The sequence below is a fragment of the Candidatus Zixiibacteriota bacterium genome (assembly GCA_036480375.1).
Lineage (GTDB): Bacteria > Zixibacteria > MSB-5A5 > GN15 > JAAZOE01 > JAZGGI01.
This window is the reverse complement of the sequence record JAZGGI010000010.1, coordinates 1-57,671: the sequence shown is the minus strand read 5'-3', so window position 1 is coordinate 57,671 and position 57,671 is coordinate 1. Positions and strand designations below refer to the sequence as shown.

48 protein-coding genes (1 of these 48 running past the window's edge) are annotated in these 57,671 nt (G+C 44.1%); 17 read left to right on the top strand and 31 right to left on the bottom strand.

Annotated features, from left to right (window positions below; translation table 11 throughout):
• The 17 genes from V3V99_02310 to V3V99_02230 all read right to left on the bottom strand — a co-directional run.
• Positions 1-800: the 5' portion of a DUF58 domain-containing protein gene (locus tag V3V99_02310; protein ID MEE9441486.1), read on the bottom strand. Its footprint begins 76 nt before the window's first position; the window shows 800 of its 876 coding nt (coding positions 1-800); the start codon lies at positions 798-800; the stop codon falls past the left edge of the window.
• Between the two features lie 6 nt (positions 801-806).
• Positions 807-1,796 carry a MoxR family ATPase gene (locus V3V99_02305; GenBank protein MEE9441485.1) on the bottom strand — a complete coding sequence of 330 codons (990 nt, stop codon included), beginning with the start codon at positions 1,794-1,796 and terminating at the stop codon, positions 807-809.
• Between the two features lie 12 nt (positions 1,797-1,808).
• Positions 1,809-2,690, bottom strand: coding sequence for a hypothetical protein (locus V3V99_02300; protein ID MEE9441484.1), 882 nt, complete (start codon positions 2,688-2,690; stop codon positions 1,809-1,811).
• A 116-nt stretch (positions 2,691-2,806) separates the two neighbouring features.
• Positions 2,807-3,634, bottom strand: coding sequence for a geranylgeranylglycerol-phosphate geranylgeranyltransferase (locus tag V3V99_02295; GenBank protein ID MEE9441483.1), 828 nt, complete (start codon positions 3,632-3,634; stop codon positions 2,807-2,809).
• Positions 3,635-3,697: 63 nt separating this feature from the next.
• A complete protein-coding gene (locus V3V99_02290; GenBank protein ID MEE9441482.1) occupies positions 3,698-5,416 on the bottom strand; it encodes a BamA/TamA family outer membrane protein in 1,719 nt (572 codons plus the stop codon).
• Entirely contained in the window at positions 5,361-8,642 is a 3,282-nt protein-coding gene (locus V3V99_02285; GenBank protein MEE9441481.1) for a hypothetical protein, read from the bottom strand. Before V3V99_02285 ends, V3V99_02290 begins: the two co-directional genes overlap by 56 nt.
• 16 nt (positions 8,643-8,658) lie before the next feature.
• Positions 8,659-9,624, bottom strand: a complete 966-nt coding sequence (locus tag V3V99_02280; GenBank protein MEE9441480.1) for an NHL repeat-containing protein — start codon at positions 9,622-9,624, stop codon at positions 8,659-8,661.
• Position 9,625: 1 nt separating this feature from the next.
• Positions 9,626-10,411, bottom strand: a complete 786-nt coding sequence (locus V3V99_02275) for a hypothetical protein (GenBank protein MEE9441479.1) — start codon at positions 10,409-10,411, stop codon at positions 9,626-9,628.
• Between the two features lie 6 nt (positions 10,412-10,417).
• Complete coding sequence (locus tag V3V99_02270) at positions 10,418-11,320, bottom strand: DUF5683 domain-containing protein (GenBank protein ID MEE9441478.1); 903 nt, start codon at positions 11,318-11,320, stop codon at positions 10,418-10,420.
• A 20-nt stretch (positions 11,321-11,340) separates the two neighbouring features.
• Positions 11,341-14,826: a T9SS type A sorting domain-containing protein gene (locus V3V99_02265; protein MEE9441477.1), complete on the bottom strand. Its 3,486-nt coding sequence runs from the start codon at positions 14,824-14,826 to the stop codon at positions 11,341-11,343.
• A gap of 58 nt (positions 14,827-14,884) precedes the next feature.
• Positions 14,885-17,656, bottom strand: a complete 2,772-nt coding sequence (locus V3V99_02260) for a PorV/PorQ family protein (protein MEE9441476.1) — start codon at positions 17,654-17,656, stop codon at positions 14,885-14,887.
• A gap of 44 nt (positions 17,657-17,700) precedes the next feature.
• A complete protein-coding gene (gene porU / locus V3V99_02255; protein ID MEE9441475.1) occupies positions 17,701-21,576 on the bottom strand; it encodes a type IX secretion system sortase PorU in 3,876 nt (1,291 codons plus the stop codon).
• 629 nt (positions 21,577-22,205) lie between these two features.
• Positions 22,206-22,862 (bottom strand): hypothetical protein, encoded by a 657-nt coding sequence (locus V3V99_02250; protein ID MEE9441474.1) that lies wholly within the window; start codon positions 22,860-22,862, stop codon positions 22,206-22,208.
• A 781-nt stretch (positions 22,863-23,643) separates the two neighbouring features.
• Positions 23,644-25,047, bottom strand: a complete 1,404-nt coding sequence (locus V3V99_02245; protein ID MEE9441473.1) for a tryptophanase — start codon at positions 25,045-25,047, stop codon at positions 23,644-23,646.
• Positions 25,048-25,090: 43 nt separating this feature from the next.
• Positions 25,091-26,098, bottom strand: coding sequence for an asparaginase (locus tag V3V99_02240; GenBank protein ID MEE9441472.1), 1,008 nt, complete (start codon positions 26,096-26,098; stop codon positions 25,091-25,093).
• Positions 26,099-26,550: 452 nt separating this feature from the next.
• A complete protein-coding gene (locus V3V99_02235) occupies positions 26,551-26,832 on the bottom strand; it encodes a hypothetical protein (GenBank protein ID MEE9441471.1) in 282 nt (93 codons plus the stop codon).
• Complete coding sequence (locus tag V3V99_02230; GenBank protein ID MEE9441470.1) at positions 26,829-27,530, bottom strand: hypothetical protein; 702 nt, start codon at positions 27,528-27,530, stop codon at positions 26,829-26,831. The genes V3V99_02235 and V3V99_02230 overlap by 4 nt, the downstream gene beginning before the upstream one ends.
• Positions 27,531-27,675: 145 nt before the next feature.
• Between V3V99_02230 and V3V99_02225 the strand changes: the two genes are divergently transcribed.
• From V3V99_02225 to V3V99_02160, 14 genes are all read left to right on the top strand, one after another.
• Positions 27,676-28,239, top strand: coding sequence for a hypothetical protein (locus V3V99_02225; protein ID MEE9441469.1), 564 nt, complete (start codon positions 27,676-27,678; stop codon positions 28,237-28,239).
• Positions 28,240-29,159: 920 nt separating this feature from the next.
• Positions 29,160-29,504 carry an HIT domain-containing protein gene (locus tag V3V99_02220; GenBank protein MEE9441468.1) on the top strand — a complete coding sequence of 115 codons (345 nt, stop codon included), beginning with the start codon at positions 29,160-29,162 and terminating at the stop codon, positions 29,502-29,504.
• Positions 29,505-29,600: 96 nt separating this feature from the next.
• The gene (gene rpsU / locus V3V99_02215) at positions 29,601-29,798 is read left to right on the top strand and encodes a 30S ribosomal protein S21 (GenBank protein ID MEE9441467.1); all 198 of its coding nucleotides are present in this window, start codon (positions 29,601-29,603) and stop codon (positions 29,796-29,798) included.
• The gene (locus tag V3V99_02210) at positions 29,799-30,251 is read left to right on the top strand and encodes a GatB/YqeY domain-containing protein (protein ID MEE9441466.1); all 453 of its coding nucleotides are present in this window, start codon (positions 29,799-29,801) and stop codon (positions 30,249-30,251) included. It begins immediately after the preceding gene.
• A gap of 93 nt (positions 30,252-30,344) precedes the next feature.
• Complete coding sequence (locus tag V3V99_02205) at positions 30,345-30,968, top strand: CvpA family protein (GenBank protein ID MEE9441465.1); 624 nt, start codon at positions 30,345-30,347, stop codon at positions 30,966-30,968.
• Positions 30,969-31,041: 73 nt separating this feature from the next.
• Entirely contained in the window at positions 31,042-33,429 is a 2,388-nt protein-coding gene (locus tag V3V99_02200) for an endonuclease MutS2 (protein ID MEE9441464.1), read from the top strand.
• On the top strand, positions 33,429-35,159 hold the full coding sequence (gene dnaG, locus V3V99_02195; GenBank protein ID MEE9441463.1) for a DNA primase: 1,731 nt from the start codon (positions 33,429-33,431) through the stop codon (positions 35,157-35,159). Before V3V99_02200 ends, dnaG begins: the two co-directional genes overlap by 1 nt.
• Before the next feature lie 58 nt (positions 35,160-35,217).
• The gene (locus V3V99_02190) at positions 35,218-35,814 is read left to right on the top strand and encodes an ASCH domain-containing protein (protein ID MEE9441462.1); all 597 of its coding nucleotides are present in this window, start codon (positions 35,218-35,220) and stop codon (positions 35,812-35,814) included.
• Between the two features lie 2 nt (positions 35,815-35,816).
• Positions 35,817-37,436, top strand: a complete 1,620-nt coding sequence (gene recN / locus V3V99_02185) for a DNA repair protein RecN (protein MEE9441461.1) — start codon at positions 35,817-35,819, stop codon at positions 37,434-37,436.
• 246 nt (positions 37,437-37,682) lie between these two features.
• Complete coding sequence (locus tag V3V99_02180) at positions 37,683-38,207, top strand: sigma-70 family RNA polymerase sigma factor (GenBank protein MEE9441460.1); 525 nt, start codon at positions 37,683-37,685, stop codon at positions 38,205-38,207.
• Between the two features lie 6 nt (positions 38,208-38,213).
• Entirely contained in the window at positions 38,214-38,660 is a 447-nt protein-coding gene (locus tag V3V99_02175) for a hypothetical protein (protein MEE9441459.1), read from the top strand.
• A complete protein-coding gene (locus V3V99_02170; protein ID MEE9441458.1) occupies positions 38,657-38,977 on the top strand; it encodes a YbjQ family protein in 321 nt (106 codons plus the stop codon). The genes V3V99_02175 and V3V99_02170 overlap by 4 nt, the downstream gene beginning before the upstream one ends.
• A 52-nt stretch (positions 38,978-39,029) precedes the next feature.
• Positions 39,030-39,635 (top strand): hypothetical protein, encoded by a 606-nt coding sequence (locus V3V99_02165; GenBank protein MEE9441457.1) that lies wholly within the window; start codon positions 39,030-39,032, stop codon positions 39,633-39,635.
• 498 nt (positions 39,636-40,133) lie between these two features.
• A complete protein-coding gene (locus V3V99_02160; GenBank protein MEE9441456.1) occupies positions 40,134-40,589 on the top strand; it encodes a DUF4440 domain-containing protein in 456 nt (151 codons plus the stop codon).
• 3 nt (positions 40,590-40,592) lie between these two features.
• Here V3V99_02160 and V3V99_02155 read toward each other — a convergent pair whose 3' ends face one another.
• From V3V99_02155 to V3V99_02120, 8 genes are all read right to left on the bottom strand, one after another.
• Positions 40,593-41,111, bottom strand: coding sequence for a hypothetical protein (locus V3V99_02155; protein ID MEE9441455.1), 519 nt, complete (start codon positions 41,109-41,111; stop codon positions 40,593-40,595).
• A gap of 61 nt (positions 41,112-41,172) precedes the next feature.
• Positions 41,173-41,664, bottom strand: a complete 492-nt coding sequence (locus V3V99_02150; protein MEE9441454.1) for a biotin/lipoyl-containing protein — start codon at positions 41,662-41,664, stop codon at positions 41,173-41,175.
• Positions 41,661-43,178 carry an acetyl-CoA carboxylase biotin carboxylase subunit gene (locus tag V3V99_02145; GenBank protein MEE9441453.1) on the bottom strand — a complete coding sequence of 506 codons (1,518 nt, stop codon included), beginning with the start codon at positions 43,176-43,178 and terminating at the stop codon, positions 41,661-41,663. The genes V3V99_02150 and V3V99_02145 overlap by 4 nt, the downstream gene beginning before the upstream one ends.
• Before the next feature lie 2 nt (positions 43,179-43,180).
• Positions 43,181-43,972, bottom strand: coding sequence for an enoyl-CoA hydratase/isomerase family protein (locus V3V99_02140; protein ID MEE9441452.1), 792 nt, complete (start codon positions 43,970-43,972; stop codon positions 43,181-43,183).
• A 5-nt stretch (positions 43,973-43,977) separates the two neighbouring features.
• Positions 43,978-45,585: a carboxyl transferase domain-containing protein gene (locus tag V3V99_02135; protein MEE9441451.1), complete on the bottom strand. Its 1,608-nt coding sequence runs from the start codon at positions 45,583-45,585 to the stop codon at positions 43,978-43,980.
• Positions 45,586-45,680: 95 nt separating this feature from the next.
• Positions 45,681-46,076, bottom strand: coding sequence for a Zn-ribbon domain-containing OB-fold protein (locus tag V3V99_02130; protein ID MEE9441450.1), 396 nt, complete (start codon positions 46,074-46,076; stop codon positions 45,681-45,683).
• Positions 46,076-47,236, bottom strand: coding sequence for a thiolase domain-containing protein (locus tag V3V99_02125; GenBank protein MEE9441449.1), 1,161 nt, complete (start codon positions 47,234-47,236; stop codon positions 46,076-46,078). Before V3V99_02125 ends, V3V99_02130 begins: the two co-directional genes overlap by 1 nt.
• A 12-nt stretch (positions 47,237-47,248) precedes the next feature.
• Positions 47,249-48,295: a hydroxymethylglutaryl-CoA synthase gene (locus tag V3V99_02120; GenBank protein ID MEE9441448.1), complete on the bottom strand. Its 1,047-nt coding sequence runs from the start codon at positions 48,293-48,295 to the stop codon at positions 47,249-47,251.
• Positions 48,296-48,607: 312 nt separating this feature from the next.
• On the opposite strand from V3V99_02120, the gene V3V99_02115 reads away from it, so the two are divergent.
• The 3 genes from V3V99_02115 to V3V99_02105 are packed head-to-tail and all read left to right on the top strand — an operon-like array spanning position 48,608 to position 51,846.
• Positions 48,608-49,627 (top strand): homoserine dehydrogenase, encoded by a 1,020-nt coding sequence (locus V3V99_02115; GenBank protein MEE9441447.1) that lies wholly within the window; start codon positions 48,608-48,610, stop codon positions 49,625-49,627.
• Positions 49,624-51,042, top strand: coding sequence for an aldehyde dehydrogenase family protein (locus tag V3V99_02110; protein ID MEE9441446.1), 1,419 nt, complete (start codon positions 49,624-49,626; stop codon positions 51,040-51,042). Before V3V99_02115 ends, V3V99_02110 begins: the two co-directional genes overlap by 4 nt.
• 42 nt (positions 51,043-51,084) lie before the next feature.
• Positions 51,085-51,846 (top strand): hypothetical protein, encoded by a 762-nt coding sequence (locus V3V99_02105; GenBank protein ID MEE9441445.1) that lies wholly within the window; start codon positions 51,085-51,087, stop codon positions 51,844-51,846.
• 97 nt (positions 51,847-51,943) lie between these two features.
• Here V3V99_02105 and V3V99_02100 read toward each other — a convergent pair whose 3' ends face one another.
• The 6 genes from V3V99_02100 to V3V99_02075 all read right to left on the bottom strand — a co-directional run bounded on the left by V3V99_02100 (position 51,944) and on the right by V3V99_02075 (position 57,214).
• Positions 51,944-53,167: an aminotransferase class I/II-fold pyridoxal phosphate-dependent enzyme gene (locus V3V99_02100; GenBank protein ID MEE9441444.1), complete on the bottom strand. Its 1,224-nt coding sequence runs from the start codon at positions 53,165-53,167 to the stop codon at positions 51,944-51,946.
• 22 nt (positions 53,168-53,189) lie between these two features.
• A complete protein-coding gene (locus V3V99_02095; GenBank protein ID MEE9441443.1) occupies positions 53,190-54,137 on the bottom strand; it encodes an L-threonine 3-dehydrogenase in 948 nt (315 codons plus the stop codon).
• A 152-nt stretch (positions 54,138-54,289) separates the two neighbouring features.
• On the bottom strand, positions 54,290-55,003 hold the full coding sequence (locus tag V3V99_02090) for a DUF1573 domain-containing protein (protein ID MEE9441442.1): 714 nt from the start codon (positions 55,001-55,003) through the stop codon (positions 54,290-54,292).
• A gap of 226 nt (positions 55,004-55,229) precedes the next feature.
• Positions 55,230-55,943 carry a DUF1573 domain-containing protein gene (locus V3V99_02085; protein MEE9441441.1) on the bottom strand — a complete coding sequence of 238 codons (714 nt, stop codon included), beginning with the start codon at positions 55,941-55,943 and terminating at the stop codon, positions 55,230-55,232.
• 100 nt (positions 55,944-56,043) lie between these two features.
• Entirely contained in the window at positions 56,044-56,637 is a 594-nt protein-coding gene (locus V3V99_02080) for a hypothetical protein (protein MEE9441440.1), read from the bottom strand.
• Between the two features lie 16 nt (positions 56,638-56,653).
• Positions 56,654-57,214, bottom strand: coding sequence for an RNA polymerase sigma factor (locus tag V3V99_02075; protein MEE9441439.1), 561 nt, complete (start codon positions 57,212-57,214; stop codon positions 56,654-56,656).
• Between the last annotated feature and the right edge of the window lie 457 nt (positions 57,215-57,671).

Sequence of the window (57,671 nt, the reverse complement as noted above, 5' to 3'; positions counted from 1 at the left end):
AAATCCATATCGATCAATTTGAGATCTCGCTGTAGATTACTAACTGTTTCCTGAACCTGCTCTGAGAATTCTTTCCGGAATCGGGCTGACGAGGTATCGAGCACAATCACTTCACCCGTCTCGGCATCTTCCAATTCAATCAATCCATAATTATCAAAGGCTATTTCGCGTGGATCGGATATTTTGATTGCGATAACATCATGCTTACGGTTGGCTATCTGAAGCGGCCTGAAGTAATCTTCCGACAGAAAATCCGATATCAAAAATACTACCGAACGACGTTTTGTTACTTTGCTGAAAAACTCCAGCGCTCCGGCTATATCGGTTTTGGTATGCTCCGGAGTAAAATATAAAATTTCCCTGATAAGCCTCAGCACGTGCGGTTTGCCTTTTTGAGGCGGGATATATTTTTCTATTTTATCGGTGAAAATTATCAGGCCGACTTTGTCATTGTTTTTGATGGCCGAAAACGCCAGAAGAGCGCAAAGCTCCGCCGCCAATTCCTCTTTATATCTCTCAAAAGTCCCAAACCGTCCCGAAGAAGAAGCGTCAACCAGAAGTGTTACCGTTAATTCGCGTTCTTCCTTAAATTTCTTGACGTGGGGAATTCCTGTTCGAGCCGTAACATTCCAGTCAATCAGGCGGATATCGTCTCCGGGATAATATTCACGCACTTCTTCAAACTCAATCCCCTGTCCTTTAAACGTCGAATGATATACTCCGGAAAAGAGGTCATTGACCAGTTTGCGTGTGCGAATCTCTATACGCCTGATTTTTTTGAAAATATCTTTGGGTATCATAGCGGCTTACGGCACCTCAATCGTATCAAAAATCCTCTGGACAATATCGTCCGCCGTCGTTTCTTCGGCTTCCGCTTCGTAAGTAACCAGTATCCGGTGACGCAACACATCCAGACCTATTGCCTTGACATCTTCGGGAGTAATATATCCGCGGCCTTTCAAAAAGGCGTGAGCCTTGGCGGCCAGGTTAAGATATATCGACGCTCTCGGCGATGCGCCGTAGGCAATCAGGTCGGTCAGGCTTCCCAATCCGTATTTTTCGGGATTACGGGTCGCAAAAACGATATTAAGGATATATTCTTTTACTTTCTCATCAACATATATTCCGGTGACGACTTTGCGAGCCTCAATAATGTCTTCCGAGCTAACCGTTGCCGACACTTTCAATTCATTGCCAACCGTCATGCGATCCATAATAATTCGTTCTTCTTCGATAGAAGGATAAGTTATTTTCAATTTGAAAATGAATCTATCAATCTGCGCTTCGGGGAGCGGATAAGTCCCCTCCTGCTCAATCGGGTTCTGCGTCGCGAGAACCAAAAACGGCTGATCAAGAGCAAAAGTCTCATCGCCAATTGTCACTTGCCGTTCCTGCATCGCCTCCAGTAATGCCGATTGCACTTTTGCAGGGGCGCGGTTGATTTCATCGGCCAGAATTATATTGGAAAAGATTGGTCCCTTTTTAACCGAAAATTCTCCTTTTTGAGGATTATATATCATCGTTCCAATCAGGTCGGCTGGCAACAGATCGGGAGTAAACTGAATCCGCCTGAACCCGGTGTCGATAGCTCCTGCCAGAGATTTCACCGCCAGGGTTTTTGCCAATCCCGGAACGCCCTCAAGTAGTATATGCCCGTCCGCCAGAAGTCCGATCATCAGCCGCTCAATCATATATTTCTGACCTACAATTATCGTCCCCAGTTCCGCTGAAAGTTTTTCGATAAATTCAGATTTCCGCGCCACTTCTTCCTGAATCTGTTTGATATCGAGGTCCATATATCCTCCACTTTATTTAGATAATTTGTTTTCGAAAAATCGATATATCTTTTGGTACAATTCCTCAACCTCACCCGGAGAAGGAGAAACAGGGCTATATTTTTCTTTCTGCAATAATTCCAGCCAGGCAATTAAGGACGTTTTGTCTTCGCTGTCATCTAGTTCCTGGACTTTCGCGATTATTTCCTCGCCGGTTTTACTCGAAACCTCAAGATTGAGTTCTTTCTCCAGATAATTTATCAAAAGCCGATACGTCCGCGAATAAAACAACTTCTTATCGGCTACGGTATCTTTTTTAATCTCTCCCATTGACGTTATATAAAAGCGATCTTCGACCCTGACTTCTGCGTCCCGTTCTTTGGAACGCTTAATATAGAAATAAGCAATTACGGCAATGCCGATAATCATCACGACCGCGATGACAATCAGCAATACCGTATTATCCGATTCTTCTTTGGGAACCGGCTTTGCTATTTCCACCATCAGTTGACTCGTTTGCAAGGGTTGAATTTCACCGGTAACAGTATTGGTAGCATTGAGAGATAGAGGATGAATTACTCCGGTTCCGTAATCGGTCGGCTCAAGGATGTAGACGAATTTCCGTGTTGTTAATTCAAGATTTGACGCGCTATCCGTTGGAGTGGCCAAAATTGTTGAAGATGACCCAAGGATCTGGAATTTATCCAGTTCAGGGATAGGAAAATTATCAATCTGATATAAAGAAGGCTCACCCTCCCAGGTTAATTGAATGACCAGGGTATCCTTTTGTTCGAACGCGATGGCTCCGTTTGAGATTTCGGCCGAAATTCCGATGCTGCCCGAATGAGCCGAGGCGGATAAAATCACAAAGAAAATCGTACTAAAAATCGTTGCCGCGTTAAATATTTTTCTCATAATAGACACCAATTAATCACCACTTCCAAAATCAGTCAAGTTCTTTTATATCCTGGGCTAAGGTCAATTATACAGAGTAGATTTGGAAAAGTTTTCAAAAAATATGTTAATGTCTGTTAATATTCACGGCCCAAAATTAATGCCAATATCCCGAGCAGCATTTCAAGTTTCATGAAAAGTGAGACGAGTCTCAATCTCTTCCTGTTTAATGAAAATCCCAGCCAGATAAACTGTAAAAGTGCAGGTAATATCACTCCCAATAATGTGATATACAAAAACACTATATTAAACCACTCCAGCTTATATACGCCAATAGTCATTACCGTCAGGACGGTAAACAATATATATACAATTATTATTGCTTTGATAGGGCTTCCTGAAATCGGTCCCGTTCGACTTCCCATAACCGAATCTCCGGTACAATCCTGGATATCTTTTATGATTTCACGGCCAAAATGAGCGATAAAGGCGAATCCCGCCGCGGCCAAAACTCCCGGATAAATAAAAATATCTTCGGGTCGAGCCGCCACTCCTCCAAGGATAAAAGTTAACCCTCCCAATATTGAGATAACAGCATTTCCCCAGTACGGAGTATGCTTGAGCCTTAGATTATACCACGTCACCAGAATTATCCCGAGAATAGCGATTGTGATTCCAGCCCAGTTGAGAAAAAAAGCGAAAATTCCGGAAGCTGCCAAAAACATAATAGCCAAGGCGCGCGCCGAGCCGATCGATATTTGTCCGGTTGGAAGCGGACGGCACGGATGATTTATAACATCCGATTTTCTATCTACGATATCATTGACAACATTACCGTAAGCACACACAAAAAACGCCGCAATCGCCGGTATATATATTATTTTGAATTCTCCTGGGATTGAAGCCAGATACTGCCCCACTATGACGGCCAGAGAAGCGATCAGGCAATTAGGAAGTCGAATCAAGCTGGAATATTTCCAATAATCGGTCACCTTTATGATTTAGATGATTACCAGGCTTCAGTCAAGCTAAAACTTGGTCCGCAAACCAAAATGAAGCTTCCCCTGCCCCAGATTATCGTTCTCGCCCCATCCGGCTTCAAGAGTAACTGAAGTATTTGACTTCGCCGCAAATATCCCCGCTCCGAAACCGGGTTTGAGTAGTTCTTCGTTTATCAGATCGCTTCCCGGAGATAATTTGAGAGAATAGATATAACCTATATCCGAAAATATGTATAGTGATGCGGCGGTAGAGGGTCGGTAGCGCAATTCCGCCTGCCCAAGGGCTACGCGTCGTCCGGCAAACTGTTCCTGCCGATATCCTCTCAATGATCCGTATCCCCCGAGCTTAAATTGCTCCGAGAAATCAATGAGGTCACGGGAAGTAATATATATCCGATTTTCAAAATTCAAGCGAAATACTATATGATTTGTAAGAGGTATAAAATTATCAGCCGAAATGGAAACTTTGCTGTCGTTATTGATAACACCTGTCGCGACGGTATCGGGCCAGCTTACCCTGCGAATATATGAAATACTCCCGCCGAGCGAACTCCCCTTCGATGGATTCAGTGCGTCATCAAGATTGGAATACTGATAAGAAAACTCCCCTGTCCACGCCCGAGAAGGCGCTTGTAACATATTTTGAGCTTCGGTTTTCGTCCATGAAATCGCACCTGATAATTTAGTATGTTTTCTGATCTGAATCGTGAGAGCCCCTTCGATTGAAAACAGATGGTAAAAATCACCGTTATCAATTTGACGAAAACGCCCGGAAATTTCCAATAAATCAGGAGTAAATACCGGCTGAAGATACCCGAATTCGATTCTTGACGACAGTCTGTCTTTTCGGTCAAGCAACAAATCAATTCGGCGACCGCCGCCAAAAATGTTCTTCGATTTGAAATTCAAATAGCCGACAAACTCACCGTCCCGGTCGCCCCGTCCGGGCAAATAACCTCCGGCAAATTCAATCTGGTTACTTTTCAACTCAGATAAGATGAATGTCAGTTCTACCCCATCATAATTCTGATTTGGGATTACCGATGGAATTGTGTCAATAGACAAAAATCCGCTATTACTTATTTTTTCAGCGGCGCTTTCGATATTAGAGAAAATTAAGGCATCTCCAGCTTTAAGCCCCGATAATTTTTCAACAAAATCGGGAGACGTTTTGGAAAGCCCCTTAAACCTGACCCGCTCCAGATTCACGGGAGGACCGGTTATAAGTCTTAAATTGAGTTCTAATGAATTGTTATAATGCGTCACACCAACTACGTTTAAAGATGCAAAAAAATACCCCTCATCTTGATATTCATCTAAAATCTCTGATTTGATAGATTCGATATTTTCCCTCGACGCAATTACATCGGTCAATTGATTGATTTGCTTACTAATTTTTTCGCCGTCAGATTTTATTATTTCAAGATTTATCAGGTCAACATAATACACCGGTCCCGCAATAATGGTTATTGTCGAATCATTAATGGATATTTGATTATTCAAATAACCTGACGAGATAAGAAACTCACCCAACGTATCCGTGGCCCTGTCGCGCTTGATATTCGCAATGATTTTTTCAATGCCGGTTTTGACGAATGTATCGGGCATATCTCCGGTGTATTCAACCGCGAATTGATTGGCGCTTATATTCATGCACAAACATATACAGGCGCTTATGTATAATATGAAATTAGAATAACGCAACCAGCTCACCTCTTCCGGTAAATTCAGATTCTCGATTTTCATAGAATACATTTCTCATACTGGCGGTTATTCTCATCGCTTTACCGATTTTATAATTCACTATCACTGAAATTTGCCCTGATTTTCCGAAACGATGACCGTCGGTCACGAAATATTCCGGTGTGGTGAAATGTTCCTTTTCGGATAAATTACGAAATTCCCCTCGAAAACGAAATTCACCCCGGCCGGAATATCGGGCGATTGCCTCGATTTTTGTGGCAAACCCTTCTCCCCGTCCCCCATTTTTTGATTCATTAAAACGCACATGCTCAAGCTCAGGCATAATTTGAAATATTCCACCTGCATATATCAATTCCCATCCATATTTCGAGGTTCGTATTTTCGCGGCAATTAATCCGCTGCCCGATTGCCCGGTGCGGATATGATTATATTTCAAAATTGAATTCAGTTTTGAAGAAAGAGCATTTTTTATTTCGGCTTTGTAGTTTTTCGAGTCTTTAAAATTAGATAGGCCGCCGTCTTGCTCTCTGAAATTGTGAGTAAAAATGAAATTTAGCACATAGAATCTCATTCGGGGGAAAAGTAATAACATATATCGTTCTCGGCGGATGCGGTTCACATAATCCACACCCGATCGACTTGTCCACGGGAGCACCCACGATAGATTTCTTCTGTCTTTACCCACGGCCTCCTCAACAATTTCAGACCGCAGGCGGAAAGCAAACTGGCTTAACCATAAATGATATTTTTCGAGAAATCCTGCCCGTCCCGGATTTAAGGTAATATTGTGCGTTTTCTCACCTCGTGTAATTGAAACCGCCTGACCGACTTCTTGACGGACCCTGATAAAATCGCCATCTATATCAAAAAAATACTGGTCATCCTCAAAACGATAATTTCCCTGACCGCTTTCTACTTCAATATATCTGAATTCCGATGATTTCCCCAGCTCGCTATTTTGACGATAATCCGCCTGAAGGGACAACCACCCGTCCGGAGCCAGATATCGCATAGTCGTGGCGAAAAGCCTTGCGGTTCGATCATCGCGAAATGAATCAAGGCGCTTTTGATTAAGGATTGTACCGGTAAAATTAAGCTTCAGCCGCCCAAGATTCTCATCCGAATTAAACGTTACCTTGTCAAGTCTCGGCCCTTTGCGCCCATAATCATCGCTTTGAAAATCAACCCGCCGAGAAACTGTAAGGACAGTATTACGAATGAATAGATCCGATTTGTATTCAGAGTATTTTTCGACATCCGGTACATTCTCGAAAAAATCCTTCTTCAATTCGTTTATAAATTCCAGATCAATCCGGGATGTTTTAGGACCTTTTATGAGCAATCCCGCCGAGTATTGTTCAAAAAGCCCCTTCGATTCAGAAAGTATTTTATCATGCGAATTCCCAACTTTGTAATTCATTCGCGGGCTTATAAAATTATCCGTGAAATTTGCAGCTTCAATATTAAATCGATACGCTCTCAAAATTTCACCATAATTAATAAATCCACCATCAAATGCGAATTTATGATTAGAGAATGTAAACCGGTGCTCGGATTCGAAGCGAAATTCGTCCCCATCAATTATCTCTTCGGGAAGCGCCCACATCCTGTTATTATCGGGGATATTGACTCGATAGATCGGATTATAATTCTTGCTCTGGTATCTGACCATGGTCTGAGATTGCATTTTTTTATTAGTATGCGAAAACTTCGCCTTCATTCGGCTGCGAAAATTATCCTCGTCGTCGATATTGGAAAATAAATTTTCATCACGGTCATTGCCGTGATATTCAATACTGATTATGCCTTCACTGTACGGCCTTATTTCCGCGGCAGAGTAGAAAAAACTGTTTGATGACGGCAGGGGCAATAATCTAACCGGCAAATAATCACCTTGCCCCGCCCCGTTGAATTGAAATACATTTTCGCCAAGGCGGATATAATCACCCTGACTTTCCCCGACGAATGAAAACTGAACAGAATATTCCCCCCTTCCCGATCCGACGAATTCATAATACTGGTTCCCCGCGGTATCAATTGTAAGCACATAGTCTCCTGCTGTATCGGCCGTGGCGCCGCTTTGAAAGGCGCGCGAAATTGAATCACCCGCTGCAGACAAACTAACGATATCCGCCGGACTCAATGACAAAAATCTTAGCCTGTCTTTTTCCTCTAACTCGCGCCTCCCTCCGAATGATAATCTCAATCGATTGCTGAATAGATTTATATCCTGTGACAATTCATAGACTGCCTGAGAATAAAAATTGTCAGCTTCCTCAAAATCAATCTCCATGCGGCTGCGGGAGGTTATCAATACTGCCGGTGAAAATGTTATCCTTCCGGCGGAATAATCAATAACATAATGGCGATCAGTGCGTCCTTCGAGGAGCCGTCCGTCGACATAGATTTTTTCCGAACCCGCCACAATCGCAACCGGAACGCCCGCCCGGCTGTTTACTTGATAAGGCCCCTGTTTGCCGTCAATACCCCGGATTCGTGCGATATGAAATTTACCGGCCGGCCGCCCGATTGAAGCCGCGGCTTTATATTGATTGAATTTAAAGACACTCGATATTCCTGTAATTCGTTTTTGCGGTAAATATGGATTTGATATGGATGGAATATCTCCCGCTCGGGCCGTCAGTTGTTTTCCCTTGATCTCAAAATAATATTTATCGAGTTCCGATAATAGCATTGTCGATCCGCCCGGACCTATCGGGTTATTTACGGAATTGATCTTATCGGAAACCGAACCCTTGATTTCTAAATCCGAACCAATGCGGGCATCAAAGTCAACCGATAATCCCTGAGAAAAATTACTCTGACCCGATTTTCCGACGTTAAATGCGAATGATTTGTTACCCGATAGGTTTATCTTCCTTAAATCCGATGGGCGATGTCGATCTGTTGATGGCCTGATACCGGAACCGGGCAGATTGATAAATTTTCTACCCTCTCCCGGTTTATTTCCCGATGATTCAAACAGCCATTTGGGAAGGTGAAAAATACGGACGTCGATACTATCGCAATCAATCCTCGTTAAAATCTTCAGTCTGCCTGTGCGAGGATGAAGGCGATAGTCGATTCCCCGCCGAAGGATCTTGCCGCCGCAATAAATGGAATCGGAATTATCCGCAAACGGCTCCAAACCGGTCTGAATTAGAGTATCATCCGGTTGAATTGCCAATTTTATGCTGAGATATTCCCCGTGCGCGCAAGGATTAAGGAAAATAGATAACGCGGCTAACGCCAAAAAAATAACCGCCACTTGACATCTATCCGGATTAATCCTTATTGGCCTCATAAATTATACGGTAGATTAAAATTTCGTTATTACCGGTATTGGCAACAAATAACTTGCCATCGGGAGTTACCGTCAGGGCTTGTACATTATCCAATTTTGTATCCGGACTCATTTCTTTAAGGCCGTCAAATATTAGTTTTCCGGAATTATGAAAAGCCATAATTGTCCTTAACCGACTATCTGATACCCAGACCAAACCATTGTTTCCAACCGCCACCGCTTCGGGACTTTCAAGCATTTGACTTCCAATTTGCCGAATGAAATTTCCATAATCATCAAAAACGGCGATGCGTTTGTTTCCCATATCGGCGACATAATGATTACCATCCTGATCGAGTGCCAGCGATTTTGGATTAAGAAGCGTTCCCTGGCCGTATCCAAAATCACCGATGTACCGACTGAAATGATTAAAATTATCCATCCGGATAAGGCGCGAATTATCATAGTCGGCTACCGTCAATTCCCCCATCGGCGACACTGCCAAACCCGAATAGTAGGTCAACGTTGATATAATCTCTTCGGGGTCGTCTTCCGGGATAATTTCCTCGACAAAATTCAAATTGGCGTCAAGATGTACCACGCGCCTGTTTCCGGTATCGAGAACATAAAGATTGAGTACCCGATCAACGAATAAATCATTCGGGTTTTGCAGACGTCCCATACCTGTCCCATAGCCGCCGTAATCACGAATCGTCTTTAAATTCTGATCAAGCTTTATTATACGATGATTGCCATTATCGCTTATATATATATCGCCTCGTGTATCAATCGCCAGACCGGAAGGCTGCAGTAAATCATGTGTCAATATCCGCCCGGAAATTTTATTTTCAAAAATGAGAGAAACAGGTCCTGTAATCGAGCTATTAATATTATCCGGAACGGGAGGCGGCGCGTTACCACCGCATGAAACGAGAATTATCAGACAGATAATTACCGCCGGTCGCATCTCAAAACTTCCGCGTCAAAGATAATTTAATCTCGGGATTCCTCCCAAAGATCTTTGGTGACACTTTCATATGATATTCGCCAAATTGCGTTAATGAACTTACTTTTTTCTTGGCCGATTTAACCGTCCGGTAGGTATCAATAGCAGAAACAACCCGATTGGCAATCGCCAGACCGATAAGAAAAGTCGAATTGCGAAAAGCGGTCTTGGCCTGATCTTTCAATTCTTTGTATCTCAGACGCCGCTCTTCCGAATCCCATTGCCAATCGTATTCATCAGTATCGGGGTAATACGGTCGGTCGGGATGATATAAACGGCCGAATTGATTGTATTCATCCCGATTATCATAAAATCCAACCATATCATAAAAAACATCATCTTTACCGGACGTATTGACTCCGCCATAAGCGGAAGCAAGCGACAAATAGTCATCCTTTTTCCATCCGCCGTAAACACGATAGGCAATAAAACCGCTCCAGATAGCCGCCTCGACTCCCAAAAATACCTGACCTTTGAACCTGGAACCGGCATAATATTCTCCCGCTCCTGGGATAAGAATGGATAGAAACAAAGCCTTCTTCATGGACAATTTGCTTTTATCCGATTCGGGCTGGGACATATCGAGAAAAGTCTTGCCGGTATCGCTCAGTCCTGACATAAGGAAATGCCTTGATATTGGAGGAAACGGCTTAATCACACTCGATGAATTGAAAGAAAACTCCACCGCCAGACAATTACCCGCGAATATCAATAATACTAACGCTATAGATAAAAATATCTTGTTCATATCATCCTAAAATTTATATGTCATTGTTAACATTGGAAAATATTCATCATTCAATTGCGCCGTATGGGCTTTGACCGAAACTTTATTTGCCAGTGTATCCAGGTTTTTATTATGGCTTCGGGCCGCCAGAGCCGCTTCAAATCCGGAGATAACATGATTAATCATCGAAACAACAATCGAAGTCGTCGCCTTATCATACATTTTATTGGCATCATGCCGCATCGTTTCATAATGCATCCGCATTGCCGAATAAGTTCCAGGGTGCGGGTCCCCGTCGGAATCTTGATAATTGACATCCGCCCAGCCGTAAACAAACTGATTGTACTTACCTATCATCTCATAATATTGCTGAGTCCTGGTGTCTGGTAAATGATGAGTAAAAAGCGGAAATCCGCGATCATTCAGAACTAACTCATCATCTCTATAACCCCAGTGCATTTCCAACCAATCACTGTATGTTCCCTCGCTCCAATTAGTATTGGCATAAGTCTCATAGGCCGTTGTCTTGTCATCGCCCTTGCCGTTGTAGATAATATGGCCGGTCCAGGCCAGCGCCTCCAATCCCAAAAACGCCACTGCTTTAATTTTGGAGCCGTTATACATCTGTCCCGCTCCCGGAATTATGGCAGAATAAATAAACGCCCTAACCGGGCTTTTATGGCCGCTTGATTTTTTTTCTTTTTGGACGCCCTCGCGAAAATTCAAAGTCTTGCCTTTATCGTTTCCATCGTCATCATTTAATGTCAGAACTGAATAAGAATTGATTTCATTCAAATATTGATTGATCGAAAACCCGGATCCGTTATTTGTATATGGAGGATTTATTTCATCGGAAGCATAACATAAAGAACATGAACAAACACATGCCAGCATAAGTGTACTGTAGATTGAAACAAATCTCACATTCATAGATGCATCCTCCAGTAATCCTATCTAACAATGGCAATGGTTGTAAAGGCTACTTCCGTATCCCCGCCAGCCATCGGCGCCGCTTCGACCCGGCAATGGTAAATCCCCGAAGCCACGCCCGAAAGATACCAATCAATCTCGACATTGCGATTGCCGTCGGCGACCTCGGTGAATTTTTCCTCAACTAAATCGCCCGTGGCGTCAAACATCGAAACCGTCACCCGCGCCGGTTGATTGACATAAAATCGAATCGTGGTCTTCTCACCGGAAGCCGGATTGGGATAATTATAAAAACTCGATTCCGGAAGCAAATCCGCCAGCACTTTTTCCTGACCCAAAGAATCTAAGGGCGTATATCCCGAACCGTCGGCATAACCTCCGCTCATCGGCCAACCGGCGCTGATATCCGACCAGTCGCAATCCCAGGCATCCATCCAGCCATCACCGCCGAAAGTTACCAGCAGTCCGCCGGAACCGTTCCGAACATGAAGTGGTGTTCCGATGCCGTTGATCGTATCATTAACCTGTCTCATTCCCAGCATCCCCGCCGGAGTCGGATAACCCGGTAAAATTCCGTATCCGGGTGTTATCGCATAGAGATTGCTGTAATAATTGTAATAGGCATAATCCAATACGGTATCAATAACAATCGCCGAATCGGGATAATTAATCGTATCGGGATACATGATATAAAAAGCCGGTATCGTTCGCTCATAGATGATCGAATCCAATCCGATTACCGCCACATCAATAATATTATCCCCGTTGATATCCGATATAATCGGCCCGCCAATAATAACCTGTCCGGGGCGATCAAAATCAATATCCAGGGGAAAATCAGTCATCGCCGTTCCGTATCGATCATATCCATATATTTTATTGATTCCGGGAATATAAAGTTCCGGAAATCCGTCATTATCCCTATCAGCTATGGCCGGATCGGACGCGACCGTATCTCCGGTCTGTATATTCAATTCGTCATAGTCAACTATATCATCTGCGGTAAAACTATAAGCAAAAACCTGGCCGCTTTCCGAAACAATTATAATTTCATCAATCCCATCACGATTAAAATCAGATGCTATTGGAGACCTGTGGAAATCGGTTTCATCGATAATTACGCTGTCGATAAAAAACGAATCAGTCAAATCGGCAAATGGCGCGAATCGCGTTTGATATAAAATCGAATAATCGTGTCTGTCATATAGTACCGCCATACCGCCGCCATATTTACATACGCCGACAATCATTGGCATCCGCACGAAAGTCGGCTGAACAAACGATGCAATACTGTCATACGGCGCGGCTAAAATATTTCCGTCGAAATAAAAACCGTAGATGATATTGTTCTCATCGTCAACTATTATGGAACTGACTCCGGCCGAGCCCTGCAAAGAACGAAGCGAATGGAGCTTGGCTCGATATTTTCCCGGTGAAGTGGTCACATCGGTAAACGGCAGATATGAATAAATCCAGCCATTGCTCGCCCCGACCATGACCAGAGTTGTATCCAGAATTTCCGCTACAATCGGTTTGGTAATTATATTACCGAGAGGCAATTGTGCAAACAGCGGCATTGACGCATACTGAGTATCCGTCGGACGGAAGATATTGACATCGGTATCGATATTTATCACGCTCAGGATCATGTCATTGTCAAGCAGTGAATCATAAGGGTCCATATAGTCCCGGCCATCCGGCCTCATCGCCAATAATTTATCACCGGATACCGCGATGATTTCATCATTGCCGTCGCCGTCCAGATCGGCGGCGATGGGCGATAAATCAGGATCATAAGGAATCGACATCCGCCGCGGAAAATTATCGGCCATCTTTTCCTTGACGATATCAAACGTCATCACCATATCCGCTTCGGATATGTTTTCAACTTTTATATGAGTATATCCGCCGCTGTTTGATATCGAAGGGGGATTTGTATATGAACCGAACGTACTATTATTACCGGCATAAAATAAATCTTCCGCTACCCCGTAACCCCGGGAATAATTGCCGCCAAAATCTATAAGTCCGTCCGCTTCAACTAAACGTATGAACCGTCGGTTGCGATCCCATTGCAAAGTATTGGCCTGAAAATTATTTTCATGAATATCGAACGGATAATAATCCATGGCCGCCACGGCTTCATCGACATGCCAGATCGCAATCCCCGCCCCGCTTCCCGGAAGATAAACATCATATTCCGCAACCGGAGTCATAACGGTAATGATGCTGTCGCCATCGAGAATATCCTGAACTTTAACCGGCCACAAAATGACATTGGAAGTGCTATCAACCCTGAGACCGTCAAGATTCCCGTCAATATCGGAACGTCGATTTTCTAAAAGGTAATACTCAGTCGCGGATATCGGAATTTTGACGATCTTGATATTTTCCGTTTCCATCTTCACCGCCGCCAATTCAATCCATGTTCCTTCCCGATATTCGACCACTTCTTCAAATCCCAAAAAAGCCCGCGACCAGGCACACGGAAAGATCGGAACCGTTCCGAACGCGCCCGTTCCGAATTCATCAATATACGCTGCCGTATTCAAACCGTTATTGTCCATCAAGGCAAAATCGCCCATCTGGCTCAAAAATGGCGAACTACCGGTATTATAAAGATCGATTAACCCCAGCTGATGCCCGAATTCATGCGCCATGACGGCGTTCATGACCGTGATGCGATTATCCTGCGCCATCGTCTCGGGCATAATGATGCCTTCGACGATGGTGTCAGCATCGAGAATTAAGTAATTTAATGAATCAAAGGTAACAAACCCAGTAAAAAGATCATTGGGCGTCGGCGTGGCCGAAAACGACAGATCAGTCTGGCGGTCCGCTCCGGCATGAAACAGAATAATCGCTTTCTTATTACCGCGCGTATCTCTGAAATCAAAATTATCACCGTCAACGTCATGCGCCCGAGTTATGGCATTATGGAAAAATTCACCCAGACCCCAATTCGGAGGCTGTTCACCGTAATAGCTCATTGAATGATCCAAAAGGTAATAGCCGATATCTTCATCGGCGCCGTTCGGCCAGACTTCGTATTCAATGTGAAGCTTGCCATTGCTGACAACCGACCAGTAATGGCTCAAAGACCTTAAATGAGCTTCAAAATAATGCTTGTTATGAGGGGCCGGATCGAGCCAATGACCTTCGTCATTGACAAACGTCGCGCTGTCGCGAGTGTCGAAATTGCCCCGGCCGGTTGTAGTCGGGTCATCGGTTCCTTCATAAATAAAACCGATGCGAAGCGCGAGGATACTGATGGTATCGACCGTCCCGGCCGACAAAGCCGCTTTTGGCAAACCGTACGGTTTATCCCGCTTCAGATTTAGAAAATTTTCCTGAGCCCGCCCGGAATAAAATCCTTTTTTGCCGGTAATTTCATCGGTGTTAATAATTGTTTGCTTGTCTTTTATCCTGAGGACATCATCAGCGCACAAGTAGCCGCTGAGCAGAAAAATGATGCTGATAGCGTATAAGAATTTTTTAATCATCATCCCATGATGTTTGAATTTTGTGTAAGCAATGATAAGGGGAAATCGTCCCCTTATCAACCTAAAATGTTACCGTAGCAGATATTCTCAATGTGTTGGCTAACGGTGAATCTATTGAAGACGGCACATAAGCAAAATCAAGACGCAGCAGATTCAATTTCAATCCGGCGCCAAACGTCAAATGCTTAACCTGTCCTTCTTTATCATACTTATACCCGGCCCGCAGAGCGATAAATTTGGCGTACCAATATTCAAAACCAATATGGCGAATGGCGTATTCCAATTCAGTTTTGAAATCGCGATCTACGCCGACCAGGATTTTGTTAATTTCACCCTGAACCATCAGGCTGTTATACGGACTGTCCCATACTTTATAAGATAATCCTATACCGATGTTACGAGGTAAGGCATCCGATTGATCTGCATCGATATAAGTAATATCGGGACCAACATTGGTTATCGCCGCTCCAAATTGGAGCTTCCGCGTCACTTTATATAGAATACCCATATCCACGGAGAAAGTCGAAGCGATACCTGAACCCATCTCGAGGCCGGCACCCTGAGGAGAAAGCCGGGAATGGATAAACCTGCCTGTCATACCCCATTTGAGTCTGGAATTAATGGAAGTACCATACGATGCTGAAATTGCAATTTCAAAAGGAGTGAGAGTACCCGTTTCATTCCCGCTTTCGTCTCTTCCAGGGATACTACCGTAATTTAAATAAATTACACTGATTCCAAATGTACCCAAACCGCGCTTATGATGGACATAAGATAGAAAATCATAATAAATATCGAGATTAAACGACGGCAGCCAGTTGACATGCATGAAAACTATCTCACGCTGCCCCTCACTTTCGCTGGTAATACCCTCGGTTGACACATAGTATGATTGACCTTCATAATCATAACAATCAATGACCTGTTTCCGATCAAGGCCTTCAAAATCAACCGGTTCCCAACCCGAAGAACCTCTTGTTTCGAGGCCGTATTCGGTTCCGACATATATTTTACTATTAACAAATCCGATTGAACGAATCGACGATCCGATGTTTGAATTATAAACATAAACCGTTCGGCCCGGTTCAACCTCTTCTCCATCGAGGTCATTATAATCACTTATATTGGACGCCAGGACGGCGATTTTATCGGGATTACCATCGGGTATGAATTTGGCCGCGATATCCGACACAGTCATAGACGCAACTTCGCCATCAGCATCTCCGACAGGTATCGAAAATTCGGCATATCCAAACCGTACCCATTTATCACCGTAAAAGGATAATAAACCGCTCTTTGTACCAATCCAGAGTATATTAGATGGGGCACCACCTGTATTCTCCCATAAATCTTTTGGGACTGCACCACCAACTGCCATCTCTGTAACATCGAATCTCAAACCGACCGAATAAGGAATCTGGATGACATTGCCCTCGGAAAACCAGAGATCCGATGCGCCTTCGACTATTGTTTCATCAGACTGCTCAGCTAATATTTCGGCATTTTCATTGGCCGTTGTATCTGTTTCTTCCGTTCCCGGTTCGGCTTCCAGAGAGGCATCTTCGGTCTGTTCGACATCTGCGGAGACTTCATCAGTAGCTATTTGGGCAGATCCCGCGTTCAATTCACGAATCCGGCCGATAATGCTTTCCACCTCGGAAGGCGTCCCGTAGATCGCCGACCTACGAGCGATATCTTCAATCGAATCATCAATACGCACCGTATAATCATAACTATCCGACCATTCCGAGCCATTGAAACAATAGATTATGCCATCAATTACGGCATAGGCGTTAATCGGCGTAGCCATCGTAACCGCCTGAACCGCGCTCTGCGGAAGCGTTTCGTAGGTAACGAAGGAACCGTGATAATATTTGGCCAAACCATTGGTAGTACCTATCAGAATATGATCTCCAGCGTCGCTTAAAACCGTAATTTCATTGGAAGGCAATCCTTCATCAGTCGTAAAATTGGCCCATTGCATACCGGATAAGCGAAACAATCCCTTATCGGTTCCAACCCATAGATATCCCGCTGTTTTACCCAGGCAGGTTAGTTTGCCGTCTATAGCCGATGAGAAAGGTACCGTCAAACGACTGGGAAGAAAACGTGATACCGCCTGCTCAATAGAAAAGGTGACGCGATCCAGTTCATCGGAAGACAAAGTTTCATCTTTGAGACCGTCATTTAGTTTATTTCTTAAATCTTTGAATCGATCCGGTTTGAGAAGGCAAAGTTTATATCCGGCGGCCAGAGTATCAAGCCCTTTATTCAATACGTCCAGCTCTTTATAATCATCCGGGATTTTTGACCTGACCGATTCGATAAAACTACTAACCTCGGCTTCGGTAACCCAACAATTTACCTCGACGATTTTGTGGGACATCAATTCGGCCTGTTCATCGCTTTTAATCGAAACAATACTATTGACAAAATCAGTTAAGGTCTGATCCGATGAAGTCACATATTCTTTGCCGGTCTTCCAGGAGATTCCATCGTACATTATCAGGCTGTTTCCGGCGATAAACCAATTTTCCTGGCCCGATTTTCTCTTGAGCGTTATGACATCCGAAATCTCGCCAAAACGAGATGGAAATTTCTCCGTTTTCAGTATTCCCGCTATAGGCGCGTTACCCAAACCGGCGGGATTCCAATAGGTAGCCGTAGCGTCATCAGCCACGGACACGAATGCTTCTCCCATTCCTCCCGGGCGCGCCCCCGCGGCGACTCGCAGATACAATACCGCCGCGTCGGAAACTCCCGCCAAAACCGATTGTGAGGTCGATAACATTAATGCGGCGGTGAGAATTAACAGGATGTGTACCTTCTTCATAATTTCCATCTCCAAAATAGATTATTTAGAACAAAATTTTCCGTTTAATTCAGTAAAACCAGTTTACCGAATGCCTCGGTCAAGTTATCGGTAGTTCTACCGCTGGAAAACACCTTACCTTTTACCGTAATTTTATAAAGATAGACTCCCTCGGCGATACGATCGCTATCGAGGTCGCGCCCATTCCAGAAAAAGCGGCGATTTCGACCGCAATTCAAATCCGTCTCACGAAGCGTTTTTATTTGGCGGCCCGCCAGCGTAAATATCTTTAGTTCCGCCCATTCCGCGGGTTCGCTCAATTCAAAATAAAATTCAGTCGATTCTTCCATCGGATTGGGATAGTTTAAGACATTGTGAATGGTGATACTGCCTGCCTGAGAAGATAATACCTCAAACTCGATTATACCCGGATTGTTGGCGTTATCCCATACTTTTACCCTGAAAATATGCTTCTCCGGCGTTAATTCCGGCAGGCGGTAACTTATTTGACCTTCCTGATAACTGCCCTGATTATACGCAAAATAATCGGTTAAATTCAAAGTCGAGTTATTATCGTTATCGATTGTCAATTCAATCCTATGCCCCAATCCGCCGGTGAGATTAATTCCCGAATTATCGGCGATATTTAGAACAAGAGTTGCATTTGAAGGAATTCTTCCTCCATTTACAAAATCAGGATTTTCCTCAAATGTATATTCAATTACGGGACCGTCATTATCCGTCGTCGTTCCTGCGTTTTGGGAAATTTCTATAGAATCGAGACATCCCAGAGCGGAGCCGATACCGAAAGATCCAAAACATGATATCTGCGCGGCATTGCCACCATAATCAATATCCAGAGGGACAATAAATCCTCCCTCAAACCGGCCGGAACTGACTTCAAAAACACCGCTGAAAATCCGCGGGCCGCCGAGAGAATAATCCATTCCCATGGGGTGATGGCGGACAAATCGAGAATCATAAACGTCCACGTTGACTAACCCATCTACCACGACAATATTATCATCGTTATCGACGACCTCGCCTGAAAATTCAAAATTCTCCAATGGTACCAGCGTACTCGCGGACGTCGGATTAATAGTTATTTTATATTCGGGGATTCCCATATCCCCGAGCGGATCGCCAAAAACGACATAAGAACGGTCGTTCCGAAGAAGATTAACCTGCTCTGACCGTTCGTATTGATGCAAGAGCTTGGCTGCGAATACCGCTTCCGTTATATTTTTGGAACCACCAAAAACGGCATCATACAAATCGTAACTGAAAATAGCGTTATCCCTCGAGTAGACGAGCCGCGTCGCCGAGACGGTTTCAATAGCGCCGTTTTCCTGGCGGAATATCATCTCCGCCATACCCTCTTTGGAGGGTTGATCGAATTTTCCTATGGAACATGAGCCGGCGATTACGATAACCGGTTTATCAAGATTGCGCAGCCGTCCCAGATCAGAATTTTTCTTGAATATATGCTCATCAGCCCAAACATCCGGAGAACCATGCCCAATGTAATTTATAATTAGCGTCCCTTCGTTTATAGTCTTGACGATAGCATCATTGACCATCGGCTTTTCGCCGCTGGAGGCGAAAGAATATTCAGTGGCATAAATTTTCTGCTTTGTAATTTCAGGAGGCGTATGAAATACCGCCAGCGTCTCCGCTTGGGCGGTATGAATTATCTCTCCCGTATAATTACTCTTAAACTCATCATCAGCGACAAAAGTAACTTTGCTTCTCCAAATGCCCTGATTCTCTTCCGATTCATATCGTTTTACTTTCTCAATATAGGAGGAAACTTCATAAGAAGACCTCACCGGCCAGCGAGCAACCATCATATCCCAGCCCCGGTCAGAATTGATGACGTAACTGCTGTCCGAATCAAGCATAGCAAAATCGCCAAAATAGACAAAATTGTCATCTCCGGCCGAATGATCAAATTCCCAGATAAAGGGAGGCATATACGAAGGAGAATGATGCTCCATATTATCCAGAAAATCATAATGACCGTCCCCCACCAATAGAACGGCATATGGAGCCGGAGAGGCGAAATTTTCGTAGGCGAATTTCAGATAGTTACGTATCGCGAGAGGAGATTCCAGACCGAATCCGAATTGATCATAAATATCTTCCACGGCGACAGGCTTCAGGCTATATCCTTGCCCCTGCCGATACGATACATATTCATCAACGGCCCCTGCAAATCCGCCTGGCCCCACAATAATACAATCGTATTGAGAAATATCATTTCGTAGATTTTCACCTTCCCAATTTCTAATCCATTCTGGCTGTAAAACGTCATACTCAGAGAATAATACAAAACGCGATATATCATCTCCCACCATCATCTGAAATTCTGCAGTATCGCCTGACAAGCTCATATTTTCAATGATGGCCGGATCGTCCGGAAGTGTAATATCCAGTACTCGCGAAAATTGTCCAACATTAGCGATATGGTATTTAATCAGCCCCGAATAGGTAAAGGAACTGAAAGCCAATTGAGGATTCGCATATTCCAAAATCTGCGGATAATTAACGCTTAGATAATCAAGATAGGTTCCGCGAATATTTGGCTGCAACGAAACTTGTGCGGTATTCAATCCCGCGGAACCGGCATCGGAATTGACCTCATATTTGTATACTGTTCCCGAGCCGGTCGTTCGAGTCATCTCGGTTCCGTTCAGCACAAGAGATGATCCTGAAAAATTGGCGATAGCCGCCATCTCTATTTCTATAATATCATCGGGAGCCGGATTATCGAGACTAAAAGATGCCGTAACATTGGGCATATTCGACCAGTACCAGGTATAGTAATTGCGGATATGGCCGTCGCTATCAACCCGTAAATCATGATCCTGCTCAACCATTTTGAGCTGTCTGAAATTATTTAATGTCAAATCAGGCGTCCCATTCTCAGACACAATTTGCCGCCAGCGCAAAGGCGAAGACGAATGATCGCCGCCGACCGCCAGCCAGTAATAATTCAGCCGATTATAAATATTCCTGATGTAACCCGGGGGATCCTGAAAGTAATCATATCGATTTACCGCCTGACCGTAAAACAAAATATAATCTCCCGAATTGAAGACGCCGTCACCGCCGTCAATAATATCCACGGGAATTTCATATAACTCGGGCAATGATTCCGAAAATCCGATCGGAGGATTTTTTCCGCCTCCGTAAAATAACCGCAATGAATCAGAAGATAGACCTGAAAGATTTACGCCAACATTGACCAAATCACTTCCGGTAATTCGATAAACACCGTATTCATCAACCGCGATTTTCAGCCATTTCGTGGCGTTTCCAAAATTGGATTCAACAGGCTTATAAACCACCATATTATTTCGGGAAGCGCCGAATGAGAAAAATTGCCTGTCGTTAATCACGGTCCGAGCCAAAAGAGAATCCAAACGCGCTTGCTTCTCAACAAGGGAAGAAGAGCGCGCGGTTTTCTCAAAATAAACATCTATCGCAAAATCATCATAGGAGCCCAGTCCAGTCTCTTCTATTCTCTGAGGAAATATCAAAAATCTGACTATTCTGTGCCCCCGGGCCATAAATTCTGAATGTTTGACGACCAGCGGCGACTGCTCGGACACATAGTCACCCTTATTATCAAACCCTAATGCTCCGACTTTTTTAAAATTGAAAGTGAAGTTCATTTCGCCCCACTCCGGAACCACGACTAATACCGAACGGCCCAATACCTCTTTACCGTTGTAATTATGTCGCGCCAAACGTCTTATTGAAGAATAATCGTTTGAATATAAGGGGGAATACTTTATCGAAATATGGTTATCGGCGATATAGTCGATTTCAAAATCAGGATAATGCGCGTTGGCGGATGATTCGGCCCGGCAAATCGAGTTTCCGGTAAATGAAAGGACAATAAGAACTAAATATGTGAGCGCGTTTCTTTTTAGCACAAAAAAAACCATGTCCCGGGCAAAGCCCGAACACGGCCGGACAATCTACTATCCAACCGTAATCAAAGGGTGCAACATAAATTACTATTTCATTTTGCGGTCAAATCCTGACCCTAAATAAAAACTTCGTTTCAATTACCCTTTAACTAAGTTCGATAGTCACTCCTTTTATATTCCTGTTTGATCCCTTTATGCGTTATAAGTTAAACATTTAGGCCAAAATTGTCAAGCAGATTGGCGATTCATCCGAAAACATACACTGCAAAATTCCGGCCGGATTTTCACATAAATAATCAAACATCTCCTTTACTATGTCTCTCAATCATTTAACAACTCTGGCTCATGCAGGTTCCCTGAATTTCGTGCCATTTTTGCCGCGGGAAATGTGAAAACCATGAACTCGGTTTCACAATGTGCACAAATTTATTGGGTTTGAGCCGGGATCATTATACGAATTTCGCAACTTTTTGATGTTTGAAAGATTTTCAGCTTTCTTGAATGTTCCATTGTCAAGTTACTCTTAATACCGCTGGCAGTTATAATACTCGACAAAGATTTCAATCTGAGTTTTTAGGATATCCGATAACTATTGTAGTGTCGCATCATAACGCTAGTCCAAGTCTTTTCATTTAGAGAGATACATTGGCCTTGTTGAATTCCGGTGGGATTTTGCCCGGATTAAACGCGTCGATTTCTTGGAGCAGTGCATAGGACTTGTCCAAGAGATGCCGATTGTCACCTTTTGCCAAAGCGGCCAAGTACGGAATTACACCAATGCCAGAAATTATCTTGCGCACAAGCTTGAGATTATCATTATCCTGGAGTTCCTTGGGTACGTGGATATGCCAGGCGTTTTTCGATTCGCCGGTCAACATTTCTACGATATATGCTGAGCGCCACACTGGCCGCCAGCCTCGACGGCCATCTAGAAGCGTAACAACGGCTGTCAGGATCTTTTCAGGATCAATGTCCCTGGGTATCCAATCGCCCCAGAGCCCGTGCACTATAGAGCACACAAACATGAAGAGTCTTTCATTCTCCGACAGAGCAGTTATCTGGGCCTTGTGGAAAACCACCTTTTTGAAATCCTCATTCGATAGAAGATGCAGATGTTTCGATGAGAGAGTTGCTTCCTGCCAGTTATTGTAACAGTATGCAAAATTGGTCTTGGCCTCATTAAGAGCCTGTGCTCGTTTTGCTTTCTCGGGTTGCAAGCGTCTTATTGTTCCCCAAATGAATCCGCCAATGGCTATCAGCGCAGCAATTAAGCCCAGTGCCTCTACCATGACACGTCCTCCTCATATATATATCCGATGTTCGCTCCACAATACCGGTAAATGGCCCAATTTTCTTTTGAAGAGCCGGTTGCCCACTTTTGGGGGCGGATACTTTCAATCTACACTTGATTTGAATTTTCACGGTCTCAATTGTGAACATAAAAATAATCCCACTGTGCGATGGGGTCAAGAAAAAAAATGGGGTTGACGAAGATCGCCCTTAGTTTCCGGTAAAAGTGACATATTGCTGGGAAACGAGCGGCCGCAATTATACCCATAAAAAAAAGGACGGCTTCGCGACCAAAATAAAAAAAGCGGGATTGGCTATACGAATTCCGCAACTTTTTGGTTTATGAAGAACCTTCTGATACTCTGAATTTCGATTTGGCAAACGGCTAAAGAACATCGGATCCCTATCAAGAACACGGGCAATGCCAAATCTACAAACTACGTCTTGACTTCAGGTCCTCCATGTCCGGATTTGGCTGAAACGATACAGTGTGCTCAACTCAGAATACAACGCCCCCTCTAAACGACGTTTTACAAAACGTTTGGTCTCACCCTGAATTAAATACCAAATACTGTTGACTCCCAACCAACGATTCCGTAAATTCTTCTCTGTGAAGTTTAATTCACGCATGGGCATATCCTCCTCTAAAAAGTTATTAATTGGATATGCCCCTTTATTTTATGCCATGCAATACAATTTTACACAAAAGATTTTACAGAATATCAATGAATATCTTGACGAGATGAGAGTAACTCTATGCACCTTATAAATATACGGAAATTACAAAACTTTCGCGAAATCTTCCGTCATTTCTTTCAATACGCAGGTAAAATGACGCAGATATTTCGGCTCCTGTACAATCTTATATCCATGAAGTTTTTCTTTGGTCTTCACTATCTCTGCGGCAATATCAGCGACATACTCCAGATGGCTGGCCGTGTACATTCTTCGCGGAACGGCCAAACGCACTGATTCCTTTTTGGCCGTCAGCTTCTTACCGGTATTGGGATCTGCGCCGCCAAACATCAAAGAACCAATCTCAACGGCTCGAACTCCGCCTTTGCGGTAAAGCTCAACCGTCAAAGACTGTCCCGGAAAATGTTTCGGCGCGATATGCGGCAGCATCTTCCCTGCGTCAATAAAAACGGCATGCCCTCCGGTCGGCGTTATAATCGGCACGCCTGCCTGCGTCAGGATTTCTCCAAAATACGCGATCTGACCCGTTCGATATTCCAGGTAATCTTCATTCAATGCTTCTTTTAACCCTATGGCAATAGCTTCAAGGTCGCGGCCGCTGAGACCGCCATAAGTCGGGAATCCTTCAATTAATATCAATAATTCTTTCAACCGCCCGGCCAGCCCTTCATCATTGACGACCAGAAAACCTCCCATATTGGAAAGTCCGTCTTTTTTAGCCGACATCATGGCGCCATCGGCATACCCCAGCATTTCCTGGGCGATTGCTTTTATTGTATGATTTTTGAATTCCGGTTCGAATTTTTTAATAAAGAAAGCGTTTTCCGCGAATCGGGCGGCGTCGAAAAACATCGGAATTCCATAGCGGTCGCAAATCGAACGAACCTCGCGAATATTTTCCATCGAAACACCCAGGCCGCCTGCCGAATTATTGGTAATTGTAATAATCACAAGCGGAATTTTATCCGGCCCGACGCGCTTAATCAAATCTTCCAGAGCTTCCGTATCGAAATTACCCTTAAATCGAAAATCAGAATCATCTTTATCAATTTCCTCACAGGGTAAATCGAGCGGGATACCGCCTTTATGCATGGTATTGGCCCGGGTCGTATCGAAATGAGTATTATTGGGAACGTAATCGCCTTTTTTCAGAAGCGTGGAAAATAAAATATTCTCGGCCACTCTTCCCTGATGACAGGGGAGGACAAATTCTTTTTGAAAAATATCTTTAACGATTTCTTCAAAATGATACCAGTTGCGTCCGCAGGCGTAGGATTCATCGCCAACCATCAGACCGGCCCATTGATTTTGCGACAACGCTCCCGTTCCCGAGTCGGTCAACAGATCAATAAAAATATCCTCGGCCCGAATCTTGAAAATATTATACCCGGCCTCTTCAATCTTTTTTATCCGTTCCTTCTCAGACAGCAGACTAATCGGTTCGGTTACTTTTATACGAAAAGGCTCAATCGGTTTTTTTGTCATCATGCGTCCCTTTAATAATCCCATTCCGTCCTAATATATTGAAATTCTATACTCTTTTCAATTCGAAATCGGTAACAATTTTGCCGACTTCGAGATTTCGCCAATTGTAGACTTTGGGGTGCATGAACGGCTCCAGGTGAGTCATGTCCACGCCTTCGATCAATCCCAGTTGCCGCAATGCGTCGATCACTACTGGATACAATGCCCTGAAATTTCCATCCAGAATTTTTACGGCTATCCCTATTTTAGGCTCGCGGAATCCGACACCCTCAATTCCTTCGGCACCGATTTTATTGATCACATTTCCGGAGAATGTCCGGGCCAAAGCAAGATCGAATCGGCCTTCGCCTGACACCATTTCCGGATGTTTAGTCATAATAGCTTTCACCCGGCCCAGAATCGGCTCCAATTCTTTGACCTCGCATATCTGATTGGCCAGCGACATGTACGCCGTCGCCGCCTGCCGCAGAGGCATCCCGAACACCGGAGCGCTGCACCCGTCAATCCCGATTTTTATTTTCCCCGGAGGATAATCATAGGTTTTGCTGACGGCGCTTAGAACCAACTGTTGAGTTTTACTTTTTGGATTGATGTATTCTTTAATATCATCACCGATAAATTTCGACAAGGCCAGAAAACCGGCATGCTTGCCAGAACAATTATGCTGAAGCGGGCTGAATTTCTCGCCCTCTTTGACAGGAATATTCTGCATCGTCTGATACATCGGTTGATGAGTGCCGCATTGCAAAGCTGATTCATCGAGCCCAATCACATTAAGAATAGACCGCACAACTTCGACATGTTCCTCAGCCCCGATATGCGATCCGCACATAATCGCGATTTGTTTATCGGTAAAACCAAAATGGTCGGCCGCCCCGGTTTCAATCAGCGGAATAATCTGAAACGGTTTGGCTTCACTGCGGGCCTGCGTAAAAAACTCGGGATCGCCGACATAATGCGTCATTTCTTTTTTATCATTGACGACTATGACCGAACCATGATGAACCGATTCGATCCCCTCCCCCCGATAAACTTTCGCGACAACTTCATACATTGTATCAACCTTGGCCAAATAAATAACGTATTGCCGTGTTGTGTCAGGTCTTGATTTTGCGAAGCAAAATTGTGACCCGACACTTGATAACAATCCATTGCCGCCAATTAATTAATTTTATAGAAATTGACAAGTAGAATTAAAGACATTAATAAGTTAGATGAATGGCAGCGTCGAGGAATTTATAATTCCCAGACTCCTGCCAACTATGTGTAGCGACAACTCTCGAGTTGTCGTGGTTTCCTCGTACTTTTGATACACTGCGCGACAGCTGAAAAGGGATGACATCCCCGACAGCCAAAAAAAAAGCCTTTGCCTGTCATCTCTGAGAGTTTTCCCATTTTTGACGGGAGAACGAGTCGGGAATCCAGTCGTAGGGATGGAGCCCATCGGGCTCCAGCCAAATGCCTTGTAGCGACAATCCTCGTATTTTCCCACAGCAAGACTGTGGGCTACCGGGCCGCCTTGTTATTTCTTGATTTAGCTATCAATGTGCCGCCAGTAGTCAGTAAAATGATTGTAATAAATTGAAATGCCATCAATCGAAAATCGATGATTGGCGGCTCATAATCAATAACATGATAATCTGGTGCAGAAAAGACAAACGAGTACTCAAGGATAATTCCGCTGTGAATCCTCTTTGGTTCACTACGCCAGCACGGAAACAAAAAAGTAAGCAGAATCAAAACCATTCCAATGCCTATTATAATTCGCTGATAGAGATTAAATTTCATCTCCCCTCCCGGATATTGTGGCTTGGATTTATACCATTCCATACTTTATTAAAGTCTATAGAATTTAACCTATATATCGACCAGTCTTTGAAGCCGTACTGGATATCCCAATAAAAATCAAGTGTGTATTTATTCTTCGCTTTATGTGGATAATCTTCCCAAGTATAGAAAATAGATAAATTAATATAATTCACCGTGTTCTCGCAAAGGGTTATCCTTGCTTTTTGGGCCAAAGTGTCCCCAGGTGAAATAAAATACCCGCTCGGCAAGCCACGATTATGAGAATATTCATTACAATAAACTATCCGCAGAAAAATAGAATCAATAGTAGCAAAAGAAATCCCGACGTTTTTAATATTGAAATTTATGTCCGCACTGATAAAACTATCGAAGTCATCTAGTTTATCTGCCCGAATAATCTTAAAATAACTATCAACTGTTGGGTAAACATTTAGTCGAGGTCGCATAGAATACCAAATCGCATCGTTTTGTTTTTTAACCTCTTCCAATTGTTGATAAAGAAAGATCAACGAAAAACCGGCAGCTCCTGCTGCTATTAGAGCGGCAATTACTGTAATTAGCCTAAATGTATGATCCCATTTTTTGCCAATTCTATTTGAATCATCGTGATTACACTCGACCTTGATAATTGGGCGCTGTTTAGAACGTGAAGATTTCTTGAAACGGAAATAGCTCATCTCCCCTCCCATAGATAAGTTTATGAATTATAGTGTGAGGCGCCGCGGATAGCAAGAGAATAAAATCGCTTGACGGCTATTACTTTCATGTTTAACATCAGTTTATCATTAATCAAGAAAAATCGCAAAAACGGGAGGTATCACAATGCCCACATTTGAATATAACCTGTATTACGTTTTGCTGGAGGCAATAAAAATCCTGGGACCTGCTGCAGGAGCCGCAATCGTAGCAATCATGGTGAGCCGCTATCATTTAAAAACAAAAGTGATAGAATTGGCTGGCACTGAAAGAGCTAAAGGAAAAGAATTGTTATTTGAAATGTACAAAGAAAGGTACGATAGAAACATCAAAGGACTTCAAGAATTTATCACCGCAATTTACAGCTGTCAGGCCAAAATCATAATCGCAAAAAATGAGGAAGAAATTAATGACGATAAGGAGGGCGCAAAATTGCTACTTAAAGACATTAAATCGATCTTCCCACACCCAGAAACAATAATTAGCGAACCTGAAATAGAGTCCATGCCGGAAAAGGAAAAGATTTGCTTTATTGATCAACTTAAAAAGTTCAATGAAATGGAGTTTGAAGATATGAAAACAAGTAAAGAGTTTTTAGAGGCTTTGGACCTTTCTAAGAACATCAGCTTTACGTTACTCAAAGTGTCACAAGATGCATTAGACACAAAGATCAAAGAAATATTTTCTTAAACTAAAAATTTATAAAGTCATAGAGCAGTGCAAATTATCCAGCTTTCTTCTCTGTCCAGGTGTGCTAAGAATGGATAATTGACGTTGCTAATCACCCTGTAACTCATTGTGATACAATAGATATAATGGATCTGCCAGGTGCCTCAAGTCTTCAGACTTGACCGCCAGCCCGTCCGAAAAATAAGCATAGAATTTTTTTGGATGGATCGGTGGCCCACTGCAACTTGTTGCGGTGGGTTCCCGCAAAGAGCATCCACGATTACCCATCAAATCCACCACTGTTTCCGAAATCATCCCCATTTTATAGGATGAAGACTAATAATTCACATAGCGGATTCAGGGCGAGATCAACGTGGATGATATAGAATTTACGAAGTACTAAAAAGGACAAAACGAACCCAATTCGCTGTAACCCATACGAACACATTCATATATGAGGATTTTTCAGAAATGCAATTGTGGATAACTTCTCTGGATTCCCGTAACGATCCCCGCAGGAAAGACAAAGAAAACATTAAGGTAGAATAAGATAAATGACTAATTTCTTGACAAAAGTTCAGATCATCTGCGCGACAGCCAAAAAGGGATGACATCCCCCTCGCCTTTCGGAATCACCACCGAGTTGATATGACTCAAAACGTTAATCTGAGGAAACAAACCCATTTTTTATATCAATACTGTAAGGAGTAATCCTGCCAAATGTTTTTATCTATTGGCAATAAAACCAGATAGACCGCGCGACAGCCGAAAAGGGATGACATCCCCTTTTGCCTGTCGGAATCACCATCGAGTTGATATGACTCAAAACGTTAATCTGAGGAAACAAACCCATTTTCCGAAGCTTTTGCCTGCATTTCTCGTTAATAGTTGACACATAGCACATGAAATCCGTATTTATGGCGTCAAAGACGAAAGATTGTATGGATTGTATATTTTGCGAAATAATCGATAAAAACTCCCCTGCTCGTATTGTCTTTGAAAACGAACGAGTAATCATATTTCATGATTATCGTCCACAGGCCAATATTCATCTTTTGGTCTGTCCCAAAAAGCACTACCCAACCTTCATGGACGCGCCTAATGAGGAGATCGCCTATTTATATAAGGTTTGCCGAAAAATGGCCGAATATTTGAAGGTGGAGAATGGGTTCAGGATGACAATTAACAACGGCCCTCGGGGGGGACAAATTGTTTATCATCTTCACGTGCACTTTCTGTCGTGGTTAAAGGATTTGAAAGAAGAAACAATTGAGCTTGATTTGTAATAATTTTGAGTTGACTAATAAAAAAAATAGAGTATCTTCACGGAGGAAATTTATATCTATAACCTTAATACGTTTTGAAGGGAGTGATATCTAAGAATGACAGGCGTTAAGGTTCGCGATGACGAATCATTTGAAAAAGCCCTGCGGAGATTCAACAAGTTTTGCGAAAAGATGGGAATTCTGTCCGATATTAAAAAGCATCAGCATTTCGAAAAACCGTCCGAACGTAAAAAACGGAAGCGCAATGCGGCCAAGAGAAAAATGCGTAAGCTTATGAAGGAGAACCAGGACTAAATGTCTCTCCAAAAACGTATTGACGAAGATGTAATTAAGGCCCTTAAGAGCGGCGAAAAAGACACCGTGACGACTCTTAGGGGCCTTAATTCTGATATAAAATATTATCGCATCGACAATCAGATCGAAGAACTCAAAGATGACGATATCATCAAAGTTTTATCATCCGCCGCCAAACAGCGGCGTGACTCGATTGAGAAATTTCAACAGGGCGGCCGTGATGATCTGGTAGAAAAAGAAAAGGCCGAACTGAATCTTATTACGACCTACCTTCCGGAGCAGCTATCGCCGGAAGAAATTAAAAAGCTTGTCGTCGAGGTCATCGAGGAGACCGAGGCGACCGGTATGTCCGATATGGGTAAAGTCATGAAAACGGTCATGCCCAAAACCAAAGGCCGGGCCGACGGAAAAGCTATTAAAGAAATCGTTTCACGCCTTCTGTATCAAGCCTGATTATGCCCTCCAAAAAAAATCCATTTTTTTATTGCCTCTATTTTTCAATTTCGCCATTTTTCGTCATCAACCGTATAAAGGATTGGCGGATATATGAATATTGTTGACTATATATTGCTGGGACTATTGGTGGCCATGATTATCGTCGGCTCCAAAAAAGGCTTGCTCAGGGAGTTGACAGCTTTCTTCACTTTAATCCCCGCGGTTATCGTCTCGATCAATTTTATGGATACTTTTTCCGTGGCGGTTTATGAGAAAATCGGCGGTTCACCGATGGTCGTCGCGTTCCTGAGTTTTATCCTGCTTTTGGGAATTGCTTATGCCGTATTTAAACTAATTGGCATCGGCATTGCCAAAATTGTTAATATTCAGCGCAAAGGCAAAAAAGATCAAATGGGTGGAGCCTTTATCGGATTCGCCCGCGGTTGGATACTTATTTCATTCATTTTTTTCCTGCTTTTCCTGCTGCCAATGCCGGCCACTTTTTATCTCGTTGTGGAGGATTCATTGTTCGGTCCTACTCTTATTAAAACCATCCCAACTATATATGAGACCAGCAGTGCCCTGCATCCCAACAATCCATCGTTCTACAAAAAGATTGAATCGACTCTGATGCTAAAAAATTCCAAATTGCGGCCAACCGGCGATGCCCGTGCGGAAGTCGAGCTTGTTCTTCTGCAAATAGAGAGATTTTTCAGCTCAGCCACAACGCCCTGATTGAAATTATTGGCAATATTCCAAATATTTTGTATGTTACCGGCGGTTTGAATAAAATCGCCGGATTTTTTTTATGCGGGAAATTGATGCCCATACAATCAAAGTCCTCGAATTCCCAAAGATCACGGAATTAATTCGAGGCTTGACCCTATCTCCTTTCGGTCAAATACGCGCCGAAAACTTGCGGCCGTTATTTGACCGGGATGAAATAATCCTGCGCTTGCGGCAGTCTTCACAAATGAGGGAAATTATCCGCTTTGAAGAAGCTATCCCTCTTATTCGCATTGAAGACATTACAGAGTTGATTGAAAAATCGCGCGTCGAAGGCCTGAATCTCGAACCCAAATCTCTGCTCCGGATAAAACTTTTCCTCGACACTGTGTGCGATCTGGTCATATACGGCAAGGCCGAGGATCGCAATGAGAAATTTCCCGATATTGTTAACATTATTAAAGAATTTCATCCCAAGCGCGAAATCGCCGCGGCCATTGGAAAGGCAATCGATTCCTCCGGGGAAATTCTTGACAAGGCGTCAAGCGCTCTGGCTAAAATCAGAAGAGACATTAACGATTCCGCAGCCAAAATAAAAAATCATCTAAATAAAATCCTGTCGAGCAGGAAAAAGCATACCGGCTGGCAGGATGATGTCATCACTATTCGCGACGGACGCTTTGTTATTCCCGTCTTATCTTCGGATTTTAAGCAGACCAAAGGAATCATACATGATAAATCCCACAGTGGCGCGACTCTCTATGTCGAACCCGACTCAGCGATTCCGATAAATAATAAGCTTCGTCAATTGCAACAGGATGAAAAAATAGAAATCAGCCGAATACTTCGAGAGCTCACGGCCATGGTGGGCCAATCAGCGGAGGATATCGCCTGCGATATTGACATTTACGGAAGACTCGATTTCATTCATGCCTGCGCCGGATTTGCCTTGAAAATTGAAAGTGATTCTCCCGATATATTCGATCAGGGCGAGCTAAACTTGATCGACGCCCGGCATCCCCTTTTAATTTATACCGCCGAATCGAGTGATGATATCATCCCCTTAAGCATCACGCTTGATAAGGATAATCAGGGCATATTAATGACTGGCCCGAATACCGGAGGTAAAACCGTAGCCATAAAAACTATCGGTCTTTTGACCTTGATGGCCATGTCCGGTCTGGAAATCCCGGCCAATCCCAAAAGCCAAATCGGAATTTACGGCAAAATTTTCGCCGATATCGGCGATGAACAATCACTCGAACTTTCGCTTTCGACTTTTTCCTCGCATATCCGAAACATTATCGCTGCCATAAATGAAGCCGATAAAAACACGCTGGTTTTGTTTGATGAAATCGGAGCCGGAACCGATCCCAAAGAAGGCGCCGCTCTTGCCGAAGTAATTATTCTGACTCTATTGGAACTTGGATGCAATATTCTGGCGACAACCCATTATTCACAATTGAAAACTTTGCCTCTGGAATATCCAGGCCTTATAAATGCCTCTCTTGAGTTTGATCGAAAAAACCTGAAACCGACCTTCAGATTGAAATTAGGTATTCCCGGTGCCAGTTATGCCATTGATATCGCCCGACGCCTGGGGCTCCCCGATGAAATGGCCGACAAATCCGCGGAGCTACTGGGAACTCGAACGCGCTCCCTCGATAAACTAATAGAAAAACTCGACACCGACCTGGAGCATGTTCGCAAAGAAAGAGCCGAACTTGATGAGCGTCTCGCTAAGGCCAAAATTCTCGAAGAATATTATCTCGCCAGAAAAAACCATCTCGATGATAAGGAAAAAGAATTTGCCGAAAAGCAAATTAAGGAACTTGAAAAGCAGATTGAAAACGGCCGTCGGGAAATCGACAAATTAGTCAAAAGCATTCGCGAATCTCAGGCCGATTCTAAGCAGGTTAAAAAATCACATAAATTCCTGAAAAATCGCTCAAAAGAAATCGCGGACCAAAAACAAAAATTAAGGTCGAAAAAACTTCAGGACGCCAAAATCCTCTCCCCCGGTGAAACCGTCTGGATTGATAAATTCAATACCGAAGGAGAAGTGATCGAAATGCTCGACCACAAACGGGCCAAAGTCATAATCGGCAACGCAACCATGATTGTCGATACCATTGATGTCACTCGTCAGAATAAAAACTCCGACGACCCGAAGAAAAAGAAAGTAAAACCATACGGGCTGGTCAACGCTTCGGTAAAAAGCGATTTTCGTCCTGAAATCATGCTGCGGGGAATGACTGTCGAAGAAGCCCTGGAATCACTCGATAAATTCCTCGACGACGCGATAATCGCCGGGTTGGCACAGGTTTATATAATTCACGGCAAGGGCACCGGTATCCTTCGAAAAAACCTGACGGCCTATCTAAATAACCACAGCGCTGTCGAATCTTTGCGTATAGGTAATTGGAATGAGGGCGGGCATGGAGTCACCATCGCCCGACTAAAAACATAATGGCAGCACGTATTCCTGAAAATAAAATCGATGAAGTCCGCATGGCGGCTGACATTGCGGAGGTGTTATCCGGATACCTTCCCTTGAAGAAGCGCGGCCGAAATTTCATGGCTCTTTGCCCCTTTCACGATGAAAAAACGCCGTCTTTTTCGGTCTCACCCGAAAAACAAATTTTCCATTGCTTCGGGTGCGGCAAAGGCGGCAACGTCTTTACGTTTTTGATGGAGCATGAAAATCTGAGCTTTATCGAGGCCATTAAGCTATTGGCTGACCGTTACGGAGTCGTGCTTCCCAAATACGAAAAAGAAAAAGATACCCGCACCGAACGACTGCTCTATGCCAATCAAACTGCGGCGGAGTATTTTCAGTCCAACCTCTCCGATTCCAGATATAAGCAAAAAATCGAGAATTATTTATATGATGTCAGGGGACTCGAAAAATCAACGATTGATAAATTCCAAATTGGCCTGGCCACCGACGACTGGCAGGGTCTCGTTGATTATGCCCGGAAAAAAGACATAAAACCTGAAGAACTGGCCGAAGCGGGCCTGGCCTCAAAATCGGATAAAACCGGCGAATATTACGACCGATTCCGCATACGTCTGATGATTCCCATTTTTGATATCACCGGAAAAATCGTCGCTTTCGGAGGACGCGCTCTCAAAAAAGGTGAATCAGCCAAATACATCAATTCCCCGGAAACTCCACTTTACAATAAATCATTCATCTTGTACGGACTGAATTTCGCCAAACAGGCCATACGGGAATCCGGCTCGGCAATTTTGGTCGAAGGTTATTTTGATCTTATCGCTTTGCATCAGGCTGGAATTGAGAACGTCATTGCCGTTTCGGGTACTTCGTTTACTCCACAACAGGCGCGATTGATACATCGATATGCTTCAAAAGCATATATTTTTTTTGATGCTGATGTAGCTGGGCGAAGCGCCGCATTGCGTTCAATTGAAAATTTCTATAATGCCGACATTGAACCGCTAATTGTATCAACTCCACCCAAATTTGATCCTGATACATTTGTGCGAAATAATGGAGCAGAGGCTGTTCAGAAGCTAATTCAAAATCATGAAAATTACATATTGTTTCGCTTTGGAGATGCCAAATCACATGACTTTTCCAGTAGAGAAAAGGAAAGGATCGCAAAAGCAATAAAATCATTGGCTTCAAAGATAAATGACCCATTAAAGCGTGATATCCTAATAGCTTCGGCTGCAGAAAGACTAAATCTCAAAATTTCATCATTGAGATCCACTACTCCACGTGATACAAATCAGATACCTCTTGAATCAACCAGAAACATCAACATTCTCGAATCCGAACTGCTGTCCCTATGCGTCAATCACCCTCCTCTAATAGAGCTTATCTGGAACGATATCTCTCCCAATGATTTTTCCGGTCCCGGTCACGGCGATATTTACGCTAATATGTTGGAAGCCTACAAAAGGACCGGGGAAATAAATCCTGATAAAATGATTGAATCTATAAAAGACCCATCCCTGGTTTCGGGGCTGGCCTTTATTTCAACTTTAGATTGGGGCGATATCGATCTGACTGGCGTGGTCAAAGAATACCGGCAAATGCTGTTAAATCAGAAACGAAATCGTCAGATTACTCAATTAAAAGAACAACTCGCCGCCGCTGAGGAAAAAGGAGACCGTGAATTATCAATAAAATTAACGACCGAAATAAATTATCTGCTTGAAAAGAAGGTTTAAATCCGTTTTATTATTGCCTGTAATTCAGGTCATGTAAATTTTTTATTCGAGGTACTAAATGCTGCTATTTAAGAAAGAAGAATTTGATGATATAAGGCTCGGGAGAATTACCGTAACATTTCGCGATTGGGATAAACTTCGGATCGAAGCCGGAAAAGAATACAAATCATTCGGACTCGGATATGTTCGCATTGAGGAAGTCGATTATGTCGATTTCAAGAAAATTCTCGATGAGGATTTGGAGGCCGCCGGCTTTTATGATCTGGACGAATTTAAAAAGGCCTTCCGCAAACGTAATCCCGGATTCAATTTCGGTTCCGGACGACTAATTCGGATAAAATTCACCTACCTGGGGTCGGAAGATCGTACTGCCGGAGGCGTTAAACCCGCCGAACGTGACATGATAAAAATTATGGAACGCCTGGTGGAAATAGACGTCCTCTCCGATGTCGATGTGAAATCGGATGATCTCCTCGAATTTCTGGATATCGAAAAAGCCCAAAACTCGGTATCCATCGCTAAGCAATTTAATATATCCCGAAATGACGTTATGAAGCGGATGACCGCCCTTAAAAACGAAGGATTGATCAACTCTCGGCGCGACGGTTATACCATATCCATTCGCGGAAAAGCGTATTTAGACAGTCAAATTTAACTTTGCTAAAAAAACTTTATATCAAAAACTATGCCCTGGTTGACGAAATCGAAATCGATTTCAAACCGGGGCTTACTGTCTTGACCGGTGAAACCGGGGCCGGCAAATCGGTCATCATCGGCGGTCTCAGACTCGCCCTGGGCGGTCGAGCCGACAAAGATTTAATACGCCACGGCACAAAAAAATCTACAGCCCATGCCGTTTTTAATTCAGACTCGAAATCTTTTAAGAAAATAAAAGCCGACTCCGAAATTGCGTTTAGTCGCGAAGTATCCACAACCGGATCATCACGAGCCTATATCAATGAGACAATTACGAATCTGAATACAATACATGAAACCGTTAATAATCTGTGTGAATTACATTCACAACAAGACCAGCGTGGACTTCTTGAGCAGGAACGACATCTATTCTTTATTGATAGCTATGCCGGATTGAATACAAAAGTTGAAAAGCTATTGCAATTATTCGACTCTTATATTTCACTAGAAAAGAGATTGAAAAATACGCAGGAAAACGCTCAAGCGGTTCGTGAAAAATTGGAATTAATAAATTTTCAAATTGACGAGCTGACCGAATCCAATCTTCGAATCGGCGAAGAAACCGAATTGGAAATTGAAAAAAAGAGACTTGAATCAGTTCAAACGCTTCTGGAAACGGCTCAGACGCTAATCGACTCTCTCAGCGAAAACGACAATTCAATCATCTCAGTCCTCTCCAGACTTGAATCTCGTCTCAACGATGCCGCCGGTATTGACGAGAGGCTTTCTGAAGAAGCCAAACTGCTTTCCGAGAGCCGCATAAATCTTAACGAACTGACTCGAAATATCGAATCATATTTCTCTCGTCTTGACGATAATCCTCAACGTCTTGACGATATCAACGCCCGCCTTGCTGAACTATATCGTCTTAAGAAAAAATACAAAACCGATGAGGCCGGATTGATCGATTTGCTATCCAATTTGCGAGACCAAAGCCTGTCATCGACGGATATTCAATCTCTAATTGCCGAGTTAAAAGATAAACTTGCCGAAGCCCGCAGGGAATATTATGAGTTGGCTCTTGAAATTTCAAAAAAACGCCGTAAAGCCGCGACTACATTTGAGAAGAAAATCATAAAACAACTCAACGACCTGGCTATCGAAGACGCTCAGCTCAAAATCGATTTTACTTCCGAAGGCGATGAAAGCGGTTTTGAAGTTAATGGAAAAATGTTAAAAGCCAATAATTGCGGTTTTGAAACAGCGGAATTCCTGATTTCGACCAATCCAAAAGAACCCTTACGGCCTCTATCAAAAATCGCATCGGGAGGAGAAATCTCACGAATTATGCTGGCGATTCTGACCGTAATCGCCGGGAAATACAAACTTCCGACTATTGTCTTTGACGAAATCGATACCGGTATCGGCGGCCAAACTGCTAATAAACTTGCCGAAAAACTAAAAGAACTCTCCAAAAATCACCAGGTAATCACAATCAGTCACCTCCCCCCTGTAGCCTCCCGAGCCGACAACCACCTCGCCGTAAGCAAAAAAACGGTACAAGGCCGCAACATAATCGATGTAAAATCTCTCACCCCCGCGGAAATTAAAAAAGAGATTAAGCGAATGCGGGGCGCTTGAGCAATCGGGATCCGTTTCCTCTATATTCATATTCTATTGGCCATTTAGAGTTGAACAAACTATGAGTTTTTATTTCATTTAGGACGCTCTGGTTTTATATTCAATTTATTCAATAAGGCAAAACAAATTAGTAAAATAGCGCCAAAAATTAATTTAATTTGGGGGCGTTTAAGTTAAATAAATTTTGAATAATCTATAATCGGCCGGGTATATCTTTTAGAAATGAACTTGGATGACAACAAAATAATGGCTCAGCTTAAGAAAGGCAAAACCAAGGCTTTGGCTGGGCTGGTGGAAAGGTACAAAAAACAGGCCTATTTTCTGGCTCTGGGTATGGTCGGCAATTCCGATGATGCCTACGATGTTTCTCAGGAGGCGTTTCTTCGCGTGTATAACTCGGCATCGACATTTGACGAATCCCAAAGTTTCTTCCCCTGGTTTTATTCCATCGTTACCAATCTATGTCGAAACGTTCTCCGCAAAAGACAGGTCGTCGCCGCACGCACGGTTGATCTTGCCGACGTTGAGTATATGCTCACCGACCGCGAAACCCCGGAATCCGATTATCTCGATAACGAGCAAAAACGGCAATTGTATGCGGCCGTGATGAACTTGAATTTCGCCGACCGGGAAATTATCAATCTCAATCATTTTCGCATGATGAGCTACGATGAGATTTCCAATCTGCTGGGCATCCCCAGGGGGACGGTGATGTCTCGCCTGTATTACGCCAGAAAACGCCTGGCCGAACTTTTGGAAGAAGAGGTATAACCAATTATGAACCGGGATGATATGAAAATTTTGCTGGCAGGGTATCAGGATGGGGAGCTTGACCCGGAGCAGCTTGAGCTGGTTAAAAAGAAACTGGCCGAATCGCCCGAATGGCGCGATGAACTTGCCCGGTTGCAAAAAATCAGGGAGGTAACCGACAAAGTGACGTACAAAGATTTACCGCTGGAAGTCTGGGAGGGGTACTGGCAAAACCTGTATCGCCGCTTCGAACGCGGCGTGGGGTGGATTTTTACTTCCCTCGGAGCGATGATTCTCCTCGGCTGCGGAGGATTTTACCTCGTGCGCGATTATTTTCTGGATCCGGCCGTCGATTTACTTCCCAAATTCGGAGTCGGGGCATTGATAATCGGAGGCATTGTTCTTTTAGTTTCTGTTGCGCGCGAGCGATTGTTTGCCTATAATCAAGACAGGTATAAGGAGGTTAAGCGATGATTCTTGCGACATCAGACGATATTCATGGGAAAAAAATAATCAAAGTCCTGGGGTTGGTTAAAGGCAACACTATTCGCGCCCGTCACGTCGGTCGCGATATCCTGGCCGTCTTTCGCGGCATGATCGGTGGTGAAATATCCGAATACACAAAAATGATCGCTGAGTCACGCGAGCAGGCTTTGGATCGCATGGTCGCCGAGGGGGAAAAACTGGGCGCTAACGCAATTGTAACACTGCGCTTCACGACATCCTCAATGATGCAGGGCGCCGCCGAATTGTTATGCTACGGCACCGCTGTAGTTGTTGAAGATGAGTAGTAAACAGTAATTTTGTCCTTTATACTTTGACATCATAATGCGAAGAGGAAACATGAAATACTTTGCAATCTGTTTTTTGATCTTGTCAATTATTTTTTCAATTTCTAATGCCACTGAATACCATTCAGAAAAAGGCCACTTCATAATTACATATGACGATAATTGGACACCAATAACTGAAACGAGCATTGAACCTCTGGCTGAAGATTCGAGTAATACGCGAGTTTTGCCTGAAATAGAATTAAGCCTTGCGCTAAAATCTAATTCTATTTTCCAACTACCGATTTGTATAATCTCCACAGCTTACGGAATTACTGATTCTATTATCCCCGTTAGATTGGATATGACAATTTTAAGCTCAAAAAACCAAAAAGATACACTTAGATCTTTCGAGACTATCAAAGTCGAAGAGCCAATATACGACACCTTGAATAATTGCAAAATATCTAAATCAATTATTCAAGCCAGCGATTTTCCCATAGGTACAGTACTATATTCATATGCTTTTTTTGGCAATAACTTTCTTGTACACCTCTCGTTTAGCTGCGGAGAAACATTGTTTAATTTATACAAGCCTGAATTTGACAAACTGGCAAATTCATTTGTTTTCGATACAGATGTTAATCCCGCTCCCCAAGATACATCCAAAGCAGATTGACTTTTGTATGCGGCAGATACCCAAATCATCCCCCAAAAATGGGTTTGTTTCCTCAGATTAACGTTTTTGGTCATATCAAATCGATGGTGATTCGGGCAAAAGCCCGTTTCCAGCTGTCGCGCGGTTTATCTGAATTTTTGCCAAAAAACTTGTCATTTCTATTGCTCGGCCTTTATGCATAATCCCGCCCGGCTGGTGCCTGCAGGCAAGTGTTAACAGTCCACCTATCATTCCTGAGAGTCTCCCCGTGATACGGGGAGACGAATCGGGAATCCATGCAGCGTTGTTACAAATCCGGCAATAGCCAGACATTGATAATTTGTATTCATGCCATATAATATGTCGAAATCATAAAAAGCGTCGGATTTGATGGATAATTGTATTTGCGGTTTTTGATTCGCGATGAATTAATCTTGATTTCTGCCTAAATATCAGCGTATTTTATTCAAATACAAATATGCCAGAGGTAAGGTTAATTTCAATTCAAAGGGGCATCTCATGAAATATTTATATGTCTTAATTTTGGTTTTAATCGCATCTGTCAGTTTTGCTGACGATAAGAACATTGCTGATAAAGAACAGTTAATGATTGTCGATCAGGAATTTTCTCAAATGTCGGTCGATAGCGGAATCGGTTACGCGTTTGATTTTTACATGGCCGACAGCGCGACTGTTTTAACTGAAGGAAGTCTTCCCATAACAGGACGGGACGCCATTAATGCCATGTACGACAGTTTGCCTGAAGGGGCACGGCTCACGTGGGAACCGATATTCGCCGATATTGCCGCATCGGACGATTTGGGTTATACGATCGGAAGCTGGACCTATTCAGTTTCCGAAACTGCCGGAACGATGAGTACCGCCAGCGGATATTATATAACGATCTGGAAACGCCAGGATGACGGAAGCTGGAAATACGTCTTCGACACCGGCACCGACGGCCCGAAGGAGTAGTAATTAATCTTCCCGATTAATCATTTGGCTGTAGCCTCTCAGGCTCCGCCCATGCAATCCTTGGGAATTTTTGGGAACAAACATTTCCCTTAACTCAGGATTGCGGATATTAAGAAGCATTACAATAATTCCTGCATCAATGAATAATGATGTTAACACGGCAAAACTCTGAGTGATAAGCGCTGAAGACGCAGACACACCCGCATCGCTCTGGTTAAATATAAAATCAAGTAAATAGATGTTGATCAGGATTAATGCAAGCCAACATACAATTTCGATAACTGCTCTGCTCAAATAATTCTTTCTCAAAAATAGAATTGCCGAAATAAAAACAAAAGGAGATGAAATAAAAATTATAAGAGTATAAATACCTAATGTAGCACCATCTTCTCGTAAAGAAGCATACATAACAAAATTAAATAATCCCAAAAAAAACAGAACTATACTTGAAATAACCCAGAACCAGCCAATAAATGGAATAGATTCATTGGGCCTTAGTTTTATACCAAACTTTGTTTTCACTCTCTACTCCCTTATCATGACCATGTTTCGTACTGAATTTTTTAGGCTCCACCAATAAATATTACTCCACCAACTCCAATTCAATCAACGGTGTATCCGTGTCAACCTGGTCGCCGATGGAAAAATTGACGGCGGAGACTTTGGCTTTGGCTCTGGCGATACAGATATGTTCCATCTTCATCGCCTCGACGATGATAAGCTGGTCTTTCTTCTCAACCTCATCACCGACCTTGACCATGACTTTGACGACCTTGCCGGGCATCGGAGCGAAAACTTTTGAAGGATCGGTCAGCTCTCCCCCGGCGCCGCCTATCCCATTTTCTTCGGATGGAATCGTGAATTCGAATAATGTCCCGTCGATATCGACAAAGGTTTTATTGCCGGATGTGACGGCAAAGATTTCTTTTGACGCACCGGCGTTCTGGATAAATATCCGTCCGTCGGGAGTATAATTTATATCGATTGTATTTTGTGAGTCGGCAAAAACGGCTTTGTTGCCGTCTTTGAGTTCAACCGTTTTGGTTTCGCCATTATGTATAAATTCGTATATCACTTAATTTTCTCTCCCAGTCGCCAGGGGCCGATTGAAAGCCACGGGTTGTAGTCTTTTCTCGATTGCCGATTACTTCCAAAAGCTACTTTTTGTCCGCCGTTCGCATTTATAACAGCCGCGGCGGCAAGGGCCAATTCGATATTATCCGCGCCGTCATCGGACCAGTCGGCGAAGTTTTTATCGATAAAATCAGTGTAAGTCTCCCCTGACTTATATTTCTCGTGTGCAACAATATCCGCGAGATATTTAATGGATTGCTTTATGCCCAGTATCTTGTATTCTCTCAAGGCTTTTATCATTCGAGCAATAGCCATATCGCGATCTTCGCCCCAGACAATCAGTTTGGCCATAATCGGATCATAGTCGATTCCGATTTCGCTGTCCTGACGAACACCCGAATCAACCCGCACACCCGGCCCGGTCGGTTCGCGGTACAAAAGTATTTTGCCAATCGATGGCATAAAATTATTCCCAGCATCTTCGGCATAAATTCGGCATTCGATAGCATGACCCCGCTGCGACAGATTCTTGAATTTGTCCGAAAGCGGAAATCCGGACGCTACTTTGATCTGTTCGGCCACCAGATCGACTCCGACGACTTCTTCGGTAACGGGATGTTCGACCTGGATGCGAGTATTCATTTCCAGAAAATAAAACTTGCCGTTCTTATCGAGCAAAAATTCAACCGTGCCGGCATTGACATAACCACAGGCTTTGGTGACGGCAACGGCGGCCTCGCCCATCTTCTTGCGAAGTTTAGGCGTGACGGCAACTGACGGCGTTTCTTCAATAATTTTCTGATGCCGGCGTTGGATTGAACATTCCCGCTCGAAAACATGGATAGCATTACCGTGCGAGTCGGCGAAAACCTGAAATTCGATATGTCGGGGATCGACGATATATTTTTCGAGATAGACGGTATCATCATCAAAGGCGGATTTGGCTTCGCGTTTGGCTCCGTCGATGGCGGTTTCCAAATCGACCGGATCATTGACGACTCGCATACCCTTGCCGCCCCCTCCGGCTGCGGCCTTTATGAGAACGGGGTATCCGGATTCGTCGGCGACTTTTTTGAATTCATCGAGACTATTACCGGCGCTTTTCATGCCCGGAATCAAAGGCACTCCGGCCCCGGCCATTTTCTTGCGCGACTCGATCTTGTTACCCATCAAAAGAATGGCATCCGGCGGCGGGCCGATAAATACGAATCCGTTATCGAGGCAAGCCTGGGCGAAATTGCAATTTTCTGCCAGAAAACCGTAACCGGGATGAATCGCATCCGCGCCGGATAATTTGGCGGCTTCGATAATTTTATCGACATTCAAATACGATTCGAGCGGAGGAGGAGGTCCGATTTCGCAGGCTTCATCGCCCATCAATGTATGGACGGCGTATTTATCTGCTGTGGAATAAACGGAAACGGTTTTTATATTGAGCGTTTGGCAGGCGCGAAGCACGCGCACGGCGATCTCGCCACGATTGGCGACAAGGATTTTATTAAACAGTTTTGGCATCTTTATTCTTTTACCCAGTTCGGTTTGCGTTTATTCAAAAAGGCGTCCATCCCCTCCTGCCCCTCATCCGACAGGCGCAATTTGGCGATCATCTTGGCAGTGTATGGCTTGAACTCGTGGGGTTTCATCCCCGGGATATTGGAAACGAGTTCTTTTGCCATCGCGATGGCGTTGGGCCCGGACGAAAGAAGCGTTTTTATCAATTTGTCAATTTCTTCATCGAGTTTATCATCGGGATAATATCGGTTGACGAGTCCGATACGATACGCTTCGGCGGCGGTCAGTCTCTCGCCGGATATGAAAAATTCACGAGCCTTCCCCTCTCCTAATTTCCTAATAACATAAGGTCCAATGCAAGCCGGAACGATTCCGATTTTTACTTCGGAGAAAGAGAACTTAGCCGATTCGGCGGCGACGGAAATATCGCAGACGGAAACAAAACCGGTGCCGCCTCCGATGGCCGCGCCGTTGATGCGTCCGATGACCGGCAGAGGCATGGTATAAATCAAGTAAAACAAATCGGCCAGGGCCAGAGATTCTTCGAGATTTTTTTCATAGCTGTAATCTTTGACGCGGCGCATCCAGTTTAGATCAGCCCCGGCACAAAATGATTTGCCTTCACCCGATAAAACTATAACTCGCAAACCTTCTTCTTTTTTGAGCGATTGAAAAAGATCGGTCATCTCATAAATGAGAACGTCATTAAAGGCGTTGTGGACTTCCGGTCGGCAGAAATTGACTCGCGCGACCGGGCCTTCTATTTCGACTTTGACTGTTTTATATTCTTTGTCCATTAATTCTACATCCTGAAAACCCCGAACTTATGATCGGGGATATGTTGATTGAGTGACATCGCGATGCCCAGCGCCAACGCCTGTCGGGTTTCGGTCATATCGAGGATGCCGTCATCCCATAGTCGTGCGGTGGCATAATATGGTGACGATTCATCTTCATACTGGTCAAGTATCGGCTGCTTGATGGCGTTGATTTCTTCCTCGGTGAGAGTTTTGTCCTGGCGAGCCATCTGGGCAACTTTAACATCGGCCAATACCCCGGCGGCCTGCTCGCCACCCATAACTGAAATTTTGCCCATCGGCCATATCCACATCAGTCGTGGTTCGTATCCCCGTCCGCACATAGCGTAGTTGCCCGCGCCGTGCGAAGCGCCGATGACGACAGTGAATTTGGGAACCTGCGCGTTGGCGACGGCATGAACCATTTTGGCTCCGTCGCGGGCGATGCCGCTGTGCTCATATTGCTTTCCGACGATAAAACCGGTGATATTTTGCAGGAATATCAACGGGATTTTACGCACGCAGCAGAGTTCGACAAAATGGGCGCCCTTCTGTGAAGATTCGCCAAAGATAACGCCGTTATTGCCGAGTATCCCGACCGGGTAACCCATGATGCGCGCAAAGCCGGTAATGAGAGTCGGCGCGTATAGTTGCTTGAATTCATGAAATCGCGAGCCGTCAACGATACGGGCGATGACTTCCCGGACATCATACGGTTGACGCAGATCATTAGGTACAACTCCGTAAAGTTCTTCAGGATCATAATGCGGTTCTTCCGGTTCGGATATATCAAGCGGATATTTTTGAGTTCGTTCGAGATTTTCAACAATATTGCGGGTCAGGGAAATCGCATGAGCGTCATTCTGGGCATAATGATCGGCCACTCCTGAAATTCGGCAATGAACATCCGCGCCGCCCAAATCCTCAGGTGAGACAACTTCGCCGGTGGCGGCCTTCACCAAAGGCGGCCCGCCGATAAAAATCGTTCCTTGCTTGCGAACGATAACGGTTTCATCCGACATGGCCGGCACGTAAGCTCCCCCGGCCGTGCAAGAACCCATGACAACGGCGATTTGGGGAATGCGGTTGGCCGACAATTTGGCCTGATTGAAAAAGATATGACCAAAGTGTTCTTTATCGGCGAATACACCCGCCTGCTGCGGGAGGAAAATACCACCGGAATCAACCAGGTAAACGCATGGTAGATTATTTTCGAGTGAAATATCCTGAGCTCGAATATGTTTTTTGATTGTTTCCGGAAAATAAGTTCCGCCTTTAACCGTCGCGTCATTGGCGACAATCATCACCTCCCGGCCCTGGATAATTCCGATACCGGTAATAACGCCCGCGCCGGGGGCTTTGCCCTTATACATGTCGTAAGCGGCCAGAGGCGACAATTCAAGAAACGGAGTGTTCTTGTCGAGCAGTTTTTCAACCCGTTCACGGGGAAGAATCTTACCGCGATCGGTGTGAAGCTTTCGGGCTTTTTCCGGACCGCCCAATTTAATTTCTTCAATTCGCCGTTTGTATAGACGAGCGGCTTCCCGGTTTAATTTGTCGTTTTCCTTAAAGGCCGACGAACCCGTACTAATTTTCGATTCGATTCTAAACATATTGTCCTGTCAATTTATAGGCATAGTTTTTGTATTGCACCCCCGCTGAAATAAATATATATAAAAAAGGCTTCACGAAGAAGCCCTATATTTTCCTAATACCACTTGGGCACGAGTTTATAAGCATAACTCAAAACGCCATGCGATTTATCGGTTTGAATCCGCCTGAATTCAAGCCTGACCTTTTGGCCGATTTTGAGTTTATCCACGTCACAGTCAACAATTTGCGCCATCAATTGCAGACTATCGTCAAATTTGACAATCCCAATGGCATACGGTGATTGGTCGGAAAATTGTGAGGCCGGAATACGAATGACCGTGAATGTTTGCAGTTTTCCTTCTTCCGGTAAATTATACGACTCAAATTTACGGAATCCGCATTGGTCGCAAATCAAACGCGGCGGATAAAACCGCTTGCCGCATTTTTTACAAATTGAGGCCTCGAGGCGGTAACGCTGAGGCATTTCTCTCCAGATTCTTGATGGAAACATCACGCCACCTCCAGGATATGCACCACCGCGGAAGCGCCGGAGCCGCCCATGTTTTGAGTCATCCCGACTTTGGGATTGCTCTTTATCTGTCTGCCGTTTTCGGCTTCGCCGCGAAGCTGCTTGACGACCTCGACCACCTGACCGATACCGGTCGCACCAACCGGATGTCCTTTAGATTTCAAACCGCCGGAAGTATTGACCGGAATTTTTCCATCCAATGCCGTCGCGCCCGAGGCGGCCGCCGTTGCGCCTTGACCCGGTTTGAAAAATCCAAGCGATTCGGTTACGATAATTTCAGCGATCGAAAAACAATCATGAACCTCAACTAAATCGATTTCGCTGATTTTGCGTCCGGCCATTTTGAGACCTCTCTTACCGGCCAGTTCAGTCGATTTTAGAGTCGTCAGGCTTTCGCGCTGATGCAAAGCAATCGTATCGGTCGCCATTGCCGAACCAGTAATCCGTATATACGGCTTTTTCATTTTCTTTGCGCTTTCAACCGTGGTCAAAATGCAAGCCGCGGCGCCGTCAGTTATCGGAGAGCAGTCCAGAATATGCAAAGGATCGGCAACCTTGACACCGTTTTCCACATCCTCAAGTTTGATTGGGAATGGATACTGAGCATAAGGATTCTTGGAACCATTCAGATGCGATTTATAAGGCACCGCCGAAAGCTGGCGACGAGTCACTTTATACTTTTTCATATAGACGCGGGCCATCATGGCATATAAGCCCGGAAAAGTTACCCCGTGAAATACTTCATATTCCTGATCGGCGGCCGCAGCCAGTGCGTAAGTCGCCCCGTCGCCGGAAATGTCGGTCATTTTTTCGACACCGCCTGCCATCACGACATCGGATATGCCTGAAGCAACTTCTATAAAAGCCTGGCGAAACGCCAATCCGCCGGAAGCGCAGGCTGATTCCACGTGCGCCGCCGGAATATGACGCTGGCCAATGTAATCAGCCATAATCGCGCCGACATGCTCCTGACCGACAAACAAACCGCCGGTCATACATCCCACAATCAATGAATCTATTTTATCGACACCGGCATCATCCATGGCATTCAGAGCGGCTTCGGTGAATATATCGCGGAACGATTTTTCCCAGAGCTCACCCCATTTCATGATTCCTATACCGACAACAGCAACATCTCTCATCTTAATTCCCTCCTAATTATTCTTCAGGATTTTGTGCCGGTATTTGGCGTAAGTACCGTAATCGACGTAAGTTTTATTTTGATCCAGCAAAGTGGTCGTGTGAACGGCCAGGTCGCGAACCTCATTTATGCGGTCGGTAACTCTCCAGACAAAAGCATCCGAACCGGCTCCCGAGCCGTAAGAAATCATCAGGATCATATCACCCGGTTTAGAAATATCGAGAGTCGAGGTTAAACCTATCGGAGAGGCTCCGGAATAAGTATTGCCCAGTCTCGGGGCCAACCAACCCGGTTCTATCTGTTTGGGCGTAAAACCGAGCCTTTTACCAATCCTCTGAGGAAATTTTCCGTTCGGTTGATGAAAGATCACATAGGCAAAATCTTTCGGTTTCATTTTCACTTTTTTCAAAATTCCATCGGCGGCACCCGTAACGGTTTTAAAATAAGCCGGTTCACCGGTGAAGCGTCCGCCGTGTTGAGGATAAAATTCATACTCTCTTCGCCAGAAGTCAGGAGTATCGGTCATAAATGAATAGGTCGCAACACATTCGGCGATTAAGTCTTTCTTGCCCATGATGAACGCCGCCGCTCCGGCCGAGGCTGAATACTCTAAGGCGTCGCCAGGGGCGCCTTGAGAAGTATCGCCTCCCACGGCCAGGGCGTATTTAACAAAGCCCGATTTAACGAGCCCTAAAGTTACAAACATCGCTTCGGAACCGGCTTTGCAGGCGAATTCAAAATCAGCGCAATGACAATCCGGAACGCATCCGATCGCTTCGGCTACAACCGTACCTGACGGCTTAACCGCGTAAGGATGCGATTCGGAACCGACATAAACAGCCCCAATATCTTTGGGATCGATCATGGCTCTTTTCAGGGCGTTTTTGGCGGCTCCCACCGAAAGCGTAATCGTATCGACGTCGGGAGTCGGTACTGATTTTTCGTGAAGCATCAGCCCTTTCTTATAACTGGGCGCATCGGCTCCCCATACTTTCGCGATCTCTTCCACTTTGATGCGATGACGAGGAATATGCGCGCCATAACCAACTATTCCAACCATTTACATACCTCTATTCAAAAGTTGAGTCCCACTTATTTAACCGTTTCATTCTTCAAATACGCAAAGTTAAGTATAATACAATAGATAAAGTTAAAAGGCAAGCGGCGTATTTTTCTTTTTCCACAATAATTGACAAAAATAGTCTTTCATTTTTCTTTATTTTTTATTATAGTCATTTGTTGGGGACTCGGGCAAAGAATTTCCAAAAAATAATGGATATTTGGGGAGTCAACCGGTCATAGATTATCCGAGGTCTTTGAAAAAGGATTGACAAATAATACAACAGACAACCGAGTGCGGAAGGAGGGCATCTTGCGGCTATTGCTTATTGGATTTGGCACCGTGGGGCAGGGCCTGGCCGAATTACTAATCAAAAAATCACAAATGTTATCCAGATTAATTGTCAAAGATTTATCCGTAGTTGGTATTGCCGATATGATTCATGGAAACATTTATTGTGAAGATGGCATCGACTTGCAAATTGTTCTGGATACGATCAATAAAGGCAAAAAATTTTCTGAATTACCTGACAGTTTCGATGGCGACACCCTCAGTATGATTAAACACGCCAGGGCGGATATGATGGTCGAAGCTACTTATACCGATATAAAAATCGCCGAACCGGCGACTTCACATATTCGCACCGCTCTGGAAAACCGCATGCATGTTACGACAATGAATAAGGGTCCGGTAGCTTTATACTTTCATGAATTGAACCAGTTGGCTAAAGAGAAAAACGTCGGCTTTTATTATGAAGGTACGGTTATAAGCGGTACGCCTCTTTTAAATATGATTCGGGAAACATTAGCCGGAAGCGAAATTACCGAAATTAAGGGCATTTTAAATGGCACCACGAATTACATTCTGTCGCAGATGGAAGAGGGCATGGATTATAATGACGCTCTTAAAACCGCGCAGGAACTTGGGTACGCCGAAGCTGTTCCTGACGCCGATGTATTGGGTTGGGATACTCTGGCCAAAGTTACGATTCTGGCTAATACCGTTTTCGGCGTCAAAGTCAAGCCACAGGATTTTCGTTGCGAAGGAATTACGAATATTTCTCTTCAGGATATTGCCAATGCCAAATACAATGGTAAAAGATACAAATTAATCGGGTGCGTCTGGAAAGAGAACGGAAAAGTTCAGGCCAGCGTGGCGCCTGAGAAAATCGACATGACACATCCCCTGGCCGGAGTTATGGGCGTCACCAACGCTGTTACGATTACGACCGATACATTAGGCGATGTCACAATCGTCGGGCCCGGGGCGGGAAAAATCGAAACCGGTTACAGCGCACTGATTGATATAATTCACGCGGGAGGGAAAAAATGAAGATGTTATTGAACGGCGAATGGGTTGATAGAGATAAAAAGATTGATGTAATCGATCCCTTTGACAATTCAATAATTAATACCGTTCCGGCCGGAACAGCCGACGATGTCGAAACCGCACTCAAATCCGCGGTCGCCGGATTTGAAATCACGAAGAGAATGACGGTATATGAGCGAGCCGAAATTCTATTTAAGACGGCAAGTATAATTTCGGAAAGACTTGATGATTTCGCCGAGACTATCGCGCGCGAAGGTTCCAAAACGATTCGAGAAGCCCGCAAAGAGGCGTCCCGGTGCGTCAATACAATTACCTGCTCGGCCGAAGAAGCCAAACGAATTCTTGGTGAAACGATTCCATTCGATTCATTTCCCGGAGGCGAAAACCGTAAAGGGTATTATTATCGCTTTCCAATCGGCGTCATTCTGGCGATTACGCCGTTCAATGACCCCCTGAATCTGGTCGCGCATAAAATCGGCCCGGCCATTGCGGCCGGCAATTCGGTGATAATAAAACCGGCCACGGTTACGCCGCTGTCGGCAATTAAACTGGTGGAAGCGATGCTCGAAGCCGGATTGCCGCCACAGGCAATTCAGGTCGTCACCGGATACGGTTCCGAGATCGGGGATGCCCTCGTCAGTGACGAACGGGTGCGGATGATTTCTTTCACCGGCGGCGTTGAGGCGGGAAAACAGATCGCTTCCAAGGCTGGAATAAAAAAGATCGGGATGGAGCTCGGTTCCAACTCACCCGTCATTGTCTGGAAAGACGCCGATATTGATCTGGCCGTCGAATCATGCGTTTCCGGAGCGTTCTGGGCGGCAGGTCAAAACTGTATTGGCGTCCAAAGAATTTTGATACATGATGATATTTATGATGAGTTCAAAGAAAAATTCGTTGCTCAGACAAATAAATATATCATCGGTGACAAAATGAAAGAAGAAACCGACATGGGCCCGATGATAACCGAAGCTGAAGCGGTGCGGGTCGAGAAATGGGTTAATGAAGCCGTCGAAAAAGGCGCGACATTATTGACCGGTGGAAAACGCAAAGGAGCATTATACGAGCCGACTGTTCTTGAAAATCTGCCTGATGATATCACGATTCATTGTGAAGAAGTATTCGGCCCGACGGTCAATTTTTATCGTGTCAATGATCTGGATAAAGCTATCGCCGAAGCTAATTCTCTCCCCTACGGTCTTCTGGCGGCGATATTTACAAGTAATATCGATATCGCTTTCAAAGCATCGTATGAGCTCGATTGCGGCGGCGTGATGATAAATGACTCGACCGATTATCGTTTGGATTCGATGCCGTTCGGCGGAGTCAAATATTCCGGTCTGGGCCGGGAAGGATTAAAATTCTCTCTTCAGGAAATGACCGAACCGAAAGTGGTTTGTTTTAATTTGAAGTTGTAGATTCATAAGAAAACAACAACCAATATAGGGTACATTAGTTTGATGATAATCAAAAAAAGTGATTTACTTGAACAGCCTCCCGGAAACCTAACCATTTGGAGATACCTGGATATTACAAAATTCCTGGACCTCATAATGAATCAGCGGTTGTTTTTCATAAATATGAAAAATCTATCGGACCAATATGAGGCATCGCTCCCGATGTCGACGATCGAAGAAGAAAGACGCCGACTGGCAAAAAAGGGTTTCAAAGATCGAGACCTTGAAGAAGGAATTGCCAGTTACATCTACAATTCTGGACACCTTTTGCGCGATTTAAATCTTGTCAACTCATGGTCTGCGGGGGAAAGCGAGTCCTACGCACTCTGGAAAATCTACGTGGGAAACAGATTAGCCGGTGCGGCAATTAAGAGCAGCGTTTCGAGGCTCACTTCGGCCATAGAGAAGGGTGACGATCCTTACCCAGAAGATTTATACGTTGGCAGGGTACAATACCAAGATTCCATTCCAAAATGCGACGTAAATAGATTCAGTCTCATGATGACAAAAAAGACATATTATCGTTACGAAAATGAAATTCGGGCATGCATCCTGCACTTTCCTCGCTCGGAAGGAGGGGTTGCAACACCATATGACAGTTCAATTGGAAGATACGTTCGTGTAGATATTTCTGAGCTCATAGATGAAATATATTTATCACCATTCATGGGGAAGTGGGTTCTCGAAATAATTGAATCGATTTTGTCTATTTGCAGACCAGAAATAAAAGCTCTGCTCGTGAAATCAGAGATGCGTGATTCATGATTACACATGTAATTAGGTGTCATAAGGTTCCATCAATTCTTGATTTCGAGAAAAGCGAAATTGTGAACTGACGGTTGATTAAATAGCCTTATCCTATTCACTCAAACTTCTTCAGCACTTCCAGAACACAATCAATATCGTATGGCGTATGATCGGCGCAGACCTGGAAGCGAATTGTTTCATCGCCTTTCGGGACGACCGGGTAATTCAGACCCGTCCCCAAAACGCCGTTATCTCTCAGATATTGCACCAGCCTTGTTGTCTTTTCGGTATCACGCACCAAAAGCGGCACAATCGGATGCGGACTGGGAATCGTTTCGAAACCCAGATCCAAAAGCCCCTGCTCATATTTTTTGGTCATCTCTGAGAGATGCGCCAAAAGTTTTTTACCATCATCGCTGTCGAGTGTTGCCAGGGCCTGAATAGCCGTTGTTGTTTCAGAAGGCGTGATCGGATTGGTGTATATATAGAATGGATTTTTCTCTCGCAAGTATGGCACGATGGCTCCGTTAGCGACAATATATCCTCCATTGACGCCAAATGCTTTTCCCAGCGTCGCGACTAATATGTCCACGCCTTTGGCATTGCAAATCTCCTCAGTACCTCTCCCCGTCGCTCCATAGGCTCCGACACCGTGCGAATCATCGACAATCAGAATTATATCTTTTGAAAATTCGCTATTATATTTCTCTGTGATTTCACAAATCTTATCCAGTGGGGCGTAGTCGCCACGCATGCTGAATACGCCGTCGGTAATGAGAATAATATTTTCACATTGCCCGATCGATTCTTTAATTTGCTCCTCGAGTTGATTCATATTGAGATGTTTGAATATTTTTTTGCCTTTCGGACGCGCCAGTTTCATGGCATTGATTATGCAATTGTGATTGAGCTCATCGGAGATAATTATAGTTTCGGGAGTGGCCAAAGTCGAGATAACGCCCAAAACGGTCGTGTAGGCTGAACTGTTGAGCATACAGTCATCGCGGCCGTGGAATTTTGCCAGACGCTTTTCCAATTCAATATGCGGCTTGTAGGTGCCGCTGATAAACCTGACGGCTCCGGGACCAACGCCGTATTGTTGAGCGCCTTCTTCTTCCGCCTTGAGCATATGATCCTGAAATTGCAGTCCCAGGTATGAATTGGAATTCATCCGGATAAATTCTTTGTCGCCATAACCGTCCAGTTTAAATCGAGGCCCGCGTTTACCGTCGGCTTTGATTACTTCGGTAACAACCAGTTCTTTGCCTTTGGCCGTGCCGGTGGCGTTCAATTCATCTATTTGTGTCTGCAAATACCGCGAAAATCTTTCGTATGGCATCTATAAAATCTCCTTGCTTATCCTAAATTTTCTTTCCAATTTTATCGAGCATATCTTTTGCCATCGTGGGCAAATCATAATTGTGCTTCCAGCCCCATTCTTTCCGCGCCACAGTATCATCAAGCGAATCCGGCCATGAATCGGCAATCGCCTGCCGGACAGGGTCAATCTCGTACTCAATTTCAAATTCCGGTATATGCTTGCGAATTTCATCGGCCAGCATATCGGGAGTCAGGCTCATGGCGGTAATATTGTAGGCGTTTCTATGTATTAGTTTCTCGCCATCGGCTTCCATAAGTTCTATAAGAGATTTTATGGCGTCGGGCATATACATCATATCCAGCGAGCAGTCGCCCCGCAGGTAACAGGTATATTTTTTATGCTTGATGGCGTCAAAAAATATTTCGACGGCGTAATCGGTCGTCCCTCCCCCCGGTTCGGTTTCATACGATATTAATCCGGGGAACCTCAGGCTGCGCGTATCGACTCCAAAACGCCGAAAATAATAATCGCACAATAGCTCGCCCGAAACTTTAGTGATTCCGTACATTGTTTCCGGACGCATAATCGGCATCTGAGGTGTGTTTTTCTTCGGCGTTGACGGCCCGAAAGCTCCGATTGAACTGGGGAAAAACATCTTACAGCGATATTGCCGAGCCGCTTCGAGCATATTATACAGCCCGCCCATATTAATCTGCCAGGCGATCCCCGGCCGGGTTTCCCCGATTGCTGACAAAATCGCCGCGAGGTGATATATCGTGTCAACCTTATACTGCTGCATAACGCGCGTAATATGATGCTCGTCGGTAACATCGAGAATTTCAAACGGCCCCGAATGACGCAGTTTCAAATCCGAAGGCATCCTAATATCGGTTGCGATAACACTGTTTTCGCCGCATTTATTTCGTAGTGCCGCGGTCAATTCCGACCCGATCTGCCCCAGCGCCCCGGTTATAAGAATTGTGTTCATATTATTGCCTTATCACCCAAAAAATATTCATTCAAGGTTAATCGTTAAAAATGATAAACCTATATATACAAAGTCGAGATGGGGAAATCAAGTAGAGCGGATAGGATAAAAAAAGCCGGGATGCGATTCCCGGCCAATTTCCGCTTAATTTCTTATTGTGTCTTCTTCTTAAAAAATGTCTGCTTCAACACCGGCAGCGAATACCGGATTTTGTTCTCGTCGTCAAGTTCAATCGTTATCGATTTGGAGAATGATTTCATATAAGATTCGGCAAATAGGATGACTTTGCCCTGTTTGGTTTCTCCGGCTTTGATAACTTCGGGAATATCAATATCAAACAAATGCTTCGCCCATTCTATAGGTTTCAGTCGAACATCGGCATTTGAATTATTCGTTATTGAAAATAAGACGGCATCATTGGCGTCAACCGTTTCAGCGGTAATCTCGACTGTATAAGGTTCAACAGTCAGAGGCGCCAATTCGCTCGGATCGGTAAAGACATTGGCCGCGACATATATATTCTGCGCCGAGTCGCTGGCATTGGTCGTTATTTTTATTGATTTTTTGACCGATCCTGTATATTTACGGGTGCTGAAAGTTATTTCGAGTTTGGAACTATCGCCCGGTTCAATTAGATTTTTTTCGAGAGGAGCTTTGGTGCATCCGCAGGCCGGTTTGACGGTTTTTATATATAGCGTGGTATCACCTACCGATTTCAACCAAAAAGCATGGACTACTTTGGCCCGCTGGGGAACATAGCCATAATCAAAGGTCTCGCCATTGATTTTCATATCAGGCTCGGCCGATACCGAAACGGCGGCAATTATCAAAAAGATTAATCCTGTCAGAGTCGCTATCTTGTACATATCTCGGTTCTCCTTGCGGCCCAATATAATCGGTTGTTCGGGCGACGCCACATAAATGCGGTAATTTTACCGTTTGGATATTGCTTTGTTCTTTATACTAAAATCGTCAAAAATGGTTTAAATTTCAGAAAATTTAACCCTGAATTTTAGTGCAATCTAATTTTATTCAAAAAGGCGGAAGCAACTCTTCCGCCTTAGATTATGGTGAAATCTATGAAATATTTCGTCAATTTTGACTGGTCACAAGAAAGACTTGCTTTCTAATCGGTAATGTAAAACGATCCGAAGTATCATTATTGATTTCAAAGGTCAAGGATTTCTCAAAAGACTCACCCAATATATCTTTATCTAGAGTAATCGTCGCTTTGATTGTTTCCCCGGCGGGAATATTTTCCGGAATTGATACCTCAAATAATTCACCCGGCCAGTCAATTAGTTTCAATTGAAGATCTTTGGCGTTAACATTTGAAATATCAAATGAGATCTCATTGTTTTCACTCAATTTATCTTTTGTCAGATTAAGTATAGGGGGTGAAAAAACAATCGTCTTTGTCGATTGCTCGCCCTGTACTATATTGGTGCGGATATTGACAAAAGTCTTCCCTTTCAAAGTATTGGACTCAATTCGCGGGCTTTTTTGGATGGCTCCTTTATAATTTCGAGTACTGAAGATAATTTCGAGCCTGGCGCTATCGCCCGGAGCGATAATTTTCTTATCCATAGGAGCTTTAGTGCAACCGCATCCGGGGATAACTTTGGATATCTTCAGGACTTCATCGCCCGTTGATTTCACCCAAAAGGTATGGGATAGTTTCGCCTTTTGCGGCGCATACCCAAAGTCAAACTCATTTTCTGAGATTGTTAATTTGGGACCCGCGGCAACATTGATAGCGCCAAATAATATCAGTATGGCGGCGCCGATAAGTACATGTCTAAACATAATTCATTCTCCTTTTTTATTTTATTCTAACCAGATATATGTGCGACCATGCATGCTTTTGGTCGCGGTAAAAGCCGGCGCCGGCTTATGATTTACACAGTTAGTTTAAAAACTTTTCATTGGCCTGATCCAATAAGGTTTTCATTTCATTTGTTTGAATCGTTATGACCTGAGGCGTTATTTTATCCGTATCTATCTGCGTGAACGCGGATACCACCATCATCGCCTCTTCCTCGGTTTTCAAATCGATGACCACCAGACTGCAGGAGGCTTGACAGCCCTGAAAATCTATATCGGCGTCATTTAGCCCGAGATATTGCAACAGATCGCAGAATACATTATCGTCGTCGTACAAATCTTTGTTCACTCCGGAAAAGGCAACCTCATAGCCGATTGTCTTCTTATATTTTAGCGGTATGACCGCGGAGATTATTATAATAATTGTCAATGCGGCCAGGGTTATTGAATATGCGGGCTTTCGAATGAAGGCTCGAAAATTAAAACCTGACCTCATTTTTTGGTCGGATGTCGCGACGCTGTCAATATTTGTTTTGGCTTCAATTTTGGATTTCATACCCGAAAGCGGAATGACTTTATCATTATCGTCGCGACCGGCCGCGGATAGGATATTTTGTAATCCTTTTTCCGCTCGCTCAATATCCTTTTTATTCTTTTTGTTCTTTTTGTTTTTCATAACTTAAATCCAGGGTTTAATCAGGTTTTAAGGCCGCCAATTCGGGCTTATCCGTCGCGCTCAGGTTCATGCTCTTTCGAGCTGTTTTTTTTTCGGCATTCATAAGCGCATTTTTCATTTTATTTCTTGCCCGAAATAATTTCGCTTTTATGGCTCCTTCCGATTTACCGTTTAATTCCGCCAGTTCACGAATCGGCCATCCTTCAAGTTCATGAAGAGTTATCAATGCCTGTTGCTCTTTTGATAAGACCTTGAATAATTCCCGAAGCCATCTTTTTGCTGTCAGTATTTCGAGTTGACTTGTGCCTGTCGGAATATTTTCAATTTCGGCGGTGATTGGAATCATCCTTTTCCACCATGGACGCCGGTTTAAACTGTGAAACGTATTGACGATTATTTTATAAAGCCAGGGCCGGAAGGATGATTGCTCATTCAGTGTTGAAAAACCTTTTAAGGCGTTTACCAGAGCATCCTGATACAGGTCGTTTCCGGCATCACGATCTCCCATTAACTTTCGACAGAACATCATTGCCCGGATATATTCCGGTTCCAGTAATTTCCAAAATCTCTCGCTCATTAACTCCATCTGATCCTAAGACGCCTTTGCCCTGATTTAGGTTACGGTAGTTTTTCATACTATTATACAATAATCTTCTAAGATTGTTTGCTTCAATGGCTTTTAGCTGGGCTATACCTCATTGTCATACCCGCGAAGGCGGGTATCCAGAAATTGACTGACGCTGACTGGATTCCCGACTCGCTTCACCCCTGACGGGGCTTCGCTCTCGGGAATGACAACAAATTGGCAGCATCGCAGGGATGTTGCCCTACTGGCTTAATCATTTGGCTTCCAAATCCCTAACAATAGAAAATGACTTATCGCCTTTATCAAGCCAATCAGTTGAAATATAGAGGTGGTTGCAGGATTTTGGACAATGTGTTAAGGTGGAAATGAGACATTATTATGAGGAGCTTAAGTATGAGAAAGCGACGAAGTTTTTCCGCCGAATTTAAGTCCCGAGTTGCGCTTGAGG

What these genes read in the sequence shown, in the direction of transcription:
- V3V99_02305 (MEE9441485.1), bottom strand. Translation starts at nt 1,796, where the DNA reads ATGGACCTCGATATCAAACAGATTCAGGAAGAAGTGGCGCGGAAATCT.
- V3V99_02300 (MEE9441484.1), bottom strand. Translation starts at nt 2,690, where the DNA reads ATGAGAAAAATATTTAACGCGGCAACGATTTTTAGTACGATTTTCTTT.
- V3V99_02290 (MEE9441482.1), bottom strand. Translation starts at nt 5,416, where the DNA reads ATGAAAATCGAGAATCTGAATTTACCGGAAGAGGTGAGCTGGTTGCGT.
- V3V99_02280 (MEE9441480.1), bottom strand. Translation starts at nt 9,624, where the DNA reads ATGCGACCGGCGGTAATTATCTGTCTGATAATTCTCGTTTCATGCGGT.
- V3V99_02275 (MEE9441479.1), bottom strand. Translation starts at nt 10,411, where the DNA reads ATGAACAAGATATTTTTATCTATAGCGTTAGTATTATTGATATTCGCG.
- V3V99_02270 (MEE9441478.1), bottom strand. Translation starts at nt 11,320, where the DNA reads ATGAATGTGAGATTTGTTTCAATCTACAGTACACTTATGCTGGCATGT.
- V3V99_02265 (MEE9441477.1), bottom strand. Translation starts at nt 14,826, where the DNA reads ATGATGATTAAAAAATTCTTATACGCTATCAGCATCATTTTTCTGCTC.
- V3V99_02260 (MEE9441476.1), bottom strand. Translation starts at nt 17,656, where the DNA reads ATGAAGAAGGTACACATCCTGTTAATTCTCACCGCCGCATTAATGTTA.
- V3V99_02250 (MEE9441474.1), bottom strand. Translation starts at nt 22,862, where the DNA reads ATGGTAGAGGCACTGGGCTTAATTGCTGCGCTGATAGCCATTGGCGGA.
- V3V99_02245 (MEE9441473.1), bottom strand. Translation starts at nt 25,047, where the DNA reads ATGATGACAAAAAAACCGATTGAGCCTTTTCGTATAAAAGTAACCGAA.
- V3V99_02240 (MEE9441472.1), bottom strand. Translation starts at nt 26,098, where the DNA reads ATGTATGAAGTTGTCGCGAAAGTTTATCGGGGGGAGGGGATCGAATCG.
- V3V99_02235 (MEE9441471.1), bottom strand. Translation starts at nt 26,832, where the DNA reads ATGAAATTTAATCTCTATCAGCGAATTATAATAGGCATTGGAATGGTT.
- V3V99_02230 (MEE9441470.1), bottom strand. Translation starts at nt 27,530, where the DNA reads ATGAGCTATTTCCGTTTCAAGAAATCTTCACGTTCTAAACAGCGCCCA.
- V3V99_02225 (MEE9441469.1), top strand. Translation starts at nt 27,676, where the DNA reads ATGCCCACATTTGAATATAACCTGTATTACGTTTTGCTGGAGGCAATA.
- V3V99_02220 (MEE9441468.1), top strand. Translation starts at nt 29,160, where the DNA reads ATGGATTGTATATTTTGCGAAATAATCGATAAAAACTCCCCTGCTCGT.
- rpsU (MEE9441467.1), top strand. Translation starts at nt 29,601, where the DNA reads ATGACAGGCGTTAAGGTTCGCGATGACGAATCATTTGAAAAAGCCCTG.
- V3V99_02210 (MEE9441466.1), top strand. Translation starts at nt 29,799, where the DNA reads ATGTCTCTCCAAAAACGTATTGACGAAGATGTAATTAAGGCCCTTAAG.
- V3V99_02205 (MEE9441465.1), top strand. Translation starts at nt 30,345, where the DNA reads ATGAATATTGTTGACTATATATTGCTGGGACTATTGGTGGCCATGATT.
- V3V99_02200 (MEE9441464.1), top strand. Translation starts at nt 31,042, where the DNA reads ATGCGGGAAATTGATGCCCATACAATCAAAGTCCTCGAATTCCCAAAG.
- dnaG (MEE9441463.1), top strand. Translation starts at nt 33,429, where the DNA reads ATGGCAGCACGTATTCCTGAAAATAAAATCGATGAAGTCCGCATGGCG.
- V3V99_02190 (MEE9441462.1), top strand. Translation starts at nt 35,218, where the DNA reads ATGCTGCTATTTAAGAAAGAAGAATTTGATGATATAAGGCTCGGGAGA.
- V3V99_02180 (MEE9441460.1), top strand. Translation starts at nt 37,683, where the DNA reads ATGGCTCAGCTTAAGAAAGGCAAAACCAAGGCTTTGGCTGGGCTGGTG.
- V3V99_02175 (MEE9441459.1), top strand. Translation starts at nt 38,214, where the DNA reads ATGAACCGGGATGATATGAAAATTTTGCTGGCAGGGTATCAGGATGGG.
- V3V99_02170 (MEE9441458.1), top strand. Translation starts at nt 38,657, where the DNA reads ATGATTCTTGCGACATCAGACGATATTCATGGGAAAAAAATAATCAAA.
- V3V99_02165 (MEE9441457.1), top strand. Translation starts at nt 39,030, where the DNA reads ATGAAATACTTTGCAATCTGTTTTTTGATCTTGTCAATTATTTTTTCA.
- V3V99_02160 (MEE9441456.1), top strand. Translation starts at nt 40,134, where the DNA reads ATGAAATATTTATATGTCTTAATTTTGGTTTTAATCGCATCTGTCAGT.
- V3V99_02145 (MEE9441453.1), bottom strand. Translation starts at nt 43,178, where the DNA reads ATGCCAAAACTGTTTAATAAAATCCTTGTCGCCAATCGTGGCGAGATC.
- V3V99_02140 (MEE9441452.1), bottom strand. Translation starts at nt 43,972, where the DNA reads ATGGACAAAGAATATAAAACAGTCAAAGTCGAAATAGAAGGCCCGGTC.
- V3V99_02135 (MEE9441451.1), bottom strand. Translation starts at nt 45,585, where the DNA reads ATGTTTAGAATCGAATCGAAAATTAGTACGGGTTCGTCGGCCTTTAAG.
- V3V99_02130 (MEE9441450.1), bottom strand. Translation starts at nt 46,076, where the DNA reads ATGTTTCCATCAAGAATCTGGAGAGAAATGCCTCAGCGTTACCGCCTC.
- V3V99_02125 (MEE9441449.1), bottom strand. Translation starts at nt 47,236, where the DNA reads ATGAGAGATGTTGCTGTTGTCGGTATAGGAATCATGAAATGGGGTGAG.
- V3V99_02120 (MEE9441448.1), bottom strand. Translation starts at nt 48,295, where the DNA reads ATGGTTGGAATAGTTGGTTATGGCGCGCATATTCCTCGTCATCGCATC.
- V3V99_02110 (MEE9441446.1), top strand. Translation starts at nt 49,624, where the DNA reads ATGAAGATGTTATTGAACGGCGAATGGGTTGATAGAGATAAAAAGATT.
- V3V99_02105 (MEE9441445.1), top strand. Translation starts at nt 51,085, where the DNA reads ATGATAATCAAAAAAAGTGATTTACTTGAACAGCCTCCCGGAAACCTA.
- V3V99_02100 (MEE9441444.1), bottom strand. Translation starts at nt 53,167, where the DNA reads ATGCCATACGAAAGATTTTCGCGGTATTTGCAGACACAAATAGATGAA.
- V3V99_02095 (MEE9441443.1), bottom strand. Translation starts at nt 54,137, where the DNA reads ATGAACACAATTCTTATAACCGGGGCGCTGGGGCAGATCGGGTCGGAA.
- V3V99_02090 (MEE9441442.1), bottom strand. Translation starts at nt 55,003, where the DNA reads ATGTACAAGATAGCGACTCTGACAGGATTAATCTTTTTGATAATTGCC.
- V3V99_02085 (MEE9441441.1), bottom strand. Translation starts at nt 55,943, where the DNA reads ATGTTTAGACATGTACTTATCGGCGCCGCCATACTGATATTATTTGGC.
- V3V99_02080 (MEE9441440.1), bottom strand. Translation starts at nt 56,637, where the DNA reads ATGAAAAACAAAAAGAACAAAAAGAATAAAAAGGATATTGAGCGAGCG.
- V3V99_02075 (MEE9441439.1), bottom strand. Translation starts at nt 57,214, where the DNA reads ATGAGCGAGAGATTTTGGAAATTACTGGAACCGGAATATATCCGGGCA.